Raw genomic sequence first — 55,796 nt, 5'->3', positions numbered from 1 at the left:
CGAGAAACCTGATCGCCTACCCCCTCACAGCTCACGCCCCGGCCTTGCCGCCGAGTGCCTCGAACACCTTGTCGCGGATCTCCTCCACGGAACCGACGCCCGCCACCCTGGCGTACCGGGTGGCGCAGGCCTCGCTGCTCTCGGCCAGGCTGCAGTAGAAGGCCACCAGTGGCTTGGTCTGGCTGTGGTACACGTCCAGACGCTTGCGCACGGTCTCCTCGTTGTCATCGTCGCGCTGGATCAGGTCCTCGCCGGTGACGTCGTCCTTGCCTTCCACCTTGGGCGGATTGAACACCACGTGATAGGTGCGCCCGGAGGCGGGGTGCACCCGGCGCCCGCTCATGCGCTTGATGATCTCCTCGTCGGCCACGTCCACTTCCAGCACACAATCCAGCTTCACGCCCTGCGCCTCGAGGGCCTCGGCCTGGGGGATGGTGCGCGGGAAGCCGTCAAACAGGAAGCCCTGGGCGCAATCGTCCTGCTCAAGGCGCTCCTTGATGAGACCTAGGATGATCTCGTCGGACACCAGACCGCCCGCGTCCATGACCTTCTTGGCCTCCACGCCCAGCGGCGTGCCGGCCTTGACGGCGGCACGCAGCATGTCGCCGGTGGAGATCTGCGGGATACCGTACTTCTCGGTGATGAACTGAGCCTGGGTGCCTTTTCCGGCGCCGGGGGCGCCCAACAGAATACATCTCATGACTTACCCCTTCCGTTTGGGTTGTGGACCCTCTGGGATACGGGGCCCGTTTTTTTCAGTTTATTGGCCAGAAACTTTGGCTTAATGGCCCGCAATCGTTTATTTTAAACATTCGCGACGCGTGCCCGTTTCATGGCGATACTGATCCTGTCGCATTCGTCATCGGCGCACAAGCCCTCATGCGTGCAGGCCTCTACGACTCCACGCCCATTCCCGGAAGATCGGAAGGATCCGAACAGGGACCTCAGATCAATCACTTGCGCGCACCGATCACCCGACCCTATCCCCAATGGGGGATATATGGATCAGCACAGCTTATTTAAAGATTCAAAATTCCGATTCCTAGCGCGGGCCGGGCAGTGCTAGTGTCGTGTGGCGAGATCTAGAATCTTACATTTTTCCGGCATTTAAACGATTTCTTAATTAATTAAAGAGGAAAAAACTAATGTCACTGGTGAATCCTCACGGGGGGGGTCCGCTCAAGCCCTTGCTGCTGGAAGGCGAGGCTTTGAGCGCTGAACGGGGGCGCGCCGAGTCGCTGCCCAAGGTCAAGGTCAGCTCCCGGGAAAAGGGCGACATTATTATGCTGGGTCTGGGCGGGTTTACCCCCCTGGACGGCTTCATGAGCCACGCGGACTGGGAAGGCGTCTGCGACGGCATGAAGACCGCCAGCGGCCTGTTCTGGCCCATCCCCATCACGCTCTCCACCGACGAGGTGGTGGCCGACGGCATCAAGACCGGCAGCGACATCGCCCTGGTGGACCCGGAAAATGACGAGATCCTGGCCACCATGACGGTGACCGAGAAGTACCGGATCGACAAGGCCCACGAGTGCGCCACCGTGTTCAAGACCACCGACCTGGAGCACCCGGGCGTGAAGATGGTCATGGAACAGGGCGACGTGAACCTCGCCGGTCCCGTGAAGGTGCTGTCCCAGGGCGGATTCCCCGAGAAGTACGGCGATCTGTTCATGTCCCCCAAGGAGACCCGCGCCCAGTTCGAGGCCATGGGCTGGAGCAAGGTGGCGGCGTTCCAGACCCGCAATCCCATGCACCGTTCCCACGAATACCTCGCCAAGGTGGCCATCGAGACCTGCGACGGCGTGCTGATCCACTCGCTGCTGGGCAACCTCAAGCCCGGCGACATCCCGGCCGACGTGCGCGCCAAGGCCATCAACACCCTGGTGGACAAGTACTTCGTCAAGAACACCATCATCCAGGCGGGTTACCCGCTGGACATGCGCTACGCCGGTCCCCGCGAGGCCCTGCTGCATGCGGTGTTCCGCCAGAACTACGGCTGCTCCCACCTGATCGTGGGCCGCGACCATGCGGGCGTGGGCGATTACTACGGGCCGTTCGACGCGCACCATATCTTCGACCAGATCCCCAAGGGCGCCCTGGAGACCCAGGCCCTGAAGATCGACTGGACCTTCTGGTGCTACAAGTGCGGCGGCATGGCCTCTGCGCGCACCTGCCCCCACGAGCCCGGCGACCGGCTGCTGCTGTCCGGCACCAAGCTGCGCAAGGCCCTGTCCGAGGGGGACGACGTCCCGGCGGAGTTCTCCCGCCCGGAAGTGCTGGAGATCCTGCGCGAGTACTACAACAACCTCACCGAAAAGGTCGAGGTCAAGCTGTCCGGGCATTCCGCCAAGTAGGGGACGTCATCCGCCAGGTCGTGCATGAGAAGCGAAGCTGGTGTAGGCCGTCATGATGACAAAGGGTTAGACGAGAACTGCCTCGTAATTTAATAAGAACTCAGCATCACCACTAGGAGAGTAGACAATGATTAGTACCAACCCATTCAGTGAGCTTGCAGCATTTATTCCGCCCGCGGCCATGCAGATCTACGTGGTGGCCATGATCCTGCTGGTGATCGCCGGCGTGCTCATCGATGTGATGCACAAGAAGAGCGCCAAGTATTTCTTCGAAAACGCGAAAAAGCAGGAAAAGAACGCCCGGCGCAGTGTGAGCAGCGGCGAGAAGGTCGGCCTTGCGGTCCAGACCATCGTCGGCGAGGTGCTCACCTCCTCCGAGTTTTCCCACCGCGGCGAGCAGCAGCGTCGCGTCTCGCACCTCCTCACCATGTACGGCTTCATCGTCTTCGTGGTAGCCACTGCGGTGCTGATCTTTGCTCACCCCACCTCGGGCGAAGCGGGCATCTGGCCGCTGCTGTGGCACCTGGGCGCGCTCAGCCTCGCGGTCGGCGGTTACTGGTTCTGGTTCTTCATCCGCGTGGACGTGTCCGCCGAAGGCAACCCCTGGTACCGCGTGGTGCGCGCCGATCTGTTCATCGTGTCCCTGCTGGCGATGGCCACCTTCGCGCTGCTGTGGTCCTTCACCCAGGGCAGCGCCATCGGCTGGCTGTTCTTCGTCCTGTTCATCGCCGCCAGCACCACGCTGTTCTCCACGGTGATCTGGTCCAAGTTCGCCCACATGTTCTTCAAGCCTGCTGCCGCCTACCAGAAGAAGGTCACCAAGGCCGACGGCTCCCAGGAGAATCTGCCCGATGTGGGTGAACTGACGGATCCCAAGCTGCAGGCGCGGTATCCCGACATCCCGGAATACATGGGCACCAACCCGCCCAACATGGGGCCCGGCATCACCCGCGAACCGCCACGCCACTACTGAGTCGAGACACTGAATAACAATTCTTTTAAGAGAGGACCGACATGCCAACTTTCGTATATATGACGCGCTGCGACGGCTGTGGAGCCTGTGTCGATATCTGCCCGTCGGACATCATGCACATCGACCCGACCGTGCGCCGCGCCTACAACATCGAACCCAACATGTGCTGGGAGTGCTACTCCTGCGTCAAGGCCTGCCCGCACAACGCCATTGACGTGCGTGGTTATGCGGACTTCGCCCCGCTGGGCCATTCCGTTCGGGTGATCCGCGACGAGGAAAAGGGTGTCATCGCGTGGCGCATCAAGTCCCGCAACGGTGAAATGGACCTGAATCTGCTGGCCCCCATCACCACCAAGCCCTGGGGTCAGTACATTCCCAAGCTGGCCGACGCGCCGGCACCCAGCAAGGACATGCGCGACAGCCAGCTGCTCTTCAACGAGCCGAAATACATCCGTCTGGATGAGGGCGGTCTGCACACGCTGGAATCCAATGGCCTGAGAATGAAAGCAGGGGTGTACTACTAATGGCTTACAACACAATCGTAGAAGACAACATCGACATCCTGGTCTGTGGTGCCGGCCTTGGTGGCACCGGTGCGGCCTGGGAGGCTCGTTACTGGGGTCAGGACAAGAAGATCGTGATCGCCGAAAAGGCCAACATCGACCGTTCCGGCGCCGTGGCCCAGGGCCTCTATGCCATCAACTGCTACATGGGTACCCGCTTCGGCGAGAACAACCCGGAAGATCACGTGCGCTACGCACGTATCGACCTGATGGGCATGGTGCGCGAGGACCTGCTGTTCGACATGGCTCGCCACGTGGACTCGGCTGTTCACCAGTTCGAGGAATGGGGCCTGCCGATCATGCGCAACCCCAAGACCGGCACCTACCAGCGTGAAGGCCGTTGGCAGATCATGATTCACGGCGAGTCCTACAAGCCGATCGTGGCTGAGGCAGCCAAGAAGTCCGCCGACAAGGTCTACAACCGCGTCTGCGTCACCCACCTGCTGATGGACGATGCCAAGGAGAACCGAGTGGCCGGCGCCGTGGGCTTCAATGTCCGCACCGGTGACTACCACGTGTTCAAGTCCAAGGCCGTGATCGTGGCCGCGGGCGGCGCCTCCAACATCTTCAAGCCGCGTTCCGTGGGTGAAGGCGCCGGTCGCGTGTGGTATGCCCCCTGGTCCTCCGGTTCTGCCTACGGCCTGATGATCGGGGCGGGCGCGAAGATGACCCAGATGGAAAACCGCATCGTGCTGGCCCGCTTCAAGGACGGTTACGGCCCGGTGGGTGCCTACTTCCTGCACCTCAAGACCTACACCCAGAACGCCTATGGCGAAGAGTATGAGTCCAAGTGGTTCCCCGACCTCCAGAAGATGGTGGGCAAGGAGTATCTGGATCCCGAGGTCTCGCACCGGACCCATCGTCCGATCCCGACCTGCCTGCGCAACCACGCCCTCATCAACGAGGTCAATGCCGGTCGCGGTCCGATCCACATGGTCACCATGGAGGCCTTCCAGGATCCTCACCTGGAGGAGATCGGCTGGCACAACTTCCTGGGCATGACCGTGGGTCAGGCCGTGCTGTGGGCCGCCACCGACGTGAACCCCAAGTACGAGAACCCGGAGCTGACGACCTCCGAGCCCTACGTCATGGGTTCCCACGCCACCGGTTGCGGCGCCTGGTGCTCCGGTCCCGAGGACATCTCTCCGCCTGAGTACTTCTGGGGCTACAACCGCATGACCACGGTCGAAGGCCTGTTCGGTGCCGGCGATGCCGTCGGTGGCACCCCGCACGCCTTCTCCTCCGGTTCCTTCACCGAAGGACGCCTGGCTGCCAAGGCCGCGTGCAAGTACATCGACGATGGCAAGGCCGAAGGGATCCGTATCTCCCAGGAACAGATCGACCGCCGCAAGGAGGAGATCTACAAGCCCATGGAGCACTACAAGGTCTACCGTAACGAGATCGTTGCCGGTTCGGTCAACCCCAACTACATCAACCCCCGCCAGGGTCTGGATCGCCTGCAGAAGCTGATGGATGAGTACTGCGGCGGCGTGACGGTCAACTACATGACCAACGACAAGCTGCTCAGCATCGGCCTGAAGAAGATGAAGGCCCTGGAAGAGGACCTGGAGAAGGTTGCGGCGGAGAATATCCACGAACTGCTGCGTGCCTGGGAGTTGAAGCACCGTCACCGCACTGCCGAGGCGGTCTTCCACCACACCCTGTTCCGCAAGGAGACGCGCTGGCCGGGCTATTACTACCGTGGCGATGCGATGAAGCTGGACGACGAGAACTGGCATGTACTGACGGTTTCCCGTCGTGACCCGAAGACCGGGGAGTACACCATGGAGAAGGCGCCCTGCTACCACATCGTGGGCAAGGACGAGTAAGGGCGGTCGATACCGGGGAGGCGTTACCTGCGCCTCCCCGGGTCGCTCTAAAAAAGATCAACGACAAGTTGGTCTTTTTTTTGCGGCACGGTAATGTGTTGACCCGGCTGCACGCCAGTGGGCAACCTGTCACACGCAAATGGTCATTTCAGAGAATAATCCATGAACATCATCGAGAAGACGGACGAGGAACTCCTCCAGATCGTCCTCCCCATGTGGGACGACCTGATCAAGTATTCCAACAAAGGCAACTACGGGAAGTTCATTCGCAACTTCTCCTACGACCTTCTGCTCGGCCTGAACGAGGTGGAGCTTGGCAATCAGTTCGCCAAGAGCGAGCTGACCCGAAGCCTCTCAACAGACTATGACTTCCTGGGCTTCATCCGGCGTGGCGAGCATGTCACCTGCCTGTTCAGGGTACGCAGCACCAAGCGGGCTGGCGAGTGGCTGGGGCGCATGGTCGTCGGTTATGAAAGAGGCGAGGTCAAGATCTTCGCCGCATCCGTGTTCTAGACGATCATGAGCGAAACCATACAAGACAATAAGTTTGTCGAGCTGACCTACGAGGTCATCGACAAGAAGTCCGGAGACGTCCTGTCAACCGTCGAGTTCCCCTTAAGTTACGTGCATGGCACGAACCATGTGCTGAACAGGCAGGTCACCGACGACCTGCAGGGGCGCGCCCAGGGCGACGTGATCGAGGTCGCCATCGATGGCAATGCGATCTACGGAGCACGGGACGAGAACCTGGTGTTTACCGACAGCATCGACAATGTGCCGGAAGAGTACCGGGAAGTCGGGACGATCATCCTGATGGAAAGCGAGAACGGCGAACGAAAAGAGTTCATCGTGACGCGCATGGATGACAAGACACTCACGGTCGACGGCAACAATCCGCTGTGCGGCAGAGACCTGATCTTCAGGCTCAAGATCCTGAGCGTACGGGATGCCACTCCGGAAGAGATCGAAGCGGGCACCCGGGTCATCGATGGACCGGACATCGATACGGACCGAATTGTGCCGATCTGACGCCCAGACTTGCACCCTCGCCTTCAACATCACATAGGGCGGGCCATGCCCGCCTCTATCTAGTCCACCCTCAGCAGGCGTCCACGGGCCGCCCCACGTGCATGGGAGAGCGGCGGGATATCCCCGCCCCACTCATGAACTGTCTCGATCAAGAACCCCGCGCCTGCATCTCAGTACGGGGCACCGGCCGGCCCATCCGACAACAGCACGCCCACATAGGGCGCATAGGTCAGGACAGCGCCCTGCCTCGGACCCAGCTCATTGAACGCATAGACCACCTGCGACTGCAGTCCCGCACTCCCCGGATTGGCGCTCAGCGCTTCCAATGCGCTGAGCAATGGCTGGATGTCCTCAGCACTCAGATAGGTTCTGAGCATCCGAATCGCTTCATCGATCCTCTCGGCGTCCAGGTCACTCCTGAGCTTCGCCGGTTTGTCCTCACCTTCGTCATCAAAGTCTGGCGGCTCATCGTAGACATTGGCCTCCAGGCCGGCAGGCTGTCGGACGGGCCTGAGTCCGGCAAAGGCCTGGTACTCCTCCACGGCCCTGCGCTTTACGAGAGCGACGAAGGCATTGAACGCCTCGGTATCGGGCTTTCCCAGCTGCAGCGTGATCAGCGCGTCACCATTCACCCGGCTGGTGAAACTCAGGCTGGATCGACTGATACGCGGCTCCGGATTCAGAACCGTCAGCATCACGGTCAGTTCCTCTGCAGGCTTGAATGGCGCCTTGCTTCGGATCCTGACGTAATCGTCGATGACCTCGAGTTCCTGAGAGCCCCTGAGGAAATGTCGCTGAATGATTTTCATGGCACTGGCCGCCCGCCCTGCGGTTATTCGTCGAATATCTCGGTGATGAGATCGGCGACATATTCATGCATGTAGGAATTTTCACCACCGTGGACGAGCTGTTCATCCCCGGTGACAAAGCTCAGGTACGGCTTGACCGCAACGCCCTCGGCTTCAATTCCGGCGTTGTCATCGATGGTGCTGGCCACGCTGAAGGCGATATGGGCCGTGACCTCTTTGAGCGCTTCGTCGCGAAACCCCGCCTCGGTCAGTTTGAGCCTGATCTGCTCGATGATCTCGCGGATGAAGAGCTGCTGGAGTTGATCGAATTTTTCGGGATCGGCCTTGAGTTGCACTTCGTTTACCCTGCGGTTTTCGTGAATGGGGATTTCGTTGCTATCGGTTCAGCCACTTCAGTAATCGTCCGATCCCCCGCTCGGGTTCCGGGCTCCTGATGCAGTAGAGTGTCCAGCGTTCCCTGCGCTCTGACATCCAGTCCTGCTTGTAGGCGTCGTTGCCGGTCAGGAAATCGATCTCCTCCACCCAGTCATGATCGATGACCTGTTCCATCAGATGCCGGATCAGAATCGAACCCGGGGAGTAACGCTTCCATTGCTCGTCATGGACCAGCTTGAATATGCTTGCCTTGCCATGGACCACGAACCAGAGTTGCGCGGCAACGGGCGACTTCCCCACATAAAGGATGCCGAGTCTCAACCAGCCCTGCTCGGCCAGCGCACTGACCAGGCCGTCGATAAAATCGCGATACTGCTCCGAGGCCTTCCAGCTCCTGTCATGGACGACGTAGTAGTCTGACATAGCCTTCTGCAGGCCACTATCGGTAAAGACCTGAATCCTGTAGCCATGCTCCCGGGCGAGCTTTCGCGCCTTGCGCGCAATGCTGTTGCGGACTCTGGCGGGACGCGCCGCCATGTAATCCTCGAACGATTGACCCTGTGCACGGTGGATCCAGTTGTAGAACCGGAATCTTCGATGACAGGCGATGCCCAGGGATTCCATGGCCTGCTGGAAACCCTCCAGCTTGCCGTCGTCTGCGGCGACCGGGTCCAGGCGCAGTGATGCGAACGACAAATCGCTCAGCCCCCTGGCGAGGCAGCCGATCACCTCGCGCTGGCGATGCTCCGCCAGCAGCAGCGTGTAGAGCGAGGCGTACAGGTTTGTGAGCCCATACCAGTGACTGCTGTCACGCATCTCCAGGGGGAGCAGCCCCAGAACCCTGCCGTCCTCCACCACGCAGGCCAGCAGGAGGCTCTGCCGATCGGCTGGCGTGGTCCTCAGCAGGTTTTCAAACCAGGGGCGTGAAAAGAAGAGACTGTCGCCGGCCGCTTGGGAGAACAGGGACGCCGCACTCTTGGGCAACTGCTCCCAGTGGGCGTAACAGACGAACTCCATGCGGCGTCAGTTTACGGTCTCATTGCCGCCATCCCCGGAGGCGCGGGGCATCTCGATCATTTCCGAAACCTCCAGGGTACCTTTGATTTCGAGGAAGGGACAGGCCCGCGCCGCGGCGATGGCCTCCTGCATGGAATCCATTCGCATGATGCTCAGGCCGGACATGGCCGAGACAGTGCCCCGGGAAACCGAGCCGTCGGGCTGTAGCGTGTGCGTATCCCGGAAGGGCACGGCGGGGCTCACCACTGCGGTGCCGAGCGACATCAGCCATTGCTGGTATTTCTGGAGATGCGCTTGCGCCTCCTGCGGGTCCGAAGGGTACTCGCCTCCGAGATAAACGAATATGTATTGCGGCATGCGATCAGGGCTTCAGACACGTGGATGAATGGCCCCTGATGTTAACCCGGCTGCCCGATGAATTCACGCGCCATGCCGGTACAAGGGAGGCCGCGCAGGCGCCTGCGGTTTCGTACTTCAGGATGGGATTGCAGCCCTGTTTCAGCCTGTGCAGTGCCCGCGGGACACATTTCTCAACCCACTGCCGGGCATGGCGCTGCTTCCGGCTTTGCAGCCTCCCGCAAAGGCATCGGTATTTCTCCTTTCTGGATAATAGGTTAGGCGTGGCACGCCCGCCTGGAACCGGATTTCTCAAGATCCCGGACAGGATGGGAAACCTGGATTTATCACATCATAAAAAGATACATTTCACCGGGAACTTGCTGCCCGCCGGACGGTTTCTGATATACTTTTTCCTGCATGATGAAGACCAATTTCATCGTGACCGTTTTCAGCTGCGAATAACTCGCTGCGGCGATCGCGAACTCGAAGAAAAAGGTGACTTATGAGCGGACAACCCAAGACCCGACCCAAGGTGCCTGAAGGCAAGGCCCGTTTCGTCAAGACCCGTCAGAAAGAGCCCAATGAAAAGGGCTTCGTAGGCTACGAGACGATTTGGGACTCGTTCCACAAGGTGGCGGAGTACACCACCCCCAAGCGCCCCTGAGTCAACCTGCCGTTTCGCCTTATGGGGGGTACCCCCCATAAGGCGCTTCACTCCCCCGCCCCTGCCCTTTCCCTACCACCCTTACCGGCCCTCCCGGCTGGACAAGATCCTGATTCCATAGCGACCTGGCGCACACAGGCCCGTGCGGACCGATCTCTCGGACCACGGCGGTCGTGAGTGCTATCTGATGACCCGGCGTTTGGAGTGATGGGTGCGCAGACCCCACCTGGCCGACGACCGACAGGGCGCTTTCGGCCTGCCTCAGGCTATCTTCTGGCTGGAGTGGCATAGGGCGGGCCAAGCCCGCCACTGGGCGGGAGGCCGCAAATATCACGCCCGGGCTTCGCGGGAAGCCCGGGCGTGTCGCTCAGTATTCCTTGGCGAGCGCGGCCTGGATTTCGGCGAAGGTCTTGGCCACTTCGAAGGTCTGCACCGACAGGCCGAGCTGGCGGCCGATCTGCGTGGCGGAAAAAATGCCGCAGATGCGTGTCCTTCCGGTGGCCTGGTCCGTTGACGCCACCAGGGCATGCTGACGACCCTGGTCCTTGAGCGTTGCCACGATGTCGCGCACCTCCGCGCGCATCACGTCCCGCATGTCGATCAGGTCAATGGATTCACGCGGGATCATGAGATCGCGCACCTGCAGGTCCTCGAATCGGCCGCCACGCTCATGCACCATCTGGATCGGCCGCTCGCCCTGGGTGTCACGGGCGGTGATCAGACCGATCACCTGCCCCTCCGGGTCCACGACCAGCAGCAGGCGCACGCCGCGAGCGATCATGGTCTGATTGGCCTCGACCAGCGAGGCCCCGGGACGGATGGTGCTCGCACTGACGTTGCGCAGGCTGGTCATGACCTGCATGGCCGGCGATGTCGCGACGACGCGCTCCTGGATACCGGGTTCCACGTAACCCAGTTGAGCGGGTGCTTTGAAGGAGGGCAGGGGCTTGCGGGAGGTTTCTGCGGTCATTTTCTGAGACGTTCCTCGATTAACGTTGGGTGCAGGTCGGGCCGGCTCCACCGGCCGTGGTGAGACTCAGTCAGGGGTCTGGCGCAATTCGAATTTCATGGTCTCCAGGTCACCCAGTATCCACGTGGCCTCGGGCGCGCCAAGCCCCGCGACCGTGCCCGGATTGACCAGCCAGGTCTGGCTGTCGCGCACCGTCGACTGCTGGCGGATCTCGGGTTCGTGGCTGTGCCCACAGCAGACCAGGTCGAAGTCACCGGTACAGGCCATGGCGTGGCCGTAATGGGGGTAATGCGTCACAAAGATCCGACGGCCCGCGACGGTGATGTCCGCGTCCAGTCCGTGGTAGATGAACATACCCTTGGAGTTGTGGGCGATACGGGCAATGGCCACCGGGTCACCCAGATTATTCCCATGCACCGCGTGGATGGGTACCCCCAGAGCCAGGGACGCCCGGATGGTATTGCCGCCAATCAGGTCGCCGCAGTGGATCACCAGGGCGGCCCCCTCGGCGATGGCCGCCTCGATGGCCCGGGCCAGCATCGGGCCACGATCATGGCTGTCAGAGACTATACATATCCTCATCGCGCAGTGTTCCTGAGCTTTTGGTCCGGGCGACGCTCCGCCGCGTTCGGTTTATTGGGGCTTTCCGCGCCCACTAATACATCAATAAAAAGTAACAACTTGCCAATGCCCGGGTGCGCTGGTCAGAATGATAAAGGAACATTCTAATTATCTAATCCCCGTAAGGGAAAAACCGACATGCAAGCAAAAACCCCCAGGCCCACCTCGGACCCGACCCTGTCCGAGATCAAGAATCCCTCGCAGGAGATCAAAAAGACCACCTGCTACATGTGCGCGTGCCGCTGCGGCATCCGTGTGCACCTGCGTGACGGCGAAGTCCGCTACATCGACGGTAACCCGGATCACCCGATCAATAAAGGGGTGATCTGCGCCAAGGGCTCCTCGGGCATCATGAAGCAGTACTCGCCCGCCCGCCTGACCCAGCCCCTCAAGCGCAAGGAAGGCAGCGAGCGCGGCGATGCGCAGTTCGAGCCGATCTCCTGGGAAGAAGCATTCTCCACCCTCGCAGAACGGCTTGGCAAGCTTCGCAAGACCGACCCCAAGAAGTTCGCCCTGTTCACCGGACGCGACCAGATGCAGGCCATGACCGGCCTGTTCGCCAAGCAGTTCGGCACCCCCAACTACGCGGCCCACGGCGGTTTCTGCTCCGTGAACATGGCCGCCGGCATGATCTACACCATCGGCGGCTCCTTCTGGGAGTTCGGCGGCCCGGACCTGGAGCGCTCCAAGCTGTTCATCATGCTGGGCACCGCCGAGGACCATCACTCCAACCCCATGAAGGTGGAGCTGTCCAAGTTCAAGCGCAACGGCGGCCGCTTCATCTCCATCAACCCGGTGCGCACCGGCTACTCCGCCATCGCCGACGAGTGGGTGCCCATCCGTCCAGGCACCGACGGCGCCCTGCTGCTGGCCATCATCAACGAGATCATCGCTCAGGGCCTGTATGACCGGGAATTCCTGGTGCGCTACACCAACGCCGGCCAGCTCATCAACGTGGATGAGGCCAGCAACGAGTTCGGGATGTTCCACCGCACCGAGGTGCCGGAGGAAGAGGGCTGCTACGAGCCCCAGAACAAGCTGTGGTGGGACCGCAACAGCAACCGGGCCGTGGTCACCCACACCCCGGACACCGACCCCTACCTGCTGGGCGAATTCAAGCTCGACGACGGCACCCCCACCAAGCCCTCCTTCCAGCTCCTGAAGGAGCGCGTCGAGGGCTACACCCCCGAGTGGGCCGCCAACATCACCGGCATCCCGGCCGAGACCATCCGCCGCCTGGCCCACGAGATGGGCGTGACCGCCCGTGACCAGAAGATCGAGCTGCCCATCGCCTGGACAGACTCCTGGGGCGTGGAGCACGAGTCCGTCACCGGCAACCCGGTGTCCTTCCACGCCATGCGCGGGCTTGCGGCCCATTCCAACGGTTTCCACACCATCCGCGCTCTGTCCATCCTGATGACCCTGCTCGGCACCATCGACCGCCCGGGCGGCTTCCGCCACAAGGCCCCCTTCCCGCGTCCGATCCCGCCCTGCGCCCGGCCGCCCAAGGGCCCGGAGGCGGTCAAGCCCAACACACCGCTGGACGGCATGCCGCTTGGCTGGCCCGCCGATCCGGACGACCTGTTCGTGGACGACAAGGGCAACCCGGTGCGCATCGACAAGGCCTTCTCCTGGGAGTATCCGCTCTCGGTGCACGGCCTGATGCACAACGTGATCACCAACGCCTGGCGCGGCGACCCCTACCCCATCGACACGCTGATGATCTTCATGGCCAACATGGCCTGGAACTCGACCATGAACACGGTCGAGGTGCGCAAGATGCTCAACGACAAGGATGACAACGGCGAGTACAAGATCCCGTTCCTCGTCGTGGCCGATGCCTTCCAGTCGGAGATGACCGCGTACGCCGACCTGATCCTGCCGGACACCACGTACCTGGAACGCCACGACGTGATGTCCATGCTGGACCGGCCGATCTCCGAGTTCGACGGCCCGGTGGACTCCGTGCGCATCCCGGTGGTGCCGCCCAAGGGCGAGTGCAAGCCCTTCCAGGAGGTGCTCATCGAGCTGGGCACCCGCCTCGGCCTGCCCGCCTTCGTCACCAAGGACGGCAAACGCAAGTACCGCGACTACCCGGACTTCATCGTCAACTACGAGACCGAGCCGGGTTCCGGTATCGGCTTCCTGGCGGGCTGGCGCGGCAAGGGCGGCGAGAAGTCCATGCGCGGCGAGCCCAACCCCAACCAGTGGGAGATGTACGCCAAGAACAACTGCGTGTTCCACTACGTGCTGCCCAAGAGTTACCAGTACATGCGTAACTGGAACAAGGGCTACCTGGACTGGTCGCAGCGCAACCGCATCACCCGCTACGCGGAGCCGATCCTCATCCACATCTACTCCGAGGTGCTGATGCGCTTCCGCGCCGCCGCCCAGGGCAAGGGCCTGTCGCGCAAGCCGCCGGAGCACTTGAGGGAGCGCGTGGAGACCTTCTTCGATCCGCTGCCGTTCTACTACGAGCCCCTGGAGGCCCAGGTCACCAACAAGCAGACCTACCCGCTGGCGGCAGTCACCCAGCGGCCCATGGCCATGTACCACTCCTGGGATTCCCAGAACGCCTGGCTGCGCCAGATCCATACCCACAACGTGCTGTTCGTCAACGCCAAGACGGCGCTGGCCCAGGGCATCCAGGACGATGACTGGGTGTGGGTGGAGAGCCAGTGGGGCAAGGTGCGCTGCATCGCCAAGCACTCCAATGCCGTGGAGCCCGGCACCGTGTGGACCTGGAACGCCATCGGCAAGGCCGCGGGCGCGTGGAGCCTGACCCCTCGGGCCAACGAGTCCCAGAAGGGTTTCCTGCTCAACCACGTCATCTCCGAGGAGCTGCCCACCGAGTACGGCACCACCTCCAACTCGGACCCCCTCACCGGCCAGGCCGGCTGGTACGACGTGCGCGTGCGCATCTACAAGGCCGCCGAGGACGAGCCCCAGGTGAGCTCGCCCCAGTTCAAACCCATGCAACCCTACCCCGGCCAGCCCATGGCCCAGCGCGTGTGGGGCTTCTTTGCGAACAAGGGACTCAAGAAATGACACAGCTTGCTCTAGTGATCGATCTCAACGTGTGCGTGGGCTGCCACGCCTGCGTGACCAGCTGCAAGGAGTGGAACACCTCCGGCGGGGCCGGTCCGCTGGTGGACCAGCGCCCCTATGACGAGGACCCCACGGGCACCTTCTTCAACCGGGTGCAGACCTTCGAGGTGGGGGAATACCCCAACACCGAGACGGTGCACTTCCCCAAGTCCTGCCTGCACTGCGAGGAGCCGCCCTGCGTGCCCGTGTGCCCCACCGGCGCCTCCTACAAGCGCCCAGAGGACGGCATCGTGCTGGTGGACTACGACAAGTGCATCGGCTGCAAGTACTGCTCCTGGGCCTGCCCCTACGGCGTGCGCGAGATCGACGAATCCCGCAAGGAGATGACCAAGTGCACCCTGTGCGTGGACCGCATCCACAACCCCACGTTCGAGGAAGCGGATCGTCTGCCCGCCTGCGTCAAGGCATGCCCCACCAATGCGCGGCTCTACGGTGACATCCATGACCCGAATTCCGTGGTCTCCGTGGCGATCCGCGAGGCGGGCGGTTACCAGCTGATGCCCGAGTGGGGCACCAAGCCGGCCAACCACTACCTGCCCCGGCGCAAGACCCGCATCACCATCCGCGAGGAAGAACTCGAGCGCAGCGACAACCCGCTCAAGATCGACTCCAAGCTGCCCCGCCCGGGCCGCGACGAGCCCTCCCTCGACGACGTCACCAGCTGGTAACGGAAACAACGGACGAACGCATCATGCATCCCGCATTCTCAGTCATTTTTCTCACCACCCTCATCGGCGCCGGCCAGGGGCTGTTCATCGCCCTGGCCCTGGTCGAGAGCTACGCCGCCCTGCGGCTCCTGCCGGAACACGGCGGCCACTACTACGCCACGGGCGCCGGCATCTCGCTGGTACTTCTGGTGCTGGGCCTGTTCGCCTCGTTCTTCCACCTGGGCCATCCGGAGCGGGCCTGGCGTGCCGCGGCCCAGTGGCGCACCTCCTGGCTGTCCCGCGAGGTGATCGTGCTGCCGGCGCTCATGGGCCTCGTGTTCCTGTACGGGGTGGTGCACCTGTTTGGCATCAATCCGGTGCTGTTCACCCTGCCCGGCAACGTGGCCGTGCCGATCACCCTGCTGCTGGCCCTGATCGGCGCCCTGGTCGCCATCGCGCTGTATGTGACCACCGCCATGATCTACGCCTGCCTGCGCTTCCTGCAGGAGTGGCATTCGCCGCTGACCGTCGCCAACTACACCCTGCTCGGGCTGGCCTCGGGCTTCACCCTGGCCGCCGCCCAGGCCGCCTACATGGCCGTGGAGCTGGTGGACTTCCTGGCAGTGGGCGCGGTGGTGCTCACGGTGCTGGCCTTCTTCAGCCGCGTCGCCTCCCTGATCCGCAACGCGCGTCTCAAGCCCAAGTCCACGCTGCAGACCGCCACGGGCATCAAGCACCCCAACATCGTGCAGAAGTCCCAGGGCTTCATGGGCGGCTCCTTCAACACCCGGGAGTTCTTCCACGGCATGTCGGAGATGTTCGTGAAATCCGTGAAGTGGATCTTCCTGATCGGCGTGTTCCCGATCCCCCTGATCCTGCTGCTCACCGCGATCTTCAGCCGCGGCGACGTCTCCACCCTGCTGGCCACTGCCTTCGTGATCCAGTACCTGGGTCTGGTGGCGGAGCGCTGGTTCTTCTTTGCCCAGGCGCGGCATCCGCAGAATCTCTACTATCAGTCGGTGGCGTGATGCGTACCGATTAATCGGTGGAGTGAAGAAAAGGGCCGTATGGCCCTTTTCTTTTGCATGACAGGATGATGCGGGGCGCCATGTGCGGCGGCTTCCTTGATGGCGACGGCCTGGCGGGCACGGCCCGCCCTATGGATTGACGTGCTTCACCGACCCATAGGGCGGCCCATGGCCGCCGGACCCTTGCTTCGCTCGGTTTTGCGACCCAGTCGTCGGGTGGAAGCATTGGTCGTGGTGGGTGATTCACGCGGAATTCGAAGTCAAAGGCTTTCGATCCGCTTTGCAATCGGATTGAGTCAATTGCTCATGACAAAGTCAAAATCGAAGTCGAAGTCAAAGGCTTCCGATCCCCGTTGCACGGGGCTCGGGTTACTTTTCTTGCTTGTCCAAGAAAAGTAACCAAAAGAAGGACACCCCGATGCCGCACCCGCTTGTAGCGGGTGCCCTGCGTTGCTCGGCTTCGAGGGGGTCGCCTGACAGGCCGTCCTTGGCCTGGCAGGCGACGCGCCGCATCCCTGCGGCGCCCCTTCGGGCTTAATCCCTCGAAGCCTGCGCTACTCGGTGCGGCATAAGGGGGGAGGCAGATCAAAACCGCTTCGATCTGCCTTGGGTTTTCCTGGTAGGAGCCCCGACCCCGGGGCGAATGGTGGGAAATTCGCCCCGGGGTCGGGGCTCCTACAAAAGAACACAACCCCACCGAAGGTCAAAGGGTTGCTGCCTTTGACGTCCCCCCCCGTTTTTCTCGCCGAGCACGGGGGTGTTCCGGGGTCAAAGCCCGTCAGGGGCGCCGCAAGGATGCGGCGCGTCGGCTGTCAGGCCACGGACGGCCTGTCAGCCGACCTCCCCGGAACGCCCCCGCGCGCAGGGCACCCCGCAGGGGCGAGAAACTCGGGTGTCTTTTCTTTGGTTACTTTCTTTGGACAAGCAAAGAAAGTAACCCGAGCCGGCTGCAAGCCGGATCGGAAGCCTTTGACTTTGGCTGGATCAAAAGCCAGCCAGCTTTATTACGATTACTCCGCCCCCCAATACGCCGTCGCAACCCCCTCCCCCAGATCCGCCTCGATCAACCGCCGGCGCACCGCCAGCAGGTGCTCGATGAGCCTCGGCTCAAAGCGCTCATAGGCCTCGGCGTCGGGCACGCGCTTGACCACCACGCCGAGCAGCTCAGTGATGGCATTGCCGATGGAGTTCTGGCTGATGGTCACGATCAGCTTGCCGTCGTCGTTGCGGTAGATGATCTGCTTGAAGGCCGGCTGCCAGCGGATGGCATGGGCATAGCGGGCGTCGGTGATGCAGCGGTCGCGCACCTTCTTGGCGGTGCGCAGGAAGTCGTTGTTGAACAGCAGCACCTCCTCCACCGCCTCCGGGAAGTACACCCCCTCGGGCATGGGAGCGCCGCGGGTGGAGACCTGGGTGAAGAAGGTCCGGTAGAAATCCAGGAAACCCTGCAGGATCGCGTCGTATTCCTTCCAGAAACGCACCTCCTTCAGGGCATCGGCACCGCCCTGGATCTCCCAGCTGGGCAGGCCCTGGGGATAGCCGGTGAGTTCGATGCGGGCGTTCTCGTCGGCGGTGGGCTTGAGCACCCTCAGGTCCAGCGCCCGGGTGAAGAAGGCCCGGTAGACATCGCGCATGTAGGCCTGGAACAGGCTGTGCTGACCGCCGTCGGTGAGGTTCGGGTTCTTCGGGTCGGCCAGGGGGGCGTCGCGCAGGTCCGCCATGGGGAAGACGATGAAATGGTTATGCAGCATGCGGATGCTGGGCACGCCGGGAGAGGTCAACGGCCAGGTGGCGTCCAGGCTCGCCTCGCCGGCCAGGATCAGGGCCTCGGTCGGGTCCGGATACTGCTCCAGCATGTAGTCGATGATGATGCCGTTCATGCGGTTCCACACATGACGCACCGGTTCCGGCACCTGGGTGCGGCGCACCGGGCGGGCCAGGGGGTCCAGGATGACCTTGGAGGTGTTGTAGATGATGGAGGTGTCGAAGGTGTTGCTGTGGCCGAGGGCCTTTCGGTAAAGCAACAGGTTCTCGGGGTTTACCAGCAGGCCGTTGTTGAGGGCGAGATCCGCCAGGTTTTCGGTGCTGTTGAAGAACTCGTTGGGCTTCATGCCCTCAGGGACTTCCAGGGGGATGGGGCGGAAGGGGGTGATGATCTCGCGGGGGCCCGATGGCATAAAATCGACCTCGAATGCATCTAACCTGGAACGATTCACGGCACACCAGCGGCATTCCGGCCTGCGCCTTGCCGAGAAAGGCAACACAAGCCATTGATACCTATGCTGCTTTTCCTGCCGCTGAGGAATAACCACGATCTTTATACCATGGAAATCCGGGTCAGGGTTGACGTAAGCTGGCAAATGGACGACCGCACAAGACGGCCGAATGCCGGAATCGGCACACAGAAGAACGGGCAGGCTGGAGGGCAAGGCACATGGCACAACTGACAGATCGCTTCGGCAGACACATCGAATACGTGCGCCTTTCGGTCACGGACCAGTGCGACCTGCGCTGTTTCTACTGCATGCCCAAGGGCTTTAAGGACTTTGAGGAGCCGGAGCACTGGCTGAGCTTCGACGAGATCGCCCGGGTCATGGGCGCCTTCGGTCAGCTTGGCGTGCAGCGCGTGCGCATCACCGGCGGTGAACCCCTGGTGCGCAAGGACATCCCAGACCTGGTCTCCCGCCTGGCCGCCCTGCCCGGCATCAACGACATTTCGCTGTCCACCAACGCCACCCGCATGGCCAAGCATGCCCAGGCCCTCAAGGATGCCGGCGTGGCGCGCATCAACGTGAGCCTGGACTCCCTCAAGCCCGAGGTCTTCAAGCAGGTCACCGGTGGCAAGCTGGAGAAGGTGCTGGACGGCCTGATGGCCGCCAAGGCCGCCGGCTTCTCCCCCATCAAGATCAACATGGTCGCCATGAAGGGGGTCAACGACGGCGAGTTCGAGGACATGGTGGAGTTCTGCCTGGCGCACGGTTTCACCCTGCGCTTCATCGAGACCATGCCCATGGGCGACACCGGCCGTCACGCCAGCGCGGATCACTACGTGAACCTGCAGGACGTGAAGGCGCGCCTCGCCGAGCGCTTCGAGCTGGTGCCCGGTGTGATGCCCGGCGGCGGCCCCGCCCGCTACATGCAGGTGGCCGGCACGGATCTCAAGATCGGCTTCATCACCCCCATCTCCCAGCACTTCTGCGAGACCTGCAACCGGGTGCGCCTGTCCGTGGACGGCACGATCTACACCTGCCTGGGCCAGGAGCACAACCTGGAGCTGCGCCCCCTGCTGCGCGCCGGCTGCAGCGACGCGGAACTGCTGGAGGCCATCCAGCGCGCCGTGGACCTCAAGCCCGAACGCCACGAGTTCAAGGACGAGCCCGGCAAGGTGATGCGCTTCATGTCGATGACGGGCGGCTAATCGCCGCAGAGACAAGAGACAAGTCTTTTGCCGTTTCTTGCCTCTTGTATCTAGCCGCTTGTCTCTAGAGCTCTAAAATGTGTGACTCGTCCCCGCGTACACCCTTCCCTCGTTGCCGTACGCGGCATCCACCCGGATATCCGTTCTCACGAACCAGCGCAGGTTGATGCGCAGGCCCACGCCCGCGCCCACGTGGATGTCGCCCGGGTCGATATCATCCTTGTCCCAGACACCGCCGATGTCCGTGAACACCACGCCGCGCACGGCCGGGTTACCGAACAGCGGGTGCAGGTACTCCACGTTGGCCAGCAGTTGCATGTCGCCGGTGCGGAAATCCCGGGTATAGCCCCGCAGGCTTGAGCCGCTGCCGATGCTGTAGGCGTCGTCACCAAAGGGGGTGTCGCCGGCCCAGCCGCCCCGCAGCTGCCAGTACAGGCTCGCCGGGAGATCGCCGCCCAGGGTCTGGTAGCGGCGGTAGAAGAGGTCAATGCGCTGGTGATCCCGGTCCGCACCCAGTTCCGTGCTGCCGAAGGAGATGCCGCCGCCGTAGGCCACGCCCTCCCTGCGCACGCCGAGATCCGCCACGTCGGTGAAGCTCACGCCAACGCCCCAGCTCACGTCCTCGCCGTCCTCGGGCACGGCCGCGCCCGGGTCCAGGGCGCTGAAGGAACGGGACTCCCAGCGTGTGCCCAGGGTCATGCGCCAGCCCCGGCTGGGACCACGCCGGTCCAGCCAGCGCGACAGGGACAGGCCCACATGGCGGCTGCGCTGTTCATAGAGATCCGGGAGATCGCCACCCGAGGGGGACTGATCCGTGACCTTTTCACCCAGGCTCAGGCCTGCGCCGAAGCGGGTAAACGGCACCCGGGGCACGTTGTAGTCGAGACTGAACTGGCTGGAGCCCTGCTCACTACCGCCATCACCGTTCTCCTCCAGCTCGTACAGCAGGCGCAGCTGCTGATTGAGACCGAACAGGTTGTCGGCACGCAGCTCGCCGCCGTAGCGGATGTCGCCGTCTGAGCTGCGGTTGAGCCGGGGCAGGGCGAAATAGAAATACTTCTCGGTGAGATGAAAGGTCACCACCAGGCCATCGGGCTGCGTGTCGACGTCCGTCTCCACGTTTTTGAACAGCCCCAGGTTCATGATGGACTGGCGCGAGGCCTCGATACGTTCAGGCGTTGCATGCTCACCCTCGCGGATCAGCAGTTCCTGGCGCAACACGGACTCCCGTGTCACCCGGTTGCCCTCGAAACGGATCTCGCTCACGAGCGGCGCGCTCGTCTGGGCAAGCACCGGTGTGCAGAACAGCAGGGGAAGAAACAGCAACAAGGCCGCAAGGCCACGCAGCACGGCTTTCAAGTCAGCGGCACCCCGTCGCAGGCATCGAATACCGTCAACACACCCGGAACCCCGATTTTTCCCACTTCCCGATTCTCACTTCTCACTCCCAAGCACCGCCTCCTTCACCCGCTGCAGGGCGAACAGCCCTATTGCCAGCAGAATCAGGCTGAACACCGTGGCACCGTAGAACCCCAGCCAGGATTCCAGCAGGCGCCACTGGGCGCCCATCAGGTAGCCGCCCACGGCGAGCACGGCACACCAGAGACCCGTGCCCGCCAGGGTGAACAGGAAGAAGCGGGGAAACGGCATGGGCAGCAGGCCCGCGGGCAGGGAGACCAGGCTGCGCACCGTGGGCACGAAACGGCCCGCCAGCACCAGGATCTCCCCATGCTGATCATACACGTCCAGCACGGTATCCAGATCGCTTTCCCGCAGCAGCAGGAATCGTCCCCGGCGCTGGAAGAAGCGGCGCACCCGCCGCTCACCCACCCGTCGGGCAATGAGGTAGAGGATCGTCGAGCCAAGGGTGCCACCGACGGTGCCGGCGATGATCACCCCGAGCAGATTGAGCTGGGACTGGTTGGCCAGGAAACCGGCGAAGGGCATGAGGAATTCCGGCGCCAGCGCCAGCATGGTCATGCCTAGGCCCACGTAGCCCAGGCGTTCAACGGCCTCGCCGGCCATGTCCGCCAGGCTCATGGCGCGCACCCACACGGACCGGCGTCGCCGGAATTCCCGAAGCGGGGATCCACTAGCGGACCCAGACCGTCTTGGCGTTCAGGAATTCGCGCATGCCCAGGGCGGAGAGTTCACGGCCATAGCCGGAATCCTTGATGCCGCCGAAGGGCAGCCTGGGGTCGCTCTTCACCAGTCCGTTGACGAAGGCACAGCCGCAGGCCAGCCGGCGTGCCAGCGCCTCGCCCCGCGCCACATCCCGGGTCCAGACGCTGCCGCCCAGGCCGAAACGGGTGTCGTTGGCGATGCGCAGGGCATCTTCCTCGTCCCGGGCGCGGAGGATCGCGGCCACCGGCCCGAACAGTTCCTCGTCGTAGGCGGGCATGCCAGGGCCGACCTGGTCCAGGACGGAGGGCCGGTACCAGGCCCCCTTGCCCGGCACGGGCTCGCAGCCCTCCAGGGGCACGGCACCGGCGGCGATGGACTGCTGCACCTGCCGATGCAGTTCATCGCGCAGATCGGTACGTGCCATGGGTGCCAGGGTGGTGGCCTCGTGGCTCGGGTCTCCCGGCCTGAGCGCCCGAACCGCCTCGCGAAAACGCGACAGGAACGCCTCGGCAACCCCCTCCAGCACCACGAAACGCTTGGCGGCGATGCAGCTCTGACCCGCGTTCATGAACCGGGAGGCCACCGCCTGCTGCACGGTCAGTTCCAGGTCCGCATCCTCCAGCACCACGAAGGGATCGGAACCGCCCAGTTCCAGCACCGCCTTCTTGAGCACGGCACCGGCGGCCGCGGCCACGGCCCGGCCCGCGGGCTCGCTGCCGGTCAGGGTCACCGCGTGCACCCGACGATCCCGGATCACCGCCTCCACTGCGGAGGCCGGGATCATCAGGGTCTGGAACGCCCCCTCCGGGAAACCCGCCTCCCTGAACACCTCCTCGATGGCCAGCGCGCAGCGCGGCACGTTGGAGGCGTGCTTGAGCAGGGCGGTGTTGCCGGCCATCAGCGCGGGCGCGGCGAAGCGGAACACCTGCCAGAAGGGGAAATTCCAGGGCATCACCGCCAGCACCGTGCCCAGGGGCTGCCAGGCGATCAGGGAGCGGCTGGCGTCGGATGCCAGCATCGCGTCGGCCAGGAAGCGCGGCCCTTCCCCGGCGTAGAAATCACAGACCGCGGCGCACTTGTCGATCTCGGCCCGGGCCTCGCTGGAAAGCTTGCCCATCTCCTGGGTGATGATGCCGGCGTATTGATCCCGGCGCTGGCGCAGGATCTGCGCCGCCCGGCGCAGCCGTTCAGCCCGGTCCGGCAGGGGGGTCTGCGCCCATTCCGGTGCGGCACTGGCCGCCAGGCCCAGGGCCTTGTCCACACGGGGCCACTCCCAGGTGTCGAAACGGCCCAGGACGGCACCATTGACCGGATTCACGGACTGCATCACCACGAGGCATTCCTCATTGAAGGTTTCGTGTCACGCCCCTTAAGTGTACGCGAGCCGCAAGGGGTTTCGCCCGATGGGTCTCCACGGGCGCCCCAGTACGCTAATATAAGCGCCCGTTCAAATAGCAATCCGCATTGGGGAGCACGGCTTCATGAAGATCAACACCGTTTGCGTGCTGGGCGGCACGGGGTTCGTGGGCAGCCACCTGGTGGCGCGACTCATCGCCAGCGGCCGCCGGGTGAAGGTCATCACCCGCCGCCGGGAGCGTCACCGCGACCTGCTGGTCCTGCCCGGCGTGAGCCTCATCGAGGGCGATGTCAACGACCCGGCCACGCTGAAGCGCCACTTCACCGGCTGCGACGCAGTGGTCAATCTGATCGGCATCCTCAACGAGAAGGGCCATGACGGCAGCGGCTTCCGCCGCGCCCACGTGGACCTGTCCCGGCACGTGGCCGAGACCTGCCGCGCCACGGGGGTGAAACGCCTGCTGCACATGAGCGCCCTGGGCGCCGACGCCGGCACCGGCACCAGCCTCTACCAGCGCACCAAGGGCGAGGCGGAGAGCCTGGTGCGCACCCAGAGCGGCGACACCAAGGTGACCATCTTCCGCCCCTCGGTCATCTTCGGACCCGGCGACAGCTTCCTCAACCGCTTCGCCGGCCTGCTGCGCATCGCGCCGGTCCTGCCGCTCGCCTGCCCCGGGGCGCGCTTCGCGCCGGTGTACGTGGGCGACGTGGTCACGCGTTTCGTGGACAGCCTGGAAGACGCCGGGACCTTCGGCCAGCGCTACGACCTGTGTGGCCCGAAGGTCTACACCCTCAAGGAACTGGTGCAGTACACCGCCCGCACCCTGGGTCTGCGCCGCGCCATCATCGGCCTGCCCGACTGGGCCTCCAGGCTCCAGGCCACGGTGTTCGAATACGTCCCCGGCAAGCCCTTCTCCCTGGACAACTACCGCTCCCTGCAGCGGGACAACGTCTGCCCCGGCGGCGGCACCTGCCCCACCAGCCTGGAATCCGTCGCGCCCCGCTACCTGGGCCGCAACAACCGGGAATCCCGCATCCAGCGCCTGCGCAACACGGCCGGGCGGGCGTGAGGGTCTGCCGCGGAGACGCCGAGATTCAAAACCAAGGGACAGGATGAACAGGATCATTGCAGATCGATGAGATCAACAAGGCGCGAAAGGACCTGACAGGATTGACATGATTTACTGGATTAAAAGATCTACAAAATAATCGTGTGAATCATGTCAATCCTGTCCGAAGCTTTTCATTTCATTCTTGTTCTGCAAACCCTGTTCATCCTGTCCATTAAGATGTTTTGAAGCCCATCGTATCCTCGCCCTACACTGCATCCATGAAAACCTATCTGGTCGGCGGCGCGGTGCGCGACGAACTCCTGGGCCTGCCGGTGCGGGAGCGGGACTGGGTGGTGGTGGGCGCCACCGCGGCGCAGATGCTGGACCTGGGCTACCGGCAGGTGGGCCGGGACTTCCCGGTATTCCTGCACCCCGAGACCCACGAGGAACACGCCCTGGCACGCACCGAGCGCAAGACCGCGCCCGGCTACCGGGGGTTCGTGGTGCACGCCGAACCGGACGTCACCCTGGAAGAGGACCTGCTGCGCCGGGATCTCACCATCAACGCCATGGCCCGGGACGAGGCCGGCGGCCTCATCGACCCCTTCAACGGCCGGGCGGATCTGGAGGCCCGGCTGCTGCGTCACGTCTCCCCCGCCTTCGCCGAGGACCCGGTACGCATCCTGCGGGTGGCCCGCTTCGCCGCACGTTTTGCCCACCTGGGCTTCCGGGTGGCGGACGAAACCCGCGCGCTGATGCGCCGCATGGTCGCTGCGGGCGAAGTGGACGCCCTGGTGCCGGAACGGGTCTGGCAGGAGATGGAGCGGGCCCTGGGCGAGGGCTCGCCGGCCACCTTCTTCGAAGTGCTGCGGGACTGCGGCGCGCTGGCGGTGCTGTTCCCGGAGATCGAGCGGCTGTTCGGCGTGCCCCAGCCGCCCAAGTACCACCCCGAGATCGACACCGGGGTGCACACCCTCATGGTGCTCACCCAGGCCGCGCGCCTGAGTGCCGATGCCACGATCCGTTTCGCGGCCCTGACCCACGATCTGGGCAAGGGCACCACGCCCGCCGACATCCTGCCCAGCCACCACGGCCACGAGCAGCGCAGCGTGGACCTGGTGCATGCCCTGTGCGACCGCTTCCGCATCCCCAACGCCTACCGGGATCTGGCCGTGATGGTGGCTCGCTGGCACGGCTACAGCCACCGGGCCCTGGAACTGCGTCCGGACACCGTGCTCAAGGCCCTGGAGGGCCTGGACGCCTTCCGCCGCCCGGAACGCTTCGAGCCCTTCCTGCTCGCCTGCGAGGCGGACTATCGGGGCCGTACCGGCTTCGAGGACCGCCCCTACCCCCAGGCCGACTACCTGCGCGCCGCCCATGCCCGCTGCCTGGCCATCTCGGCGAAGGATCTGGTGAACGAAGGTCTCACCGGCAAGGCCATCGGCGAGGCCCTGCACGCCCGCCGGGTGCAGGCGCTCAAGCAGTTGAAGGCCGAGTGGGGAGGCTAAAGTCCTGTTAAGCCACAGAGGTCACAGAGGCCACAGAGGACGACAAAAGAGCTTTCAACGCCTGAGATCATGGCGATGCCAGGCGTCATCATGGGTCTAGTCAGCGCTGTCGTACCCGTAGGGTCCCCAAGGGATCTTCCCTCTGTGTTCTCTGTGTTCTCTGTGACCTCTGTGGCTAAACGCCCTTCAGCCTTCACCAGAACAGGAACAGCAGGAAGGCCCCCAGCACCAGCCGGTAGATGACGAAGGGCAGCATGGTCATCTTCGCCAGCAGCTTGAGGAAGTAGTGGATGCACAGGTAGGCGCTCACCCCCGCCACCAGGGCGCCCAGCACGATCATGCCCCACTGGATGTTCTCCTCCGGCTCCTTCACCAGCCCCAGGATCTCGAAGCCACCGGCCAGGGCGATGATGGGGATGGACAGCAGGAAGGAATAGCGGGCCGCCGCCTGGCGGGTGAAGCCCATGAGCAGGGCGGCGGTGATGGTGATGCCGGAACGGGAGGTGCCCGGGATCAGGGCCAGGGCCTGGGCCACGCCGATCACCAGCACGTCCTTCCAGGTGATGCTGTGCTCGTCACGGGTGCGCTTGCCGGAAACATCGGCGAACAGCAGCAGCACCGCGAAGCCGATGGTGGCCATGGCGATCACCTGGGCCGAGCGCAGGTGGGTGGCGATGATGTCGTGAAACAACAGGCCCGCCAGGCCCGCCGGAATGGTGCCGAGACCCACCGCCCAGGCCAGCTTGGCGTCCGGGGTCAGACCCCGACCCGCCAGAGAGCCCAGCCACTCCGCCGTCATGCGCCGCAGTTCGTGGCGGAAGTAGATCACCACCGCCGCCAGCGAACCCACGTGGGTGGCCACGTCGAAGGCAAGCCCCTGGTCGTCCCAGTCGGTGAGTTCAGGCACCAGGATCAGGTGCGCGGCGCTGGAGATGGGCAAAAATTCGGTCAGGCCCTGAACCAGGGCCAACACCAGGGTCTGGAAAAGATCCAAGGCGGGACTCCGTGTCGTCTGGATTGAATCAGTCGCGGCGCAGTGTTACCGGATTGGGGCGATGGCGCAAGTTGGAAAACCCCCTTTGAAGTGCGAAGTGGGAATTGGGAAGTGCGAACTAAAGGCTTTAACTTCGCACTTCCCAACCCCCACTTCTTACTTCATCAGAGCCTGCCCCTCAGATCCCGTCCCGCGAAGCCCACCAACGGCCCCTCGATGCCCCGCCCCAGGCCGATCACCTGGAAGCGCTCGCCCATCTCCCCGGGCAGGGTGAGCTGGCGCACCTGGCCGGCAAGCGCCAGTTGTTCCCGGGGATCTTCACTGGCGGCTTCCTGGAACACCTGGTCCAGTCCCGCGCCGATCAGGAACCAGGCCTGGGTGGTGTAGCCCAGCACGTCCAGACCGGCGCCCACGCCCGCCTCGGCCACGGCGGTGAAATCCACGTGGGCGGTGAGGTCCGCGAGCCCCGGCAGGAAGAAAGGATCGTCCAGGGCCCGGTGCCGGTAGTAGCCCATGAGCGTTCCCCGGCTGCGCTCGGGACTGTAGTACTCGGCACGGGGATAACCGTAATCGATGAGCAGGATCAGCCCCGCGGCCAGGACTTCGGCGAGCGAGGCCACCCAGGGCGCGAGACCCGGGCTGTATTCCGAGGTGTATCCCGGCGGCCAGGCGCTGCCGGTCTCGGCCTGCAGGCGCTGCACGGCGGCGCCCAGCCCGGGCTCCGCGGGGCGCTCCGCCCAGACGAACCGTCCGCCCTCCCAGGCCACGCCCCTTTGCAGCACGCTCTCGCCGGTCCAGGTGAACACCTCCACGGGCATGGCGTCCAGCACCTCGTTGCCCAGCATCACGCCCCGGAAACCCCTCGGCGGCAGGGCATCCAGCCAGCACACCCGGGCCGCGAGCGCCTCGGGCAGATCGGCCACGGCGGCCTGCTGGCGCTCGCGCAGGTCCGGGCTGAGCTCCAGGATCAGGTATTGCTCCGGCAGACGATCCAGGGCCGCCAGGGCCCGCAGCATCTCCACCGCCAGGGCGCCGGTGCCGGCGCCGAACTCCAGCACCTGGCCGCCGCCCAGTTCCTCCAGCACCTGGGCCACCTGCCGGGCCAGGCAGCGGGCGAACAGGGGCGAGGTCTCCGGCGCGGTGGTGAAGTCGCCGCCGGCGCCCAGCTTGTGGCTGCCGGCGGCGTAGTAGCCGAGCCCCGGCGCGTACAGGGCCAGCTCCATGTAGCGGCGAAAGGGCAGGAAACCGCCGGCGGCCTCGATCTCGTCGCGCAACCGCGCCGTCAGCGCCTCACTGGCCTGGCGGGCGGCCTCGTCGGGTTCGGGCAGGTGGCTTAAATCGGGCATGGCGGGCGAACCGAAACGCTGTGATAAAGTCCATTCCACTGTCAGATACCGGCATACAGCGGAGGCGAAGGTGGTCCAGTCTAACGGCAAGCGGCAGGAGAACAAGCGCGTGCTCATCACCGGGGCGGCCCGGCGGGTGGGCGCCGAGATCGCCAGGCAACTGCACGGCGCCGGCATGGACCTCATCATCCATTACCGTGGTTCCCGGGACGAGGCGCAGACCCTGGCCGATGCCCTGAACGCGCTGCGTCCGGGTTCCGCCGGACTGGTGCAGGGCGACCTGCTCAAGACCGCCGACCTGCCCCGCCTGGCCGAGGATGCCAAGGCCGTGTTCGGCGGCCTGGACGTGCTGGTCAACAACGCCAGCACCTTCTATCCCACCCCCGTGGGCCAGATCACCGAACAGCACTGGGATGACCTGATGGGCAGCAACCTCAAAGCCCCCCTGTTCCTGTCCCAGGCCCTGGCCCCGGAACTGACCGCCCGGGGCGGCTGCATCGTCAACATCGTGGACATCCACGCCCTGCGCCCGCTCAAGGGCTACCCGGTCTATTGCGCCGCCAAGGCGGGCCTGTGGATGCTCACCCAGTCCCTGGCCCGTGAACTGGGCCCCAGGGTGCGGGTCAACGGCATTGCCCCCGGCGCCATCCTCTGGCCCGAGGCCGCCGAGAACAGCGCCCCCCACGAGGACATGATCCAGCGCACCGCCCTGAAACGTGAGGGCTCGCCGGCGGACATCGCCCGCACGGCCCTGTTCCTGATCCGCGACGCGGACTACATCACCGGGCAGGTCATCCCGGTGGACGGTGGACGCACGGTGAGTCAGTGAGTTATTGAGCCTGTTTCAGCGACGCCAGAAAAGACCCAATTGGACAGGATTTACATGATTAACAAGATTTTTGGGCGTTTTCGCGCTACATCCTGTTAATCATGTAAATCCTGTCAGATCCCTGTATTTCTGTGCATCTCCCGGAACCCTTTACATCCTCAGTTCCACCGCCCGCAGCCACTGCCCGTCCAGGTCAAACGCCGCCCACAGTTCCGCGAGGGTTCGGCCCACCACCGGATGGCGCAGGTCGGGTGCGATGTCGGCCAGGGGGGCGAGCACGAAGGCATGGTGCAGGATCTCGTCCCTTGGCAGTTCGAAGGCCTCGGTCTGAAGCACCAGGTCGTCGTAGAGCAGCAGGTCCAGGTCCAGGGTGCGGGGCTTGAAGCCGTTGCTCCCAGCGGTGCGCCCCTGGGCCCGCTCGAGGGCCTTCAGGTCCCGCACCAGGGTCTCGGGGCCGGCATCGGTCTCAAACCCCACCGCCAGGTTGAGGAAGGGCTCGCCGTCGAAACCCACGGCCCCGGTCTCGTAGACGGGGGAGACGGTCAGCGCGCCGTAGCATTCGGCCAGGGCCTGGATCGCGGCCCGCACATGGACCTCCCGGTCCACGTTGCTGCCGACACTGATATAGGCACGGGCCACGGGATCAGGCCCGCTCGCCCCGTTCGATGGTGACCCCCACCTCCCGGCTGCCGCGCACCGCGCCCGGCTTGCCCAGGGTGAGCCGCAGCCAGGGCACGCCGAACTCCTCCATGACGGTGCTGGCGATGCGCTCCGCCAGGGCCTCCACCAGGGTCAGCTCGTTGTTTTCCACCAGGTCGATCACCCGCTTGGCCACGGACTTGTAGTCCAGCACGTCGGTGATGTCGTCGCTCTTCGCCCCCTTGCGGATGTCGGTGCCCATCTCCAGGTCCAGCCGCACCTGCTGGCGGATCTGCTGCTCCCAGGCGAAGATGCCGATGGTGGTTTCAATTCGCAAATCGCGGATATATACGATGTCCATAAAAGCACAGATACAAGATTCAAGTGGCAAGAGACAAGAAAAAACTCGAAAAGCCTGTCTCTTGTCTCTTGGGCCTTGCCTCTGGCGCCTTGCGCCTGCTATCCTTCGCCGCTTTCCTGAATTCAGGCCCGATTTCGTTTGGAGCAAGTACCATGGCCCGAGTGTGTCAGATCACGGGTAAACGCCCTGTCACCGGTAACAACGTCTCCCACGCGCACAACAAGACGCGTCGGCGTTTCCTGCCCAACCTGCACAGCCACCGTTTCTGGGTGGAGAGCGAAAATCGCTGGGTGCGGCTGCGCATCAGCAGCAAGGGCCTGCGTATCATCGACAAGAAGGGCATCGACGCGGTCCTCGCCGACCTGCGCGCCCGTGGCGAAAAGGTCTGAGGAGCTTAAATCATGGCTAAGGGCGTACGTGACAAGATCAAGCTGGTGTCCAGTGCCGGGACCGGCCACTTCTACACCACCACCAAGAACAAGCGGAACATGCCGGACAAGATGGAGATCAAGAAGTACGATCCCGTCGTCCGCAAGCACGTGATGTACAAGGAAGCCAAGATCAAGTAATTGATCTCTTGGCCCTTGTGAAAAAGCCCGGCACTGCCGGGCTTTTTTGTGCGCGAATGAAAACTTCAAAATCCATGCTCTCGCAGAGGCGCTGAGGCGCAGAGAAAAGCACTTCAGGATATTTAATCCCCGCGTCTCCGCGCCTCTGCGCCTCTGCGCCTCTGCGCCTCTGCGAGAGAGTATGCTTTTTTCACTCCCCCTTCTGCGCCGCCAGCTCCGCCCAGCGGACCATGGCCTTGCCCCACTGGTGGGCGGTGGCCGGGTCCAGTTCCAGCTTGGTGTACTTGCCGCCGTCGCGGATGATCACCCGCAGCAGGGGCACGCCGCTGTCGTGGATGATCTGCCTGAGCTCGATCTGCTCACCGAAGGGCGCCTCGAACTGCTCCATGAAACCTCCCGTCACGAAAATGGCTTCGCCCGCGCCGGCGGGCGGCAGCAATCATACATTTGCACAAACACAACTGTTAATCTTGTGACCATACTGCCGATACAGGAATCAGGGATCGGCCAGATTCACCGTCAAAGGATTCATTGAACATGCCGGAGGTCTTCGTCGGCAGACAACCCATCTACGACCGCGAGATGCGGGTGCGTGCCTACGAGCTGCTGTTTCGCTCCAGCAGCGAAAATCGCGCAGCCTTCGTGGATGGCGACGCAGCCAGCAGCGAGGTGATCCACGGCACCTTCATGGACCTGGGCCTGGATCGCATCGCCGGTGACAAGACCGTCTTCATCAACCTCACCCGCAACCTGCTCATGAGCGAAGGCATCCTCGCCTTCCCGCCCGACCGGGTGGTGCTGGAGGTGCTGGAGGACGTGGAGATCGACGACGATCTGCTCGCCGCCCTGCGCCTGCTCAATCACAAGGGCTATCGCATCGCCCTGGATGACTTCGTCTACCGGGAAGGTCCCCAGCCCCTGCTGTCCATGGCGGACATCGTCAAGGTGGACCTGGGCCAGCTGCACAACGGCGAACTGGAAGACCAGGTGCGCCAGTTGCGCAGCCACAAGGTGCAGCTGCTGGCGGAGAAGGTGGAAGACCGGGAACAGTACACCCTGTGCCGGGATCTGGGCTTTGAATACTTCCAGGGCTACTACCTGTGCCGCCCCAACGTGGTGCGCGGGCGGCGGGTGACCACCAACCGGCTCACGGTGATCCAGCTCATCAACAAGCTGCACCAGCCGGACATGGACCTGCGGGACCTGGAGCAGACCATCGCCAACGACGTCTCGCTCTCCTACCACCTGCTGCGCTTCATCAACTCCGCCTACTACGGCCTGAGCAAGCCCATCGAGTCCATCCACCGGGCCGTGGTCTACCTGGGCCGGGACGCCATCCGTCACTGGGTCACCCTGCTGGCCCTGCGCAGCCTCAAGGACCAGCCCACGGACGTGCTCATCAACGCCCTGGTGCGCGCACGCATGTGCCAGCTGCTGGCCGAGCAGGGGCGCTTCCTGTCGCTGCAGGACAGCTTCTTCACCGTGGGCCTGTTCTCAACCCTGGAACAGGTGCTGCAGGCCCCCATGGCCGAGATCCTGGGCGAACTGCCCATGAGCGAGGAGATCAATGCCGCCCTGCTGCGCCAGGAAGGGGTGATGGGCGAGGCGCTCGCCTGCACCCTGGCCTTCGAGCAGGAAAGCCCGGACAGCGCCCGACGCTTCCGCGACCTGGACCCGGTGCAGACCGGACGCCTCTACCTGGAGGCCCTGGCCTGGGCCAATGAGCTGAAGGAGCAGATGGGGATTTAGTGAAGTGCGAAGTGTGAATTGGGAAGTGGGAAGGGAAAGCACTGACTTCCGACTTCCCAATTCACACTTCGCACTTCAAACCCAGGTTCCCCGCCTCATCCACCTCACACGACCATCCCGGCGCGATCCAGGTGGTGGAGACCGCCTCGGTGATCAACGCCGGGCCATCGATGCGTTGACCGGCGGGCAGGGTATCCCGGTCATAGACCGGCACGGGCGAACCGATGCCATGCACCGACACCTCGCCCCGGGGTCCGGCGGTATCCGCGGCAGTCGGGCCGGACAGATCCAGGGCCGGCACCGGGGCGGACAGACCCACCCGCACGTTCACCAGTTCCACGGGCAGGTCCAGGGCATGGCCGAAGCGGGCCTCGTGGGCCCGGTGAAAGGCCCGCTCGACCCCCAGCAGCCCGGTCCAGGGCAGATTCAGGGTGGCGGACTGACCGGCATAGCGAAGATCCACGGACTGGTGTACGGAAGGCTCCGACACACCCTCTAAGGCCAGGGCCTCCCGCCCCTTCGCCGCCAGGGCATCCAGCTCCATCTGCACGGCACGATCGCTGGCCTCCCCCAGGGGCAGGTTCAGGGTGCGCGACAACTCCCGGCCCCGTGGCGCCACCAGCATGCCCAAGGCCGAGAGCACGCCACCGTGCACCGGCACCAGCGCGCGTTTCATCCCCAGGCTCTCGGCCAGCTCGCACACGTGCAGGCCCCCGGCACCGCCGAAAGGCATCAGGGTGAACTGCCGGGGGTCGTGACCCCGGGCGAGCGAGATCTCCCGCAGGGCGCCGGCCATGTGCTCATTGGCCAGGCGGATCACACCCTCCGCCGCCTGTTCCAAGGACAGATTCAGACGTGCGGCCAGGGGTTCGAAGGCGGCGCGGGCGGCGGCCAGGTCCACGGGCATGCCGCCGGCCAGGCGCGTGTCCGGGGGCAGGCGCCCGAGCAGCAGATTGGCGTCGGTGACCGTGGGTTCCCGCCCGCCCAGGCCGTAGCAGGCCGGTCCGGGTCGGGCACCCGCGGAACGGGGGCCCACCTGCAGCAGCCCGCCCGCGTCCACCCAGGCCAGGGACCCGCCGCCGGCGCCGATGGTGTGCATGTCCACCATGGGCACCGCCACCGGGTAGCCGGCGATGCGGCCTTCCCCGGTCAGGCGTAGGTCCCCGTCCAGCAGGGCCACGTCCGTGGAGGTGCCGCCCATGTCGAAGCTGAGCAGGCGCGTCACCCCCGAGGCCCGGGCCAGGTGCAGGGCGCCGCGCAGACCCCCGGCGGGCCCGGAGAGCAGCAGGCGCACCCCGTGACGGCCGGCCTGGTCGGCGTCCAGGGTGCCGCCGTGGCTCTGCATCACCGTGAGCCGGGCATCCCCCAGGGTCGACCCCAGGCGCGCCAGGTAACCCTGCATCAGCGGGCCCACGTAGGCATTGAGCCAGGTGGCGATGCCCCGCTCGTACTCGCGGATCTCCGCCAGCACCCCGGAAGACCGGGTGACGAAGCAGATCCCGGAGAGCGCCTGTTCCACTGCCCGCTCGAAGCGGTCGTCCCGCCAGGAGAACAGCAGATTGATGGCCACGGCCTGCGGCGCGCGCGCCCGCACCCGGGCCGCCAGGGCGTCGAGATCCTCCGCGTTCAGATCCTCCACCACGGCGCCGTCCGCACCCAGGCGCCCGCCGGTCTCCAGGCAATCCTCCGGGCGCACCGGGGCGGGCACCCGCGCGGGCTGGAGGTTGTAGAGTTCCCGGCGCGCCTGGCGGCCGATGGTCAGCACGTCCCCCAGACCATGGTTGGTGATGTACACGGTGCGCACCCCGCGACCTTCCAGCACCGCGTTGGTGGCCACCGTGGAGCCGTGGATCACCGCCAGCTCCGGCTCACCCTCCAGGCCCAGTTCCCGGATGCCCTGCAGGATGGCCTTCTCAGGCGCCTCGGGGGTGGAAAGCACCTTGTGCACCCGCACCTGCCCCTCGTCCCAGAGCACGAAGTCCGTGAAGGTCCCGCCGGTGTCGACGCCGAGTCGTTTCATAGGCCGTAGTTTAACCCGGCCCCGGGCCAGGGAATCTGCAAAGCGTTTCGCTCGCCAAGGCTTTAAGCAGGCACTCTCAAGTCTTTTCCTCCGCGTCCCTGCGCCTCCGCGAGAGAATCCTGCCTTTGGTGTTTTCTCCTGAAAAAAACCGTTTCTCTCGCGGAGGCGCAGAGGCGCGGGGAAAGGCATTTGATGTGAAAACCCTGAACATCCGCGTCAGCGGGAGTGACGCTGGGATTCCAGCCTTCTCAGCGCAGCGCCCCGGCCCGCTCTGGTATCATGGGCAGTCCTGTTCGTGCATCCCGTTTCCCATGTCCCAGCCACCCCTCAAGGCCCAACTCGTTCCTTCCCGTGACGCCGTCGCCGAAGGCGCGTTGCTGGCGCGTGTGGACTATGGCCGGGAGACCGGCATCGATCCGGAGGACCCGTCTCGCGTGACGGTGGGCCTGCCGCCGTTCGGCACGGAGCAGGCCAGCGAACTGCTGCGCACGCCGCAGGCCGTCACCCGGGGCGAGCAGGACGGCATCGGCTTCGCCCGCAGCGAGGACCTGCTGTTCGCCCGAGTGTTCATCGCCGACAGCCAGGACATGCAGCAGGCTGCGGAGCAGGCCTATCTGCGCCTGCTGCGCTTTCACACCGCCATGGGCTACCCGGCCCTGCTGCGCATCTGGAACTTCTTCGACCGCCTGCTGGAGCCTGCCGTCGACCCGACCCTGGACCGCTACCAGGCCTTCTGCGCAGGCCGACAGCAGGCCCTGGAGGCCCTTCAGATCGACGGCAGCGCCCTGCCTGCCGCCACCGCCATCGGCACCGCCACACCGGGCTTCCTGGTCTACCTGCTGGCGGCCCGGGAACCGGGCATCCAGATCGAGAACCCGCGCCAGGTGAGCGCCTACCACTATCCGCCGGACTACGGCCCCAAGAGCCCCACCTTTGCCCGGGCCACCCTCAAGCCCTGGCCCGCGCGCACCCAGCTCTACATCTCCGGCACCGCCAGCATCGTGGGACATGCCTCCCTGCACGCGGGCAAACCCGCCGCCCAGATGGACGAGATCATCAACAACCTGGGCGCCCTGATCGACAAGGTACGCAATGACCACGGCCTCGCCCTCCATGGACCCGGCGATCTGTCCCTGCTCAAGGTCTACGTGAAGCGCGAGGCGGATCTGCCCGCCATCCGGGCGCGGCTCACGGCGCGCATCGGTGACCACCCGGCGGTACTGTTCCTGCACGGCGATGTCTGCCGCAAGGAACTGCTGGTGGAGATCGAGGGGCTGTATGCCTGAATTGCCCGAGGTGGAGACCACCCGGCGGGGGATCGAACGCCACGTCACGGGACGGCGGGTCACCTCGGTCATCGTGCGCGAACCACGCCTGCGCTGGCCGGTGCCCGGGGACCTCGCCGAGCGCCTCACGGGCCACACCCTCGGTCGCGTGCTGCGCCGGGCAAAATACCTGCTGATCGAAGTGGATACGGGCCTGCTGCTGCTGCACCTCGGCATGTCCGGCAGCCTGCGGGTGGTCACCCCCGACGCGCCCCTGCGCAAGCACGACCACATCGACCTCTGCCTGGACTCCGGCCGCTGCCTGCGCCTGCACGACCCGCGCCGCTTCGGCGCCGTGCTCTGGATCGAGGGGCCAGCCCACGCGCATCCCCTGCTCGCCGAACTGGGGCCGGAACCCCTGGGCAAGGATTTCGACGCGGACTATCTCTTCCGCAGCACCCGCAAGCGCCGCGTGGCCATCAAGCAGCACATCATGAACAGCCACGTGGTGGTGGGCGTGGGCAACATCTACGCCTCGGAGGCCCTGTTCCTGGCCGGCATCCGGCCCGGACGCGCCGCCGGTCGGCTCACCCGGGCGGAATGCGCGAGACTGGTGGAGACCATCCGCCAGGTACTCGGCGAGGCCATCGCCCAGGGCGGCACCACCCTGCGGGACTTCGTGCGCGAGGACGGCAGCCACGGCTACTTCCAGCAGCACCTGCGGGTCTACGGACGCACCGGGCTCGCCTGCATGGCCTGCGAAACGCCGGTCAAGCAGATCGTGCAGGGCAACCGCTCCACCTACTACTGCCCGGCCTGCCAACGCTGAGATCGTACGCCTACTCAGTCATTGCCGGTCTGCAGGGTGGCCGCGAGGCCGGCGCGCAGGCCGTGCTCGGTCGGGGCGCTGAACTGCACCGTCACCGGGAAGCCTGCCTCGGTGGGCTCCAGTCCCAGGGCACGCAGGCGCCCTTCGTAACGCTGATCGCCCACCTGCACCGCCACGTTCTGCCCCTCGCGCAGGCGCGCCAGGCGTGCCTCGGCGACGCTGCCGCGGGCGAGCATGGGCTCGCTGCTCACCAGGGTAACCAGCGGCGTGACCTGCAGTTCGTTGTTCACCGCCTGCCCGACGCGCACGTGGCGGGCGAGCACCAGGCCGTCGAAGGGGGCGCGCACGCGGCTGTATTCCAGGTCCAGGCGCGCGCGGGTGAGCCGCGCCTTGGCGGCCACGAACTCTGCATCCGCCATGGCGAAACCGATCTGCGCCAGGCTCAGGTCGCGCTGGGAGATGAGGGTGCGGTCGAACATCTCCTGCTGGCGCTCGTATTCGAGCTTCGCCTCGTCGCGGGCCAGCTCCAGGCGCTTGACCTGGGCCTCGGCCTCCTCCACGGAGGCGCGCAGGCCGCGATCGTCCAGCTGCACCAGCACGTCGCCGCGCTTGACCCGCTGCCCCGGCTCGGCGTTGACCCGGGTGACCATGCCGGAGACCGGCGTGCCCAACTCCAGGCGCTCGGCCCAGTCCAGGCGGGCGGGTATCTCCTCGGCCAGCGCCACGGGCGCGGCCAGGGTCAGCGACAGGGCCAGGGCGGACAGCAGGGCGGCGAGGCGCCGAGTTTTGGATGGGCTGGACATGGGTGGCAACTCCCGGTTCTGGTTCATCAGGGCGTGCCCTGTGCGTGGCTGGCGTGCACGGCGCTGAAGTCCGGTTGGCCGGTGAGCAGGGCGAGCCGCTCCCAGGCCAGCGCCAGTTCGAATTCCGTCTGCGCCGTGAACAGCATGGCTGCGGACTGCTGGGTCATGGCATCCCCCAGGTCCGTGGCCACCTCCAGTTCGTAGAGGGCGCGGCTGCGGTCCAGGTACAGGTCGCGGTAGTCGGCGGTGGCGCGGGCATGGTCACGCTGGGTGCGCAGGCGCTGGATCTCCAGCCAGGTCTCGAGCACCGCCTGGCGCAGGTCCAGTTCGTGCTGGCGCAGGCGCGCCTGGACATCGTAGAGGTTGGCCTGCTCCCGGGCCACGCCCGCATCCACGCGTCCGCCGCTGTAGAGCGGGATGTCCAGCACCAGCCCGGCGGCAAAATCATCGCGCCCACCCAGCACCCGCTCGTAGTGGGCGGCCTCGGCCTCCAGACTGAGCACGGGGCGACGGTCGGCGCGCCGCGCGGCGATGCGCTGGCTGGCGGCCTCGGCCTCCAGGCGCAGGCTGGCCAGGCGGCGGTTGCCGACCTCGGCCAGGGCGTAGAGCTCCTCGATCTCGGGCAGCGCCCGGTCGTTGCCGGGCAGGGCGGGATTGATCAGGTCCGAGGGCACCTGGTCCGGGCGGTTCAAGGCCAGGGCCAGGCGGTTGCGGGTGCTGCGAGTTGCCTGCAATGAGAACTGGCGGCGCTGCAGCGTTCCCTGATAATGAGTGTCGAGTTCCAATAGCTTGATATCTGAAAGCATCCCCAGTTCGTTACTAGACCTCGCCTTGTCTAGTTCCACGTACGCTACCGCCATGTCCTCGTTGTCTCTCATGTAGGCCAGGTCCGCCATCAGCACGTCGAAGTAGCGGCGCATGATCTCCATGCGCTGGCGGGCCACCAGGCTCAGGTGCTGCTCCTGCTGGCCGCGCAGGGCGGTCTCGGCGGCCGCCCGGGCGTTGCTGCTGCGACCGAAATCATAGAGGGGCTTGGAAAGGCGCAGGATGGCCTGGGAGTCGTTGTTGCCCTGGTCCGGGGCCCGTTCATTGGGGTCCACCCAGCGGGCATTGAGACGGATGCCCACGGCGAGATCATTGGCGCTCTCGACGGCCAGGCGCTCGGCCTCGCCGCGCAGCACGCCGGCACGGCCCTGGGCCACGGCGGGGTGTTCGTCATCGGCGAAGACGAGCGCGTCGCTCAAGGTGAGTGGCGATGGCAGACGGGTCTCGGCCATGGCGCCAGTGGCCAGGCACAGCACTGTGCCCACGAGCGCGCGCCCCCACGCACGCCCGGCGTTCCTCCCTGATCGCATCATTGCCGTGACTGGGCCTGTCGCTCGCGCTTGAAGCGGTTGAAGTTGTTGTCCTTGTAGTGGCCCTCGGCGACGAACTCGCCCAGCCACAGGAATTCCTCCACGCCCGAGGTGGCGCCGGTGAAGCGGGCGATGGGATTGCCCTCGGGGTCGTAGAACTGGAACACCGGGGTGGCGCGCACCCGGTTCTCGCGGAAGGCGAAGTCGGCCTGGCGCACGGTCTCACCCTGGAAATTGGTGACCTCCACGTCGCCGTTCACGTCCACGCTCAGAATACGGAAATGCTCGCGGTAGAAGGCCTGCACCTCGGGCTGGTTGAGCACGTTCTGCTTCATGCGGTGGCAGAAGGGGCACTCGTCCATCTCGAAGAAGATCAGCAGGGCCTGCTTGTCCTCCTCGCGGGTCAGCTCCAGTTCTTCCTGGAAGTCGCCGAAGGTGGTCTGGAAGAAGTGTTCGTAGGGATCGAGACCACCGGCCGCACGGGCTACGCTGCTCCAGACCAGCAGAGTAACAATCAGAATGACCGGTGACATGAAAACAGTCACGTGTGCCATGGTCCACTAACCCTCGCATTGTCAGACTGTCTTTCGTGAAAAGACCTGCCGGGCGGGAGTGCCCGGCAGGAATATTGGCAGTATCCATAGCCTAGGAGGTTTCGGCAGAAATCCATTTCCCACGTACGCATGCAGGTCCTGCAGAACCTGCATGAACAACGTCATTTACATCAGCTTCTTTGCAAGCGGCACCGTCAGGCGAGCGGTATACACCGTGTCTTCGATGGTCTTGCTCTCGTTTTCATTGAAATCAACCTGGAACTGCCAGCGGATTCCCCGCTGCATGCGGTAAGTCAGGCCCAGACTGATTTCCTGGAACTTGTTGTTGTTGACATCTTTGTTTGGATCGAACTCGGAGTAGCGAATGACACCCTCCCATTTCGGAGTAAATTTATAACCGGCAGACAGTTCAAAGCCTTCCGCCTTGACATCATCCGCACCCGCCACTTCATCCTTACCCCACATATACTCACCCCAGAGCCACCAGGGTGCGGTGAGGTAATTGTTGTACCTCAACACAATCGCATGCCGTTCACGATCCATTTCATCGCCCACGACCTGCTGACTTCCAAGTCTCAGACCATAGTGCGCAAAGACATTGCCATTGTGATATTCGAGTGAACCGTTGAAGTCCTTCTGGGTGCCATCATCCTGGAAACGTGTTCCAGAGCTGTTATACACACCCGCCGTGTAGGTCAGACTGCTGTCTTCAGAGAAACTGATCTGATCGAACACCATCACACCAGTCTTCCAGATGTTGGTGATCACCTCACCCTGGTCAGGCGTACAGCCAATCGACCCGCACCCATAGAGCGTTGATGTCATGCGGGTATAGTTGACCCAGGGCGCAGTTCCAGCCGGCACGTAAAATGCGTGTCCGAAGGGAACGATGATGGATCCGACAGCGACATTGGTGGTATCCGCCACATCACGGAATGTCGCCCTGGCCCTGAATGCACGCGCCCCGCCATCGGACGAATTTGTTGCGGCGTTCCTGGCCCACTCCGTTACGAACAAGTAGTCAACGTCTTCGGTGACACTGCCTCTCATGAACCACCGAAGACGCTGAAAACTGAATTCGCTTTTGTCCACATCGTTAGGTGCCGCGCCATTTCTATCGAGATGGGTAAATGCAGGCTGCATTTCCAGTCCCATGATCATGGTGAGATCTTCTGATGCTGCGCTTTCACGCCCATAGGCCATCGGGAAAGAGGTGTACTTATCCTGCGCAGCAGAGGCTGCCGAAGGACTCATGATGCCGGCTGCCGCCATTGCCATAACCAAGGCGCTACACGCGAATTTATTCATTTTAATAGTCATTGTTTAAATCCCCTTAGATGGTGATTACTTGCATCACTTTCCTGACTCGATAAATGCGATTACATCCAGGATGTCTTCAACACTGAGGACCCCATTTGGTCCATACACCGGCATATGAGCGTTTGGACTGTAAACCCTGCCGTCCCAGATGCGTTGAAACGTGTATTCGAAGGGCAACCCCCGTGCTCCGTAATTCGAGAGATTGGGTCCGATTGTTCCGCCTTCGTGTCCTTTAGGCAGTGAGTGACAAGCCAGGCAGTTACCCCACCTGACGTTCAATGCAATCCTTTCCCCCTTCTCGGCGTCACCATCGCGCGGGCCCGTGTACTTCACCTGCTCGATTTCTGGCGATCCCATTTTCCCGCACGGCAAGTTATAGTCATGACAGGCGTATGCACGCAGCCCCTCTCTTGGATAGGGTTCGCCCGGCACCCACTGCGGGACTTGGTCCTGGGACATTACCGGACCACCCATCAGGGCCGTCGAGCATGCCACCGCAAACAAAGCACTTCTCAGAAGTGTCTTTCCATTCAGATTCAACATCTCTGACTCCTCAAAGAATCGTTATCGCAAGCTGGTCTAGCAAGTCGACTCACTCCATGTAACCTGCATCCAGGTTATAGAAGTTGACTGGCGCACTGATCGGGAAACCATTTGATGACGCCTGCAGAAATACCTCTATATCGGTCATAGGCTCACTGCCTTCGACACCGGGATACATCCGGGAGAGGATCTGACACGACTTGATCTGGTGCTGGAGGGTGAATATGTACTCAAGGTCGTCCCCGGGAAGCGAATACGGGAAGTGGTAGACCGGGTACTGTGCGGCATCCCCAAAGAATGTGGTGGGCCGCTGGATTCTAAGGTAGCTACCCGAAGTAGGCGGCGTGTGACAGCTGGCACAGGCGAAGTTGAAATGACCAGTGCGCTTGAAAAACAGATCTCTCCCGCGCTCATAGGAGGCCTTCATTTCTCCTCCAGACACATCGATGTTCACAGGTACACCATCGGCCAGTGTCGCGACATACATCCCTATCAAGCTGTTCTCTTTGGTGTCTTCAACCCAGTTCTCACCGAGTCTCTCTGAAGCACATGACCCAATCTGGGTCGGCATCGTGACTACACGGCCAAGACGCTTGTTAAACGCTGGGAACCTGCTTTGCGCATCGGAGATCTTTTCTCCATTGTCACCATGACAGGAAGCGCATGACTGACCATTTTGATTTTTTCTGTGGAAGAGCTCGCTGCCACGTTCCGCCAACTCCTCGCCTTCCATGCTTCGCTCGAGCCAACGGAAATCCTTGAAGTTCATTTCATGTGACATGCGCCCTTCCTGGCGCGCAGCCGCGATAGCTTCTGCATCCTTCCAGTACTGATAGGTGTTGCTGAACGCCTCGTCGCCTGACACATGGGGGATGGCCTTCTCTCGATTGGGCCAATAATCAGGGCCTGGCCCCACAACAGACCTCTCCAGATGAACAGACAGCCCTTGCGCTAACCCAACGCTCATCGAGGTCGCGACAACGACCCCCAGCGCAAGCGGCGCCAGTTTGAGTGCTTTCATGCTAATCCTCCTCACTCGACCAATTATTGTGTGGTGCGAGACGCACATCGACGCATCAAGTGCCACTCGCACAACAACGGTAATTAGCATGTCGCATGCCATCGCCTGCAATATTCCAAGTTCTTGTTTTTATTCACACATACTTCCGCGCCTCAGGGTCGTTGTATGGCATTCTTCCTTAAGCCCCCTCATCTCCTATGGCATTCCTCCATACCTGCATAAGCGATGCCTAATCCTCATGTTTTGCATGAAATGCGCATCACATTGACACCCCTTCACCTGCCCTCTAATGTCAATGTCCGATCTACTGCACCAGCCGGCCGTACTGATTCCATGAACACAACCATCGCCACATACAGGGATGTGGACACATCATCCGAAGGTATCCGTGCGTTAATCGTTGACGACGAGCCTGATGTTGCCGGAGTGCTTTCCCGTGTCATCAAAAACTGCGGTGAATACGAAACTCATACAAGGACACAGCATTTTGACGTCCGGAGCACATTGCTTGCGCTACGGCCAGATGTACTCTTCCTGGACCTTGTCATGCCTGACATGGATGGATTCGATGTACTCAGGGAAGCGAAGGAGACTCTACCCGAGCTCAGTGTGATCATTGTCAGCACACACTCGACAGTCGAGAACGCCGTAAGGGCGATCAAGCAGGGGGCATTTGACTTTATGACGAAGCCATTTGACCCTGACTCTGTTTCACTCATGCTAGCCAAGATTGAAAGCGAGCTTGCCTTACGAGCCAGGTGCAGGGCCCTGCGCACAGCCCTTGAAACGCATGATCCCTTCCTCAGGGCGATCCTCGGCGACTCGCCAAACATTCATTCGCTCAGGGAATGGATACTTAAAGTTCGCGGCGTCCGCGCCAATGTACTTATTGAAGGCGAAAGCGGGACCGGGAAAGAATTGGTTGCACGTGCCATACACGGCGATAACGGTCCGTTCATAGCTGTCAACATGGCAGCTATTCCAGACAGCCTTGCAGATTCAGAGCTATTTGGTCATCGGCGCGGCGCCTTCACAGGGGCCAACACTGATCGTAACGGCCTCATACTGGAGGCGCACGGCGGGACGCTCTTCCTGGATGAAGCAAATGCAATGTCTCCACACATCCAGGCCAAGCTGCTTAGAGCAATACAAGAGCAAAAAATCCGCCCGGTTGGCTCAGATCGCGAGATTCCCATCGACGTGCGAATCATCAGTGCGACAAATACGCCCCTAGATTCTCAAGCCGCCAGCGGTGACTTCCGCCGTGATCTCTATCACCGTCTACGTGTGCTTGCCACCACACTGCCGCCCCTTAGGGAAAGACCCGGCGATATTCCACTTCTTGCTCAGGAATTTCTGGAGCGTTATGCGCGCCGTTATGCGAAACGCGTGAGGAGATTCTCCGCCGAGACGATTGATATCCTTCAACACATGGCCTTTCCAGGCAATATTCGACAGCTCGAGAACATGGTCGAAGAGGCAGTTATCCTGACCAGTGACACCACCTATGAAATCACGCCGGAACTCATATCTCTCGGCACGATTTCTCACTCAACCGAAACGAGTACGCGATCAACGCATCCGCGCACCCTTGCGGATGCCGAGCTTGCACATATTCAACGTATAATGAGGATAACGAACGGCAACAAAACCCATGCCGCAAAGATTCTGAACATCGACTACAAAACTCTTTTACGCAAACTATCCCTACTTGACCCTGGTGAGGCAGTGCCATGAATCGTCGCAGCTTCATGAATCACTTGCTTGTGTCACTCAGCGCAGGCTTCTGTGCCGGGCTCGGTGCCACGACTTACGTCACCAAGGCATCGAGATCTAACGGGGTATTGAATCCTGGTAGTGACGAAACCTGCCTCACCCCAGAATTCATGGCGCGTGTCGCCAGCTCATCTGGCTCATTGCCTGACTCTCTGACCTTGACTGGATCCAGGCTTCCAAAGAACGCGTTCCTGGACCTCATGGCTATTGAGGTCAAACGGACGACGAACCAGCAAGTATACGTATATGGCGGCGGGTGTGACGATGCGGTACTTGCCGTTCGGGCGCGTAAAGCACACATCGGAAATCTCTGCTGCCCTATTCCCGGTTCACCGGCGCATGACATGTACTGGCTACCAATTGCGCAAGATGTTAAGGCAGTTGTGGTACACCCCGACAATCCCGTCGATAATATTTCATTATCAGATCTCCAAGATGTCGCGAAAGGGCGAATCCGTAACTGGATTGAACTGGGCGGGCATGATCGCCCAGTCGCACTGGTTGTCCATGATCACTGCCCGACCTACTTCGAGCCCGTACGTGAACTACTTCTCGCAGGGATTGCGCCATGGTCCAGCGTTGGCATCAATGCAACGACAGACGAGGATCATCTTCAGCAAATAGCCCGTTTCCCAACTGCCATAGGGGTCAATAGCTGGGTACTCGTCGAACCCTATGTGAGACAAGGCCGATTGAAAATAGTGACTCTCGATGGAATCAGTCCAAGCCCATCGAATGCCACTGCAGGCGCATACCCCTTGACCGGCCCCTTCAACATGATATTTTCACATTGGAACGAAAGCCTCATGCGTCCTTTTTTCGACTACATATTCAGTGAGGAAGGGAGCAAGATCATCAGCCGCATGGCAGTACCAATTGATAGAACGAAAGCGATCAATACCGGGAATGCGCCCGACTATGCGCGTCTCGCATAATCACTCACGCACGGCCCGACTCACCCATTGGTACCGGCAGGCACCACGCAGTCGGGTATCATCGATCCGCAGGCGCGCCCCGGGTAGAGAGATAGATAGTAATTTCACCAATTCGCGGATTTGTGACAACCACATCGCCACCATGCGCCCGCGCGATCGCCCTCGCATTAGGCAATCCTAGCCCTGTCCCACCTTGTGTTCCCGTATAAAAAATATCGAATGCATGCTGGAGTGTCTCCTCCGTAAACCCGCAGCCAAAATCCGTGATCCGAAAGTACAGACGATCATCACCCACTCGTCCCGCCTCTACCCTGATTTCATTTCCACCATTGGCACGCAGAGCATTATCAACAAGGTTATCCATCATCTGCTCAAGCTGTAATCGGTCACCACGCATCCTCAATGGCTCATCATGTATCTCGTAACGCAACCTGGCATCTGGACGCCTCTGGCTTAGACTCTGCACAAAGCCCGCCATACACTCACTCACTTCGATGTCTTCGTAACGCAGCCGAACTGGCTTCCCGAAACGCAGCAGATTATCTACGGTTGATGCGCACCGACCACAGTGATGCAGTATCATTTCAATATCTTCCAAATCTTCCTTACCAAGATTCGCCGAACTCTTCAGCAAATGAGCAGCATTCCTGATCACGGTAAGCGGGTTATTGATGTCGTGAGCCACCCTGACAGCCACCCGGCCGATGGCCGAGAGCTTTTCCTGCTCTCGCAACTCCGATTCCAGCTTCCTTAGCTCAATCAGCTTATCAATCATATTATTGAAGGCGACACCCAGCGCAGCGACTTCTCCGTCGGCGCGCACATTGATGACCTTGAGATCACCATGCTCAAGACGATGAGGAAGCATTGTCACTGCATGGGTCAACTCCCTAACCGGATTGAGCACACTTCTAAGATAGATCACGCTTGCAATAACAAGTACAAAACCAGCGCCTAACAATGTAATTCCGACCACCATCTTTGTTTGATCAAGCGCGTCACCCACCTGGTCAGCCACCCCAATCTCTAAATCAACCGCCTCACCAAGGTTGTTGATCACTGACAAATCGAGCAGATGCGAGTAAACCCCTGCTCTTCTGCCAGCGGCAGCCTGAGATTGTCCAACTTCATTTAGCACCCCGACCTGGTAACTCGCTCCACCCACCTTGCGAAGTATCCCTATCCAGCCCAACACGACATCGTTCACCATCACAGGGGCGCTCGCCCATACCCAGAGCTCTGACTGATGCCAGACAAGCCTGGTTATCTGACTACTTGCGACACCGAGACCCTCGACCACCTCGGTTCTTCCCCCCTGATTAGAAAACACCAACCTCCCCTGTGAATCCCAAATTCCAAATAGATTAAAATTCAGCGCCGACGCTATTCTCTCTACATCCATCTCCAGCGGCCTTCGCTCACCCTCGAGGAAGAGATGATATTGAGCACTCTGACGCAGTCCGGAATCAGTGGATACCATCTCTACGAGCGCACTCATTCCCTGCATCTCCGCATCCAGTTGCTGGTGCATTGCTGCAACCTGGTTCACGATGCGCTGCTGACTTATCTGACTGAACTGTACCGACACGAAACCATCGATACTCATGAACATTACGGCTGTCACTGTGAAAATGATCAGTGTCAGCCCAGCAACTGCCCTAAAAAGAAGACTTTTCGGCGTATGCCATAGTCTTCTCGATACACCCGCCGCATCCGTGCCATGGCCCAGATTTATCCTGTCACTGCCAACCAGTGGTGTACTACCCATCAAGGCACCTCTTCTGACCGATCACTTCACGGTCCTCAGGGACGTTTCATTCACAATCGTATTGTAATGACGAATTTACCCCACAATCACCTATGAGCCCTGACTGTAGGCAACCATTGAAACAACTCGCGCTCGCGCAGTCTTTTGTTCTGCCCGAATCCCTGGACCCATCATGCTGCCGAGCCAGGAACTCAATCATCATTGTTCTTGATTTCAGCCTCACACGTCTAACTCCTCGACCCACGCATAAGCCACGAGTCTAAATCAACCTTGCGCAGTGTGTTGCACCGTGATCAGAGGCATTACGGCCGCCTTAAATGGCACCCCACTCACCACCGCGATGCATCCGATTCACCATCCCTGTGATTTGCCGTGAAAAAGTTCTGGACTTCGGATATAACAATGAGCCAGGTAGACCAATAGGAGTCAAGCGGATGAGCGATATCACTACCCGCTTAATGTCACTCAAAGATGGCATCGAGGAGCTGGCCGCCCTGGCCGCCAGGGATCAGGCCGATGCGGCCCGCCGCCTCGTCGCCACCCTCAACGCGAGCATCGACCAGGCCATCAGGGATGCGACCGGATCACAGGACATTGCCGAGAGCAAGCCGAAGCGAATGCCCGTGCCACGGGATCCGGTGGAGAAATGCCCACGTTGCACCCTGCGCAGCTTCACCTTCCAGAAGAACACGGCGCGTGAGGCCGAGGGCGGCTATGAAGCCCTGTACCGTTGCAGCAGCTGTGGCCACGAGGATTGGCGCGAGGTCGGCTGAGAAGGAGCCCACCGCCGGGCTCGTTTGACCTGACGGCCAAGGACTTCCACGCGCAGGTTAAACGTTTCTCGTTGACCAAGGCATTCCCGGCCGCCGCGTCTCGCCTCAGATTTGCGTGATTTCCCGCCACCACTCCCTGACACGAACTAAACTCAAGGACAGGCATCGCAACGATCCGCCAACAGCGGCAAGGAGGATCACGATGAACGTCAGGGATCTCTTGACACACTGGGCGCGGGAGCCCGGTGAGCGCCACACCCAGCACGAATACTGCATGCAGCTCTCGGCCCGGGACGCCGCCCGCATCGCGGCATTGGCAGAACTGTTCCCCAACAAGCCCCGTCAGGCGCTGATCGGAGAACTGCTCTCGGCGGCGCTCGACGAGCTGGAGGCGGCCATGCCCTACGTGCCCGGGGAGCGGGTGATCGCCGAAGACGAACTGGGCGATCCCATGTACGAAGACGCCGGCCTCACGCCCCGCTTCCTGGAACTGACCCGGCGGCACCTGGAGAAGCTGGATAGCTGAGCGGTGTGTTGCCTGGAAATTCAAGGGCCTTCAACGCGAAGGCGCGAAGACGCAAAGGTCGCGAAGTTTCTCGATGAGAAAACCATAGATCGCGTAGGTTGGGGTGAGCACAGCGAACCCCAACGCAGAGCTCAGCGGCGTGCGCTAGCGCGTCCGCTGGAACGCCTGGTTGGAACTGGTTTCTGATGCACTGGCACGGTATGCAGCTCTACGCCTAGTGCTCGTATTACTCTCAAAACGGTGTCATATCGTGGCTTTGCACCGGGAGTTAAGGCCTTATACAGGCTCTCTCGACCAAGTCCAGCTTCTCTGGCCAGCTCCGTCATCCCTCGTGCCTTTGCGATATCGCCAATAGCCACCAGAAATACATTTGGATCTTCGTCCTCTAGCGCAGCATTGAGGTATTCTGCAATTACCTCTTCGCTATCCAGGTATTCTGCGGCATCGAATTTGGTCAACTTAGTCATCAGTGTGGCCTCGGTATTTCTCAGCAAGGTCATGGGCTTTCTGGATGTCCTTCTTCTGAGTTGATTTATTGCCTCCACACAGAAGAAGGTAAATCGTTTCGCCGTCCCTTGCGTGATACACCCTGTAACCAGGTCCGTAATGGATTCTCATCTCCGAGACACCCTTCCCGACAGGTTCGCAGTCGCCGAAGTTTCCTGCCTCGGCAGAACGGATACGGGCGATGATTCGAGCTTTTCCTATCGGATCTCGAAGCTTCTTCAGCCAGCTATCAAACTCTGGCGTACGAAGGAATGTGTACATACGCAGAATCGTATCCGCACGGATACAGTACGTCAAGCGTGACTAAGGACATGAGCAATTCCAACAGGACGTGTGAATCCAGAGAACAGTGTACCCATTACTCAGGCGCCCACAGGCGTGTCAGATCAAGCGTATTAGCACTTTGGGACATCCACAGTCCGGAATTATGGATTATGGGTGTCCCAAACCGCCTTCGGGGGTCAGAGAACAATGGCTGCTAATATTAGCGGATATTGCTCTCTGACCCGGTTTACGGTTTCGCGTTGGATCCTGGGGACAGTGTAACCATTGCTCAGGCGCCCACAGGTATGGCAAATCAAGCGAGAAGCACAATAGGTATACTGTCCCCGGATTTGCTGCACCCAGCCGTTCCGGGTGATCAGCACGCCGCTCAGCTGCTCGCCGAAATACTGCACCATGTCGTTGCGCTCGGGTTCGCCGTGCACCAGCACATCCAGCCCCAGCGATTCCTGCTGGCGGATCACGCGGGTGATCTCCGTCTGCAGATAGGCCCGGTACTGGACATCCGTCAGACGCCCGGCGCGATGGGCCGCCCGGGTGGAGCGGATCTCGTGTGTCTGGGGGAAGCTGCCGATGGTGGTGGTGGGCAAGCAAGGCAGATCCAGGCGCGCTCGTTGCGCTGCATGACGCTGTACATAGGGGGCGCAGCGGCGATCGGCCAGGGCATCCAGCGCCGCGACCCGGGATCGCACCGCCGCGTCGCGCACCCGTGCGCTCTCGCGCCGCGCCTGCGCCGCACGCCGGGCTGCCTCCAGGGCCCGCGCCTCGCAGTCCTCGCCATGTTCCAGCACCCTGCCGAGTACGCGCAGTTCGTCGAGCTTCTGCCGGGCGAATGCGAGCCAGCCGTAAAGCTCAGGGTCCAGGTCGGTCTCCAGCTCCAGGTCCAGGGGCACATGCAGAAGTGAACACGATGTGGACAGCCAAAGACGCGCCCCCAGCCGCTGGCGCAGAGGCAGGATCTGCGCCAGCACCCGGTCGGGGTCTGTACGCCAGACGTTGCGCCCGTCCACCACACCGGCTGACAGCACCGCGCCGGGCGGCAGGGCCCGCGCCACTTCGAGCAGTTCATCCGGCGCCCGTGTCGCATCCACGTGCAGACCCTGTACCGGCAGCTGACGCACGATCTCCAGATTGCCGCCGAGCCCACCGAAACAACTGGCCAGCAGGATATTCGGCCCGCCCGTGGCCAGGGCCTCATAGACCGCCTGGAAACGGGAGCGCCATTCGTCCGGCAGTTCCAGGGCCAGCACGGGTTCGTCCAGCTGGACCCACGCCACCCCGGCCGCCGACAGCCGGCCCAGTATCCGGGCATAGGTCGCCGCCAGGGCGTCGCACAGGTCCAGGCACGCAAACCCGGAGGTCTGGGACTTGGACAACCACAGGAAGGTGAGCGGCCCCACCAGTACCACCTTGACCGGATGACCGGCCTCCCGGGCTTCGCGGACCTGGCCCAGAAGCCGGGCGGGGTTCTCCGTAAAGACCGTATCGGGTCTCAGTTCCGGGACCAGGTAGTGGTAATTGGTGTCGAACCACTTGGTCATCTCCAGTGCCGGCTCGCGCTCTGTACCCCGGGCCATGGCGAACTGGCGTTCCAGAGACCCTTCATCGCCCCTGAACGCGAAGCGCCCCGGCGCACACCCCAGCAACTCCACGTGGTCCAGCACATGGTCGTAGAACGCAAAGTCGCCCACGGTCACCCAGGTCAGGCCGGCGTCGCGCTGCTGCTGCCAGTGCCGGAACCGGAGCTCCCGCGCCACCTGCTCCAGGCCCTGTTCAGTCAGGTCACCGCGCCAATGTCGTTCCAGGGCGAACTTCAGTTCACGGCGGGCGCCCATGCGCGGGTATCCGGGGATATGCAGCGTGGTCATGATCGATCTCCATCCATTGCGTTGACTGACGCATACCTTCTCCCGGATTCTTAATGAGCACAAACGATATTAATTCACAATAGCATGAGAAGAATTCATGATAGAAGTACGGCACCTTCGCATGCTCCAGACCCTGCACGAAGCGGGCAGCCTCACCGGTGCCGCCCGCCGCATGCACCTGACCCAGTCCGCCGTGTCCCACCAGATCAAGGAACTGGAGAGCCGGCTGGAGGTGACCCTGGTGGCACGCGGACAGCGTCCCCTGCGCTTCACCCGGGCCGGGCTCAGGCTGCTGGGACTGGCCGGAGAAGTCCTGCCCGCACTGGATGAAGCCCTCGCGGACCTGCGCAGGCTGACCCAGGGCGACGGGGGGCGACTGCACATCGCCAGCGAATGCCACAGCTGCCTGGACTGGCTGCTGCCCAAGCTGCGCGGGTGGCGCAGCCGCTACCCGGGCATCGACGTGGACGTGGCCCTCTCGGCGAGCCTCGATCCCCTGCCCGGACTGCTGGACGGACGCCTGGACCTGGTCCTGACGCCGGACCGCCGGGAGCTGCCGGGCATCGCCTGGACACCACTGTTCAGCTTTGCCGTGGTGCTGATATCGGCGCCGGATCATCCGCTGGCGGGCAAACCACATGTGCGGGCCACGGACCTGGCGAACGAGACCCTGCTCACGTATCCGGTGGCGCGGGAACGACTGGATGTGTTCACCCGTTTCCTCTGGCCGGCGGGGGTTGAGCCCGCCCGGGTGCGCACCGCGGAGACCACCGCCATGCTGGTGGAGCTGGCGGCCCTCGGGCAAGGCGTGACGGCGTTGCCCCTGTGGGCGGTGAAGCACGTGGTGGAGGCGGGTGACGTGGCCATGGTTCCTCTGGACCCGAAGGGCATGGAAGCCACGTTGCTTGCGGCCACACCAGAAGAAAACATGGCGCTGCCCCACGTGGTGGAGTTCATCAAGCAACTCGGGGAGGACACTCAGGGATAAGCAGGCGCAGGCTTAGGCGAGGGAAGCAAAGCCAACAGGCTGTCAATCAGCCCGCCAACCTACGGCGCCTGCCTCCGCGCTCCATCACCACGAACAACGCCGGGATCACCACCAGGGTGAGCACCGTGGCAGCGAGGATGCCGCCAATGATCACCGTGGCAATCGGTGAGAATCGCTCGGCACCCACGGCCATCTCCAACGCGAGCGGGAACATGCCGGCGACCGTCGACAGCGCGGTCATCATGATGGGACGCATGCGGGTGTCCACGGCCTCGGTGACGGCGGCATGGATCTCCAGGCCCTCGGCCATGCGGCGGCGGGTGAGGTCGAGCAGGATGATGCTGTTGTTCACCACGATGCCGATGAGCAGGATGATGCCAAGCAGCGCGGGCATGGAGATGTACTTGCCCGCCACCAGCAGCGCGGCCGTGACGCCGATAAACTGCAGCGGGATGGCGCTCATCACCGTGAGCGGATGCGCGAAACTGCCGAACTGCACCACCAGCAGCAGGTAGACCGCCAGTGCGGCCAGCACCAGGGCGCGGAGCATGTGGGCGCGGGCCTCGTCGAAGTCGGCCTGCTCGCCCACCAGGAACACCCGGTAGCCGTCGTGGGCCTCGAAGGTGGCGAGGCGCGCCTCCACGTCGGCCACCACCTCGGAGAGCGGCCGGCCCAGGTGATAGCCGAGCACGTCCAGCGTGCGCTGGCCGTCCTCCCGGGTGAGCACCCGCGGGCCGAGATCGTGTTCGAGTGTGGCCACTTCGCGCAGGGGGACCGGGCCCGCGGGCGTGACGAGGGTGACGTTCTCCAGGTCCTCCAGGTGCAGGCGGTGAGGCTCGGCATAACGCACCACCACGTCCAGGTCCCTGAGCGGTGGCTGGCGGAAGCGGGTGGCCACGGCGCCGTCCATGGCCCGGTGCACGGCCCGGGCTACCTGGGCGCCGGTCAGGCCCAGTTCGGCGACACGCTCGTGATCCAGGCGCACGCGCAGTTCCGGGGTGTCCAGGGCCCAGTCCTTGTAAAGGTCGGTCATGCCGGGAACGCCGCGCAGGTGATCCAGCAGGGCCTGGGCGGTGCGATCGAGCATGGTCGGAGACTCGCCCGAGACGCGCACAACGATGGGGGCCGAGGTGCTGGCGCGCGCCGTGCCACCCATCTCTCGCGGCACGCCCAGCATCACGCCGGGGGTTTGCTCCAGGACCTGGCGCACCTGGTCCATGATCTGCCACTGGTCGGCCTCGCGCTCGGTGCGCGGGACCAGGTTGACGGTGATCTCGGCCTGGTTGACCGACATGGCGCCGCGATCCCCCATCGCGCGCGCACCGGCCTCGTGGCCCGCGCGGGTGCTCACCGTGAGCGTATGCTCGCGACCCACCAGCACGTCCTCAGCGCGGGCGACGGCACGCACGGTCTCCTCCAGCGTTGCGCCCGGCACCAGATCCACCACCACCCGGAAGCTGCCCGAGTCGAAGCGCGGCATCATCTCGCTGCCCACCATGCGCAGCATGCCGAGGCTTGCCGCGAGCAGAAGCACCGACGTCACCAGGATCGTCACCGGCCGGCGCAGGGCGAGCCCCAGGCCGGCCAGGTAGTTGACGCGCACTGCGCCGCCCGCGCGGCCAAGCCACACCACGAGCCGGTTGGGCGCCTGCGGGCGGCCGGGCCTGAGCCACCACACGCCGAGCAGCGGCACCAGGGTCACGGCCATGACGAACGACGAGGCGAGCGCGAAGGCAAGCGTCATGGCGAGCGGCCGGAACAGTTCGCCGATGAAACTGCCCATGAACATCAGCGGCACCAGCACGCCCAGGGTCGTGAGCGAACCGCCGAGCTTGGCGGAGAGGATCTCGCCGACGCCGTTGACCACGGCGCTGCGCGCGCTGGTGTCGGGCAGTTCGAGATGCCGGTGGATGTTCTCCAGCACCACGATGCCGTCGTCCACCAGCAGGCCGATGGCGAGGATGAGCGCTGACATGGTGACCATGTTGAGGTCGAGCCCCGCCGCCTGCATGAGAGCGAAGGTGGCGAGAAAGGCGGCGGGGATGGACAGGGCGATGATCGCTGCCTGGCGAAGATCCGCGAGAAAGACCAGCACCACGGCCATGGTGAGCGCCACGGCCACGAGCACGGTGCGGGTCATGTCGGTGATGACCCGTTCGGTGAACACGGAGTCATCATCGGCGACGACGATCTCCAGCGCCGGATGCTCGGCCCGCAGCGCCTCCAGCACCTCGCGCACCCGCGCGGCCACCTCCACCGTGTTGGCGTCGTCCCGGCGCAGCACCTGCACAGCGATGGCAGGAAGGCCGTCGAAGCGATAGGCGTTGCGGATCTCGCCCGGCGCGAGGCTGACCGTAGCCACGTCGCCCAGGCGCACCTGCCCGGCGGCATCGGAGCGCAGCACGATGCGCTCGGCGGTCTCGGCCGAATCAATGGGGGCGTCGAAACGGATCACGCTCTCCAGCGCCCCGTGACGCACACGCCCGCCGGGGGCGACCAGGTTCCAGGCATCGAGCGCGGCCACCACCTGCTCCAGGTCCACACCCAGGGACTCGGCACGGTCCGGCTCCAGGGCCACGTGCAGTTCGCGCCTGTGGGCGCCGATGATATCCACCGCCGCCACGCCGGGCACCCGCTCCAGGCGCTCGCGCACGGCGTTGTCCGCCACCTCGCGCACGTCCGCGAGATCTAGCGTGTCGCTTCGCAGGGCGACGGTGACGATGGGCTTGTCGGCGGTGGAGAATTCCAGCACCCGCGGCTCGCCGATGGTCCCGGGCAGGTCCCGGCGCACGCGCCCCACGGCGTTCTGCACATCCACGGCCGCCAGCGTCGCCAGCATGCCGTAGTCGAACTCCACCCGCACCACCGAAAGCCCCGCCTGGCTGGTGCCGGAGATGCGCGTGACACCGTCTAGGCTCGCGAACTCCTCCTCCAGCAGGCGGGTGAGGTCCGCGTCCACGTCCGTCGCCGCCATGCCCGGATACTCGGTGATCACCGTGACCGTGGGCGGGTCCGTGTCCGGGAAGAGCTGCACGGGCAACTGGAAACGGGCCTGCACGCCCAGCACCAGGGCGCCGACCAGCAGCGCGATCACCGTGTGGCGCTGGTGCAGGACCCACTCGGGCCAGTTCATCGGTGGGGATGCTCGCCGGCCTGCACGGGCAGGCCGTCGCCAAGGCGCGGGTCGGCGGTGACGATGACCTGCTCACCCGCCTCGAGCCCGGCGGTGATCAGGTACTCGCCGGCGCGGGCCACGGCCACCTGCACGAGGCGCTCCCGCGCGCGGCCGTCCTCCAGCACATACACCCGGCGCTCCGGCCCCTCACCGAGCACCGCCTGGGCCGGGAGGCGCACGGCCCCCTCGATGTGATCCAGCGCGATATGGGCCTGCACGGCCATGCCGGGGCGCACCCCATCCGCGTCTTCGGGAAAGAACGCGGCAAAAGTCGCGTTGCGGCTGCCGGCGTCCAGGGCCGGGTAGACGCGGTCCACCCGGGCGGGCCAGATCCGGCTCAGGGCCGGGACCTCCAGGCGCACGGTCATCCCCGGGCGCAGACGGCGGGCATCCACCTGCGGCACCTGCACCACCGCCTTGAGGCTGCTGAGTGCCACCAGTTCCACCAGGGGCTGACCCGCGGCGGCCAGTTCGCCCTCGCTGGCGTGGACGCGCTGCACCTGCGCGTCGAACGGGGCGCGTTCCTCCGCGTAGGTCAGGCGCCTTTGCACCAGGCCCAGCGCCGCCGCGTTCTCGCGGATCTGGGCCTCCAGGGTGCTTACCCGCTGGCGGGCGTCGTCGAGGCTTCGCTCCGGTGTCAGGTTGCGCCGGAAGAGATCCTCCTGGCGGGCGGCTTCACGCCGGGCGGTGGCCCGTTCGCCTTCCAGGCGGTCGGCCACGGCCTCGAGACGGGCCGCGTCGCGCCTGATTTCCTCGTCATCCAGACGGGCAAGCACGTCCCCCCGGCGCACGAGGGCGCCTTCACGATGGGGGATCTGAAGTATCTGGGCCGTGAGCCGGGCCGAGATGCGCGCCCGCCCCTCGGACTCCACGCTACCGCGATAGACCCGCTCCACAACCGCCGTCTCCTCCGAGACGACAAGCGTCTCCACGGCCGGCGGCGGCACGGCACGCGCGGGTTCCGGGTCGAATCGGGCCGAGAGGCGCTCGGCGCCTGCCAACCCGATCCATACGGCCAGCAGCACGAGCACGACCGTGACGATCAGGCGCTGGGGCCAGGACAGGCGGGGTATCTCGGGGGCGGACATCGCTGCAGGACCTCAGGGGTTCGGTGCGCGGGTTAACTGGTCGCGGAAGGCCGAGTGGCAGGTCACGCACCCCTGCATTACTTTGGCGTGATAGCGCAGCACGCCGTCCATGTCCCCCACCCGGGCCGC

General features: G+C 63.4%; 54 protein-coding genes (1 of these 54 running past the window's edge). 24 read left to right on the top strand and 30 right to left on the bottom strand.

All coding sequences use genetic code 11. From position 1 onward, the window contains the following. Positions 1-31: 31 nt before the first annotated feature. The gene (gene adk / locus TGR7_RS01740; protein ID WP_012636941.1) at positions 32-700 is read right to left on the bottom strand and encodes an adenylate kinase; all 669 of its coding nucleotides are present in this window, start codon (positions 698-700) and stop codon (positions 32-34) included. A gap of 445 nt (positions 701-1,145) precedes the next feature. On the opposite strand from adk, the gene sat reads away from it, so the two are divergent. The 6 genes from sat to TGR7_RS01710 all read left to right on the top strand — a co-directional run bounded on the left by sat (position 1,146) and on the right by TGR7_RS01710 (position 6,748). Further along, entirely contained in the window at positions 1,146-2,354 is a 1,209-nt protein-coding gene (gene sat, locus TGR7_RS01735; protein ID WP_012636940.1) for a sulfate adenylyltransferase, read from the top strand. A gap of 181 nt (positions 2,355-2,535) precedes the next feature. Beyond that, on the top strand, positions 2,536-3,327 hold the full coding sequence (locus TGR7_RS01730; RefSeq protein ID WP_041440758.1) for a hypothetical protein: 792 nt from the start codon (positions 2,536-2,538) through the stop codon (positions 3,325-3,327). A 41-nt stretch (positions 3,328-3,368) separates the two neighbouring features. Further along, entirely contained in the window at positions 3,369-3,851 is a 483-nt protein-coding gene (gene aprB / locus TGR7_RS01725; RefSeq protein ID WP_012636938.1) for an adenylyl-sulfate reductase subunit beta, read from the top strand. Next, positions 3,851-5,719, top strand: coding sequence for an adenylyl-sulfate reductase subunit alpha (aprA, locus tag TGR7_RS01720; protein WP_012636937.1), 1,869 nt, complete (start codon positions 3,851-3,853; stop codon positions 5,717-5,719). The genes aprB and aprA overlap by 1 nt, the downstream gene beginning before the upstream one ends. A gap of 162 nt (positions 5,720-5,881) precedes the next feature. Beyond that, complete coding sequence (locus TGR7_RS01715) at positions 5,882-6,232, top strand: hypothetical protein (protein WP_012636936.1); 351 nt, start codon at positions 5,882-5,884, stop codon at positions 6,230-6,232. 6 nt (positions 6,233-6,238) lie between these two features. After that, entirely contained in the window at positions 6,239-6,748 is a 510-nt protein-coding gene (locus TGR7_RS01710) for an FKBP-type peptidyl-prolyl cis-trans isomerase (RefSeq protein WP_012636935.1), read from the top strand. A gap of 170 nt (positions 6,749-6,918) precedes the next feature. On the opposite strand, the gene TGR7_RS01705 is transcribed toward TGR7_RS01710, so the two are convergent. The 4 genes from TGR7_RS01705 to TGR7_RS01690 are packed head-to-tail and all read right to left on the bottom strand — an operon-like array spanning position 6,919 to position 9,306. Then, positions 6,919-7,557 (bottom strand): hypothetical protein, encoded by a 639-nt coding sequence (locus TGR7_RS01705; protein ID WP_012636934.1) that lies wholly within the window; start codon positions 7,555-7,557, stop codon positions 6,919-6,921. A 23-nt stretch (positions 7,558-7,580) separates the two neighbouring features. Continuing rightward, positions 7,581-7,892: a hypothetical protein gene (locus tag TGR7_RS01700; protein ID WP_012636933.1), complete on the bottom strand. Its 312-nt coding sequence runs from the start codon at positions 7,890-7,892 to the stop codon at positions 7,581-7,583. Positions 7,893-7,932: 40 nt separating this feature from the next. Next, complete coding sequence (locus TGR7_RS01695) at positions 7,933-8,949, bottom strand: GNAT family N-acetyltransferase (RefSeq protein ID WP_012636932.1); 1,017 nt, start codon at positions 8,947-8,949, stop codon at positions 7,933-7,935. 6 nt (positions 8,950-8,955) lie between these two features. Then, positions 8,956-9,306, bottom strand: coding sequence for a YciI family protein (locus TGR7_RS01690; RefSeq protein ID WP_012636931.1), 351 nt, complete (start codon positions 9,304-9,306; stop codon positions 8,956-8,958). 484 nt (positions 9,307-9,790) lie between these two features. On the opposite strand from TGR7_RS01690, the gene TGR7_RS17560 reads away from it, so the two are divergent. Continuing rightward, positions 9,791-9,952 carry a hypothetical protein gene (locus TGR7_RS17560; RefSeq protein WP_012636930.1) on the top strand — a complete coding sequence of 54 codons (162 nt, stop codon included), beginning with the start codon at positions 9,791-9,793 and terminating at the stop codon, positions 9,950-9,952. Between the two features lie 367 nt (positions 9,953-10,319). Here the strand turns inward: TGR7_RS17560 and TGR7_RS01685 are convergent, their stop codons facing one another. Both TGR7_RS01685 and TGR7_RS01680 read right to left on the bottom strand, forming a co-directional pair. Continuing rightward, the gene (locus TGR7_RS01685; protein WP_012636929.1) at positions 10,320-10,922 is read right to left on the bottom strand and encodes a CBS domain-containing protein; all 603 of its coding nucleotides are present in this window, start codon (positions 10,920-10,922) and stop codon (positions 10,320-10,322) included. Between the two features lie 66 nt (positions 10,923-10,988). Continuing rightward, positions 10,989-11,504: a metallophosphoesterase family protein gene (locus tag TGR7_RS01680; RefSeq protein ID WP_012636928.1), complete on the bottom strand. Its 516-nt coding sequence runs from the start codon at positions 11,502-11,504 to the stop codon at positions 10,989-10,991. Between the two features lie 267 nt (positions 11,505-11,771). Between TGR7_RS01680 and TGR7_RS01675 the strand changes: the two genes are divergently transcribed. Genes TGR7_RS01675 through TGR7_RS01665 form a run of 3 tightly spaced genes read left to right on the top strand, consistent with a single transcriptional unit; the run spans position 11,772 to position 16,326 of the window. Next, the gene (locus TGR7_RS01675) at positions 11,772-14,591 is read left to right on the top strand and encodes a molybdopterin oxidoreductase family protein (RefSeq protein WP_245523065.1); all 2,820 of its coding nucleotides are present in this window, start codon (positions 11,772-11,774) and stop codon (positions 14,589-14,591) included. Next, complete coding sequence (locus tag TGR7_RS01670; RefSeq protein WP_012636926.1) at positions 14,588-15,319, top strand: 4Fe-4S dicluster domain-containing protein; 732 nt, start codon at positions 14,588-14,590, stop codon at positions 15,317-15,319. The genes TGR7_RS01675 and TGR7_RS01670 overlap by 4 nt, the downstream gene beginning before the upstream one ends. A 23-nt stretch (positions 15,320-15,342) precedes the next feature. Continuing rightward, positions 15,343-16,326 (top strand): dimethyl sulfoxide reductase anchor subunit family protein, encoded by a 984-nt coding sequence (locus TGR7_RS01665; RefSeq protein WP_012636925.1) that lies wholly within the window; start codon positions 15,343-15,345, stop codon positions 16,324-16,326. Between the two features lie 1,010 nt (positions 16,327-17,336). Here the strand turns inward: TGR7_RS01665 and TGR7_RS01660 are convergent. Then, entirely contained in the window at positions 17,337-18,503 is a 1,167-nt protein-coding gene (locus TGR7_RS01660) for a hypothetical protein (RefSeq protein ID WP_012636924.1), read from the bottom strand. Between the two features lie 257 nt (positions 18,504-18,760). Here TGR7_RS01660 and moaA point away from each other — a divergent pair, with 257 nt between their 5' ends. Then, positions 18,761-19,744 (top strand): GTP 3',8-cyclase MoaA, encoded by a 984-nt coding sequence (gene moaA / locus TGR7_RS01655; RefSeq protein WP_012636923.1) that lies wholly within the window; start codon positions 18,761-18,763, stop codon positions 19,742-19,744. Positions 19,745-19,816: 72 nt separating this feature from the next. Here the strand turns inward: moaA and TGR7_RS01650 are convergent, their stop codons facing one another. The 3 genes from TGR7_RS01650 to TGR7_RS01640 all read right to left on the bottom strand — a co-directional run bounded on the left by TGR7_RS01650 (position 19,817) and on the right by TGR7_RS01640 (position 23,195). Further along, positions 19,817-21,094 carry a BamA/TamA family outer membrane protein gene (locus TGR7_RS01650; protein ID WP_245523064.1) on the bottom strand — a complete coding sequence of 426 codons (1,278 nt, stop codon included), beginning with the start codon at positions 21,092-21,094 and terminating at the stop codon, positions 19,817-19,819. An 84-nt stretch (positions 21,095-21,178) separates the two neighbouring features. After that, the gene (locus TGR7_RS01645) at positions 21,179-21,784 is read right to left on the bottom strand and encodes a DedA family protein (RefSeq protein ID WP_049764588.1); all 606 of its coding nucleotides are present in this window, start codon (positions 21,782-21,784) and stop codon (positions 21,179-21,181) included. Between the two features lie 52 nt (positions 21,785-21,836). Beyond that, positions 21,837-23,195, bottom strand: a complete 1,359-nt coding sequence (locus tag TGR7_RS01640) for an NAD-dependent succinate-semialdehyde dehydrogenase (RefSeq protein WP_012636920.1) — start codon at positions 23,193-23,195, stop codon at positions 21,837-21,839. Between the two features lie 154 nt (positions 23,196-23,349). Between TGR7_RS01640 and TGR7_RS01635 the strand changes: the two genes are divergently transcribed. Both TGR7_RS01635 and TGR7_RS01630 read left to right on the top strand, forming a co-directional pair. Further along, the gene (locus TGR7_RS01635; protein WP_012636919.1) at positions 23,350-24,294 is read left to right on the top strand and encodes a complex I NDUFA9 subunit family protein; all 945 of its coding nucleotides are present in this window, start codon (positions 23,350-23,352) and stop codon (positions 24,292-24,294) included. Positions 24,295-24,554: 260 nt separating this feature from the next. Further along, on the top strand, positions 24,555-25,784 hold the full coding sequence (locus tag TGR7_RS01630; RefSeq protein ID WP_012636918.1) for a multifunctional CCA addition/repair protein: 1,230 nt from the start codon (positions 24,555-24,557) through the stop codon (positions 25,782-25,784). A 193-nt stretch (positions 25,785-25,977) separates the two neighbouring features. On the opposite strand, the gene TGR7_RS01625 is transcribed toward TGR7_RS01630, so the two are convergent. Next, on the bottom strand, positions 25,978-26,778 hold the full coding sequence (locus TGR7_RS01625; RefSeq protein ID WP_012636917.1) for an undecaprenyl-diphosphate phosphatase: 801 nt from the start codon (positions 26,776-26,778) through the stop codon (positions 25,978-25,980). A gap of 164 nt (positions 26,779-26,942) precedes the next feature. Further along, the gene (locus TGR7_RS01620) at positions 26,943-28,124 is read right to left on the bottom strand and encodes a class I SAM-dependent methyltransferase (RefSeq protein ID WP_012636916.1); all 1,182 of its coding nucleotides are present in this window, start codon (positions 28,122-28,124) and stop codon (positions 26,943-26,945) included. Positions 28,125-28,194: 70 nt separating this feature from the next. Between TGR7_RS01620 and TGR7_RS01615 the strand changes: the two genes are divergently transcribed. Beyond that, positions 28,195-28,953, top strand: a complete 759-nt coding sequence (locus TGR7_RS01615; RefSeq protein WP_012636915.1) for a pteridine reductase — start codon at positions 28,195-28,197, stop codon at positions 28,951-28,953. Between the two features lie 150 nt (positions 28,954-29,103). On the opposite strand, the gene folK is transcribed toward TGR7_RS01615, so the two are convergent. Both folK and folB read right to left on the bottom strand, forming a co-directional pair. After that, positions 29,104-29,592 carry a 2-amino-4-hydroxy-6-hydroxymethyldihydropteridine diphosphokinase gene (gene folK / locus TGR7_RS01610; protein WP_012636914.1) on the bottom strand — a complete coding sequence of 163 codons (489 nt, stop codon included), beginning with the start codon at positions 29,590-29,592 and terminating at the stop codon, positions 29,104-29,106. A gap of 4 nt (positions 29,593-29,596) precedes the next feature. Next, entirely contained in the window at positions 29,597-29,953 is a 357-nt protein-coding gene (folB, locus tag TGR7_RS01605; RefSeq protein ID WP_012636913.1) for a dihydroneopterin aldolase, read from the bottom strand. A gap of 152 nt (positions 29,954-30,105) precedes the next feature. Here folB and rpmB point away from each other — a divergent pair, with 152 nt between their 5' ends. After that, entirely contained in the window at positions 30,106-30,342 is a 237-nt protein-coding gene (gene rpmB, locus TGR7_RS01600) for a 50S ribosomal protein L28 (protein ID WP_012636912.1), read from the top strand. 12 nt (positions 30,343-30,354) lie between these two features. After that, a complete protein-coding gene (rpmG, locus tag TGR7_RS01595) occupies positions 30,355-30,522 on the top strand; it encodes a 50S ribosomal protein L33 (RefSeq protein ID WP_012636911.1) in 168 nt (55 codons plus the stop codon). 190 nt (positions 30,523-30,712) lie between these two features. Here the strand turns inward: rpmG and TGR7_RS01590 are convergent, their stop codons facing one another. Further along, positions 30,713-30,910 (bottom strand): DUF6967 family protein, encoded by a 198-nt coding sequence (locus tag TGR7_RS01590; protein WP_012636910.1) that lies wholly within the window; start codon positions 30,908-30,910, stop codon positions 30,713-30,715. Between the two features lie 149 nt (positions 30,911-31,059). Between TGR7_RS01590 and TGR7_RS01585 the strand changes: the two genes are divergently transcribed. Next, complete coding sequence (locus TGR7_RS01585; RefSeq protein WP_012636909.1) at positions 31,060-32,271, top strand: EAL and HDOD domain-containing protein; 1,212 nt, start codon at positions 31,060-31,062, stop codon at positions 32,269-32,271. Between the two features lie 61 nt (positions 32,272-32,332). Here the strand turns inward: TGR7_RS01585 and TGR7_RS01580 are convergent, their stop codons facing one another. Then, positions 32,333-34,291, bottom strand: a complete 1,959-nt coding sequence (locus TGR7_RS01580) for a hydantoinase/oxoprolinase family protein (protein WP_012636908.1) — start codon at positions 34,289-34,291, stop codon at positions 32,333-32,335. A 311-nt stretch (positions 34,292-34,602) separates the two neighbouring features. On the opposite strand from TGR7_RS01580, the gene TGR7_RS01575 reads away from it, so the two are divergent. Both TGR7_RS01575 and mutM read left to right on the top strand, forming a co-directional pair. Beyond that, positions 34,603-35,577, top strand: coding sequence for a chorismate transformation FkbO/Hyg5 family protein (locus TGR7_RS01575; RefSeq protein WP_012636907.1), 975 nt, complete (start codon positions 34,603-34,605; stop codon positions 35,575-35,577). Continuing rightward, complete coding sequence (mutM, locus tag TGR7_RS01570; protein ID WP_012636906.1) at positions 35,570-36,385, top strand: bifunctional DNA-formamidopyrimidine glycosylase/DNA-(apurinic or apyrimidinic site) lyase; 816 nt, start codon at positions 35,570-35,572, stop codon at positions 36,383-36,385. The genes TGR7_RS01575 and mutM overlap by 8 nt, the downstream gene beginning before the upstream one ends. 14 nt (positions 36,386-36,399) lie before the next feature. Here mutM and TGR7_RS01565 read toward each other — a convergent pair whose 3' ends face one another. From TGR7_RS01565 to soxA, 6 genes are all read right to left on the bottom strand, one after another. Continuing rightward, positions 36,400-37,188, bottom strand: coding sequence for an efflux RND transporter periplasmic adaptor subunit (locus tag TGR7_RS01565; RefSeq protein ID WP_041442274.1), 789 nt, complete (start codon positions 37,186-37,188; stop codon positions 36,400-36,402). Between the two features lie 26 nt (positions 37,189-37,214). After that, positions 37,215-38,546 (bottom strand): TolC family protein, encoded by a 1,332-nt coding sequence (locus tag TGR7_RS01560; protein ID WP_012636904.1) that lies wholly within the window; start codon positions 38,544-38,546, stop codon positions 37,215-37,217. Beyond that, positions 38,543-39,076 carry a thioredoxin family protein gene (locus TGR7_RS01555; protein WP_245523014.1) on the bottom strand — a complete coding sequence of 178 codons (534 nt, stop codon included), beginning with the start codon at positions 39,074-39,076 and terminating at the stop codon, positions 38,543-38,545. The genes TGR7_RS01560 and TGR7_RS01555 overlap by 4 nt, the downstream gene beginning before the upstream one ends. A gap of 186 nt (positions 39,077-39,262) precedes the next feature. Next, positions 39,263-40,405 (bottom strand): porin, encoded by a 1,143-nt coding sequence (locus TGR7_RS01550; protein WP_041440748.1) that lies wholly within the window; start codon positions 40,403-40,405, stop codon positions 39,263-39,265. A gap of 45 nt (positions 40,406-40,450) precedes the next feature. Beyond that, positions 40,451-40,774 carry a sulfur oxidation c-type cytochrome SoxX gene (soxX, locus tag TGR7_RS18000; protein ID WP_425358079.1) on the bottom strand — a complete coding sequence of 108 codons (324 nt, stop codon included), beginning with the start codon at positions 40,772-40,774 and terminating at the stop codon, positions 40,451-40,453. Positions 40,775-41,009: 235 nt separating this feature from the next. Further along, a complete protein-coding gene (gene soxA / locus TGR7_RS01545) occupies positions 41,010-41,981 on the bottom strand; it encodes a sulfur oxidation c-type cytochrome SoxA (RefSeq protein ID WP_041440745.1) in 972 nt (323 codons plus the stop codon). A 333-nt stretch (positions 41,982-42,314) separates the two neighbouring features. On the opposite strand from soxA, the gene TGR7_RS01540 reads away from it, so the two are divergent. Both TGR7_RS01540 and TGR7_RS16950 read left to right on the top strand, forming a co-directional pair. Continuing rightward, positions 42,315-43,718: a sigma-54-dependent transcriptional regulator gene (locus TGR7_RS01540; RefSeq protein WP_049764581.1), complete on the top strand. Its 1,404-nt coding sequence runs from the start codon at positions 42,315-42,317 to the stop codon at positions 43,716-43,718. Next, positions 43,715-44,692 (top strand): substrate-binding domain-containing protein, encoded by a 978-nt coding sequence (locus TGR7_RS16950; RefSeq protein WP_012636898.1) that lies wholly within the window; start codon positions 43,715-43,717, stop codon positions 44,690-44,692. Before TGR7_RS01540 ends, TGR7_RS16950 begins: the two co-directional genes overlap by 4 nt. 58 nt (positions 44,693-44,750) lie before the next feature. Here TGR7_RS16950 and TGR7_RS01530 read toward each other — a convergent pair whose 3' ends face one another. Continuing rightward, positions 44,751-46,460, bottom strand: a complete 1,710-nt coding sequence (locus TGR7_RS01530; RefSeq protein ID WP_012636897.1) for a sensor histidine kinase — start codon at positions 46,458-46,460, stop codon at positions 44,751-44,753. A gap of 434 nt (positions 46,461-46,894) precedes the next feature. On the opposite strand from TGR7_RS01530, the gene TGR7_RS01525 reads away from it, so the two are divergent. Beyond that, on the top strand, positions 46,895-47,233 hold the full coding sequence (locus TGR7_RS01525; RefSeq protein WP_012636896.1) for a hypothetical protein: 339 nt from the start codon (positions 46,895-46,897) through the stop codon (positions 47,231-47,233). Between the two features lie 202 nt (positions 47,234-47,435). Further along, a complete protein-coding gene (locus TGR7_RS01520) occupies positions 47,436-47,759 on the top strand; it encodes a hypothetical protein (protein ID WP_012636895.1) in 324 nt (107 codons plus the stop codon). A gap of 131 nt (positions 47,760-47,890) precedes the next feature. Here the strand turns inward: TGR7_RS01520 and TGR7_RS16945 are convergent, their stop codons facing one another. From TGR7_RS16945 to metE, 3 genes are all read right to left on the bottom strand, one after another. Then, positions 47,891-48,259 carry an addiction module antidote protein gene (locus tag TGR7_RS16945; RefSeq protein WP_245523013.1) on the bottom strand — a complete coding sequence of 123 codons (369 nt, stop codon included), beginning with the start codon at positions 48,257-48,259 and terminating at the stop codon, positions 47,891-47,893. Continuing rightward, complete coding sequence (locus tag TGR7_RS16940) at positions 48,219-48,527, bottom strand: type II toxin-antitoxin system RelE/ParE family toxin (protein ID WP_041440735.1); 309 nt, start codon at positions 48,525-48,527, stop codon at positions 48,219-48,221. The genes TGR7_RS16945 and TGR7_RS16940 overlap by 41 nt, the downstream gene beginning before the upstream one ends. Positions 48,528-48,727: 200 nt before the next feature. After that, positions 48,728-50,416, bottom strand: a complete 1,689-nt coding sequence (gene metE, locus TGR7_RS01510) for a 5-methyltetrahydropteroyltriglutamate--homocysteine S-methyltransferase (RefSeq protein WP_012636894.1) — start codon at positions 50,414-50,416, stop codon at positions 48,728-48,730. Positions 50,417-50,513: 97 nt separating this feature from the next. On the opposite strand from metE, the gene TGR7_RS01505 reads away from it, so the two are divergent. After that, positions 50,514-51,404 (top strand): LysR family transcriptional regulator, encoded by an 891-nt coding sequence (locus TGR7_RS01505; RefSeq protein ID WP_012636893.1) that lies wholly within the window; start codon positions 50,514-50,516, stop codon positions 51,402-51,404. 46 nt (positions 51,405-51,450) lie between these two features. Here TGR7_RS01505 and TGR7_RS01500 read toward each other — a convergent pair whose 3' ends face one another. The 3 genes in view from TGR7_RS01500 to TGR7_RS01490 are tightly spaced (at most 12 nt apart) and all read right to left on the bottom strand, a layout consistent with a single transcriptional unit that may run on beyond the window. Further along, positions 51,451-54,537 carry an efflux RND transporter permease subunit gene (locus TGR7_RS01500; RefSeq protein ID WP_012636892.1) on the bottom strand — a complete coding sequence of 1,029 codons (3,087 nt, stop codon included), beginning with the start codon at positions 54,535-54,537 and terminating at the stop codon, positions 51,451-51,453. Further along, complete coding sequence (locus TGR7_RS01495; protein WP_012636891.1) at positions 54,534-55,667, bottom strand: efflux RND transporter periplasmic adaptor subunit; 1,134 nt, start codon at positions 55,665-55,667, stop codon at positions 54,534-54,536. Before TGR7_RS01495 ends, TGR7_RS01500 begins: the two co-directional genes overlap by 4 nt. Before the next feature lie 12 nt (positions 55,668-55,679). Beyond that, positions 55,680-55,796: the 3' end of a cytochrome c gene (locus TGR7_RS01490; protein WP_012636890.1), read on the bottom strand. 315 nt of this gene lie beyond the right edge of the window; 117 of the gene's 432 nt are visible here — the last part of the coding sequence; its start codon lies off the right edge, out of view; the stop codon is at positions 55,680-55,682.

This window comes from Thioalkalivibrio sulfidiphilus HL-EbGr7 (assembly GCF_000021985.1).
Taxonomy (GTDB): Bacteria; Pseudomonadota; Gammaproteobacteria; order Ectothiorhodospirales; family Ectothiorhodospiraceae; genus Thioalkalivibrio_A; species Thioalkalivibrio_A sulfidiphilus.
Note: the sequence above shows the minus strand (reverse complement) of the source record. Positions and strands in the feature narration are given on the sequence as shown.

What these genes read in the sequence shown, in the direction of transcription:
- adk (WP_012636941.1), bottom strand. Translation starts at nt 700, where the DNA reads ATGAGATGTATTCTGTTGGGCGCCCCCGGCGCCGGAAAAGGCACCCAG.
- sat (WP_012636940.1), top strand. Translation starts at nt 1,146, where the DNA reads ATGTCACTGGTGAATCCTCACGGGGGGGGTCCGCTCAAGCCCTTGCTG.
- TGR7_RS01730 (WP_041440758.1), top strand. Translation starts at nt 2,536, where the DNA reads ATGCAGATCTACGTGGTGGCCATGATCCTGCTGGTGATCGCCGGCGTG.
- aprB (WP_012636938.1), top strand. Translation starts at nt 3,369, where the DNA reads ATGCCAACTTTCGTATATATGACGCGCTGCGACGGCTGTGGAGCCTGT.
- aprA (WP_012636937.1), top strand. Translation starts at nt 3,851, where the DNA reads ATGGCTTACAACACAATCGTAGAAGACAACATCGACATCCTGGTCTGT.
- TGR7_RS01715 (WP_012636936.1), top strand. Translation starts at nt 5,882, where the DNA reads ATGAACATCATCGAGAAGACGGACGAGGAACTCCTCCAGATCGTCCTC.
- TGR7_RS01710 (WP_012636935.1), top strand. Translation starts at nt 6,239, where the DNA reads ATGAGCGAAACCATACAAGACAATAAGTTTGTCGAGCTGACCTACGAG.
- TGR7_RS01705 (WP_012636934.1), bottom strand. Translation starts at nt 7,557, where the DNA reads ATGAAAATCATTCAGCGACATTTCCTCAGGGGCTCTCAGGAACTCGAG.
- TGR7_RS01695 (WP_012636932.1), bottom strand. Translation starts at nt 8,949, where the DNA reads ATGGAGTTCGTCTGTTACGCCCACTGGGAGCAGTTGCCCAAGAGTGCG.
- TGR7_RS01690 (WP_012636931.1), bottom strand. Translation starts at nt 9,306, where the DNA reads ATGCCGCAATACATATTCGTTTATCTCGGAGGCGAGTACCCTTCGGAC.
- TGR7_RS17560 (WP_012636930.1), top strand. Translation starts at nt 9,791, where the DNA reads ATGAGCGGACAACCCAAGACCCGACCCAAGGTGCCTGAAGGCAAGGCC.
- TGR7_RS01685 (WP_012636929.1), bottom strand. Translation starts at nt 10,922, where the DNA reads ATGACCGCAGAAACCTCCCGCAAGCCCCTGCCCTCCTTCAAAGCACCC.
- TGR7_RS01680 (WP_012636928.1), bottom strand. Translation starts at nt 11,504, where the DNA reads ATGAGGATATGTATAGTCTCTGACAGCCATGATCGTGGCCCGATGCTG.
- TGR7_RS01675 (WP_245523065.1), top strand. Translation starts at nt 11,772, where the DNA reads ATGTGCGCGTGCCGCTGCGGCATCCGTGTGCACCTGCGTGACGGCGAA.
- TGR7_RS01670 (WP_012636926.1), top strand. Translation starts at nt 14,588, where the DNA reads ATGACACAGCTTGCTCTAGTGATCGATCTCAACGTGTGCGTGGGCTGC.
- TGR7_RS01665 (WP_012636925.1), top strand. Translation starts at nt 15,343, where the DNA reads ATGCATCCCGCATTCTCAGTCATTTTTCTCACCACCCTCATCGGCGCC.
- TGR7_RS01660 (WP_012636924.1), bottom strand. Translation starts at nt 18,503, where the DNA reads ATGCCATCGGGCCCCCGCGAGATCATCACCCCCTTCCGCCCCATCCCC.
- moaA (WP_012636923.1), top strand. Translation starts at nt 18,761, where the DNA reads ATGGCACAACTGACAGATCGCTTCGGCAGACACATCGAATACGTGCGC.
- TGR7_RS01645 (WP_049764588.1), bottom strand. Translation starts at nt 21,784, where the DNA reads ATGAGCCTGGCGGACATGGCCGGCGAGGCCGTTGAACGCCTGGGCTAC.
- TGR7_RS01640 (WP_012636920.1), bottom strand. Translation starts at nt 23,195, where the DNA reads ATGCAGTCCGTGAATCCGGTCAATGGTGCCGTCCTGGGCCGTTTCGAC.
- TGR7_RS01635 (WP_012636919.1), top strand. Translation starts at nt 23,350, where the DNA reads ATGAAGATCAACACCGTTTGCGTGCTGGGCGGCACGGGGTTCGTGGGC.
- TGR7_RS01630 (WP_012636918.1), top strand. Translation starts at nt 24,555, where the DNA reads ATGAAAACCTATCTGGTCGGCGGCGCGGTGCGCGACGAACTCCTGGGC.
- TGR7_RS01620 (WP_012636916.1), bottom strand. Translation starts at nt 28,124, where the DNA reads ATGCCCGATTTAAGCCACCTGCCCGAACCCGACGAGGCCGCCCGCCAG.
- folB (WP_012636913.1), bottom strand. Translation starts at nt 29,953, where the DNA reads ATGGACATCGTATATATCCGCGATTTGCGAATTGAAACCACCATCGGC.
- rpmB (WP_012636912.1), top strand. Translation starts at nt 30,106, where the DNA reads ATGGCCCGAGTGTGTCAGATCACGGGTAAACGCCCTGTCACCGGTAAC.
- rpmG (WP_012636911.1), top strand. Translation starts at nt 30,355, where the DNA reads ATGGCTAAGGGCGTACGTGACAAGATCAAGCTGGTGTCCAGTGCCGGG.
- TGR7_RS01590 (WP_012636910.1), bottom strand. Translation starts at nt 30,910, where the DNA reads ATGGAGCAGTTCGAGGCGCCCTTCGGTGAGCAGATCGAGCTCAGGCAG.
- TGR7_RS01585 (WP_012636909.1), top strand. Translation starts at nt 31,060, where the DNA reads ATGCCGGAGGTCTTCGTCGGCAGACAACCCATCTACGACCGCGAGATG.
- TGR7_RS01580 (WP_012636908.1), bottom strand. Translation starts at nt 34,291, where the DNA reads ATGAAACGACTCGGCGTCGACACCGGCGGGACCTTCACGGACTTCGTG.
- TGR7_RS01575 (WP_012636907.1), top strand. Translation starts at nt 34,603, where the DNA reads ATGTCCCAGCCACCCCTCAAGGCCCAACTCGTTCCTTCCCGTGACGCC.
- mutM (WP_012636906.1), top strand. Translation starts at nt 35,570, where the DNA reads ATGCCTGAATTGCCCGAGGTGGAGACCACCCGGCGGGGGATCGAACGC.
- TGR7_RS01565 (WP_041442274.1), bottom strand. Translation starts at nt 37,188, where the DNA reads ATGTCCAGCCCATCCAAAACTCGGCGCCTCGCCGCCCTGCTGTCCGCC.
- TGR7_RS01560 (WP_012636904.1), bottom strand. Translation starts at nt 38,546, where the DNA reads ATGATGCGATCAGGGAGGAACGCCGGGCGTGCGTGGGGGCGCGCGCTC.
- TGR7_RS01555 (WP_245523014.1), bottom strand. Translation starts at nt 39,076, where the DNA reads ATGTCACCGGTCATTCTGATTGTTACTCTGCTGGTCTGGAGCAGCGTA.
- TGR7_RS01550 (WP_041440748.1), bottom strand. Translation starts at nt 40,405, where the DNA reads ATGAATAAATTCGCGTGTAGCGCCTTGGTTATGGCAATGGCGGCAGCC.
- soxX (WP_425358079.1), bottom strand. Translation starts at nt 40,774, where the DNA reads ATGGGATCGCCAGAAATCGAGCAGGTGAAGTACACGGGCCCGCGCGAT.
- soxA (WP_041440745.1), bottom strand. Translation starts at nt 41,981, where the DNA reads ATGAAAGCACTCAAACTGGCGCCGCTTGCGCTGGGGGTCGTTGTCGCG.
- TGR7_RS01540 (WP_049764581.1), top strand. Translation starts at nt 42,315, where the DNA reads ATGAACACAACCATCGCCACATACAGGGATGTGGACACATCATCCGAA.
- TGR7_RS16950 (WP_012636898.1), top strand. Translation starts at nt 43,715, where the DNA reads ATGAATCGTCGCAGCTTCATGAATCACTTGCTTGTGTCACTCAGCGCA.
- TGR7_RS01530 (WP_012636897.1), bottom strand. Translation starts at nt 46,460, where the DNA reads ATGGGTAGTACACCACTGGTTGGCAGTGACAGGATAAATCTGGGCCAT.
- TGR7_RS01525 (WP_012636896.1), top strand. Translation starts at nt 46,895, where the DNA reads ATGAGCGATATCACTACCCGCTTAATGTCACTCAAAGATGGCATCGAG.
- TGR7_RS01520 (WP_012636895.1), top strand. Translation starts at nt 47,436, where the DNA reads ATGAACGTCAGGGATCTCTTGACACACTGGGCGCGGGAGCCCGGTGAG.
- TGR7_RS16945 (WP_245523013.1), bottom strand. Translation starts at nt 48,259, where the DNA reads ATGACCTTGCTGAGAAATACCGAGGCCACACTGATGACTAAGTTGACC.
- TGR7_RS16940 (WP_041440735.1), bottom strand. Translation starts at nt 48,527, where the DNA reads ATGTACACATTCCTTCGTACGCCAGAGTTTGATAGCTGGCTGAAGAAG.
- metE (WP_012636894.1), bottom strand. Translation starts at nt 50,416, where the DNA reads ATGACCACGCTGCATATCCCCGGATACCCGCGCATGGGCGCCCGCCGT.
- TGR7_RS01505 (WP_012636893.1), top strand. Translation starts at nt 50,514, where the DNA reads ATGATAGAAGTACGGCACCTTCGCATGCTCCAGACCCTGCACGAAGCG.
- TGR7_RS01500 (WP_012636892.1), bottom strand. Translation starts at nt 54,537, where the DNA reads ATGAACTGGCCCGAGTGGGTCCTGCACCAGCGCCACACGGTGATCGCG.
- TGR7_RS01495 (WP_012636891.1), bottom strand. Translation starts at nt 55,667, where the DNA reads ATGTCCGCCCCCGAGATACCCCGCCTGTCCTGGCCCCAGCGCCTGATC.